This is a genomic window from Pseudomonas triticifolii (assembly GCF_014358015.1).
GTDB lineage: Bacteria > Pseudomonadota > Gammaproteobacteria > Pseudomonadales > Pseudomonadaceae > Aquipseudomonas > Aquipseudomonas triticifolii.
Genome location: NZ_JACONV010000005.1, coordinates 115,344 through 171,830, shown reverse-complemented (window position 1 = coordinate 171,830; position 56,487 = coordinate 115,344). Strand labels below are relative to the sequence as shown.

Below are 56,487 nucleotides of genomic sequence, written 5' to 3'. Positions count from 1 at the left end.
CCTGCTGCTGTCCTTAGCACCGAATATTGAAAAATCCTGGGTTGGATTCCGCTCAACCGCCTCTCGCCTCAAGGCCTTACGTTTTTCACTTAGCATTTGTTTTGTAGATTTTGCATAGCGGCGGTGGTGGGTAAGCAGTTCCTGTGTCGAGCCTTCCAGAACGTGTCGCTCACGCGGTGTAACCGCCAAACGTTCCTCAGGAAGCGCCTTGAGCGGCGGCGATTCGTCAACATGGGCAATGAGCCGCTCAGGATTTCTCCCGGCTTTAACAAGCGCAGGCGCTTTTCGCGTCAATCTTGGAGCCAGAGCAGCCGAGCGCGGCGAGCGACCAATCAAGCGCAAAAATCTGGACGCAGCATTTAAAACGATTGAAGAATAGATATGTCCGTCCGGGTCTATGCGATTAACCGGATCCGCCCCACAGTACACGTAGGCATTAAGACCGCCTTCATCAAACGGACTGAGACTGTCCGGATTATTGAATCGCATCAGAACGGGGTTGAATGCTCGGTAACCGTTCCCCAACAAATAGTGACCGGTCACACCATCAGGACGCTCCCCAGCAAATCGTAGCAGGCCGCCTTGATTGATCGATGAGTCATGGTGTCCATAAGGCGTGTAGCTTAAAGCAGCTGAGCGAAGCTCAAACTGAGTATGCAATACAGAGTTTTGCCCGTCAGTCGTCGTTAACAGATGAGCGATTTGAGTACCTCCCTGATCGCGGGAGCGCTCTGCCAGCAGAAAGTCTTCGTAACGAACCACAGTGCGAAGAAATTCTGAACCGACTTCGTTTACCAAGCGATTTTCAAGGTAAAACCTCTGACAAATGTTGCCCGATTCGATGCTACTGATCAGTCTGTCGAGTGCGTCATAACGGTAAGCACATAACACCGCTTCTGGATCATCAGTTTTGAATTTCATATCGCCTGCCCGCCTGAACGCCAACAAAAAATCATCATTGCCTGACCGACAGTCTTTGCACACTGGCACATCTTATAGGGGCATTAACGAGGCTATGAGCGATAGCATTAAGCGAATCGCTGGGCGCGATATCAGCACGCCGACTACAAGGACTGCGAAGTCCTTGCGGCTTATGACGATTCAACCCCCCAGGCACGGCAGGTATCCAAGTACTCAAAAACGCTTAACACTCTGCGTCACCACCCCCAAAATAATCAGGTCATCATTATCCGTCACATGCAGCGATGGGTAATCCTTGTGGCTGGACTCCAGAATCACCACGTTCCCGCGCATGTGCAAACGCCTGCACACCTGAGCCTTGTTGAGCGACGCGACGACGATGTCGCCGTGCTCGGCGTAGCGCCCCTTATCGACAATCAGCATGTCGTCCTTACTGACGTGTTCGCCCTGCATGCTGTCGTCCTGAATCGCTGCAATGAAGAAGTGCGGCTCGCGCACTCCGCAGAGTTCTGCCATCGAGACATGCTTTTCGATCACGGGCGATTGCGAGCCGATGGACGACATAGAGATCATGGGAAGCTTGATGCCCCCTGCGGACAAGGGGCCAAGGAATGTGACACTCATGATGCAAGCCTTTTTTGTGATTAACTGTATGCATATACAGTTAATCGCGCATCAGGTTCGAGGTCAACCGGGAACGTCAGAAATGTCGACAAATGGTGTCAGGGTCTGGACTCCGAAAGCTGCTGGATCAGCGCCACTGTCAGGTAAAGCCTGGGCGCAATGCTCGACAGTTCAATGTACTCATCATCGGCGTGCAAACCGGCTCCAACGACACCCATCGTCTCAAGCACCGCAGGCTTGGTGCTGCCCGGCACGTACGCATAGCCTGCGTCGGTGCCGAACCGCATGGCGATCGGTTCGATGTTGCGGCCAATCTTTCCATAAAGCGCCTGGGCGGTTTTTGCCAGTTGCTCGGAACCTGGATTCTTCGCCAACGGCGGGCGACCTTTTTCCAGGCGCACTGTCACTTCGGTGCCATCAATGAGCTTCTTCTGCACGATACGCTGAGCGTCGGCCAGCACGCGGTCGCTCTCGCTCAGATCGGAGTAGCGCATGTCGCCTTCGGCCGACGCGCTGGAGGGGATGATGTTGCGTTTCTCACCACCCTTGATCAACGTCCAGTTGACCGTTGTGCCCTTGGCTGGATCGCCGAGGTCCTTGAGTTGCAGCATCTGGTGAGCCAATTCGATTGCCGCGTTGCGCCCGGCTTCCGGCGCGGAACCTGCGTGTGAAGACTTGCCTTTCACATCCAGAAGTACACCGTTAATGCCGTTGGTTGCGACCGTGACGGCGTCCTTGTCCGGTGGCTCGTAGGAAAATACGTAGTCGTGCTGACGGGCGAGTTCGGCGATGACTTTTTTCGAACCGCTGGAGCCGGTTTCTTCATCCGGGTTGAAGAGCACGGTAAGTGTTCCGAAATCCTTGAAGCCCTGGTCCTGAAGCAGTTTCAGCGAATGCAGGATCATCGCCACGCCACCTTTGGCATCGGCAACGCCTGGGCCGTAGGCGCGCTCGCCATCTTGCTTGAATGGACGTTTTTCGGCAGTGCCCGGCCCGAAGACGGTGTCGTAATGGACCATCAGCAGAAAGGATCGCGTGCCACTGCCCTTCAGCGTACCGACAATGTTGTCACCGGCGGAGGGCGACGCAGGCGTCGTGGTGACTTCGGCTCCCAACGCTTTCAGGCGTTCGACCAACAGCGCGCTGACGGTTTTCAAGCCAGGCGCCTGACCCGTGCCGGTGTCGACGTCCACCAGTTCCTTGACGGTCGCGAGGTAGGCTTTTTGTTCGGCTTCGGCCTTTTTAAGTAGCTGCTCGGGCGACAGATCCGACGCGAAAGCGCCGAAAGACAGGACGGAAAAGGCGATCACACTCGCAATCGATGTACGTCGAAATTGCATGCTGGTTCCCTCAGATCATTGCGGCTTGAGGCTGCATCTTCACGCAACCGGCTCCACAACACCACTCCCAGACGCCTGCAAGGCGGCCGCAGGCATCGCATGCAAACATGTATGCAAATGTAACTGAGAGTGATTAGCATTTAGTTAATTGTGAAAAAATTGTTAGGATCCTGCGACCAGCCCTCTGGATGATCAAACCTCTGGCGCCCCGTTGCTGACGTATTTCGCCACTTCCCAAAGGCTCAGGCCCATCGTAGGAACCTCCCATCATGTTTCGTCCGCTCACCTCGCTGACTGTCCTTGCGGTTATCGGTGCATCATCTGCTGCCATGGCTGCAACTGTTCAAAGCAACCCACCTGCCGAGCCTCAATCCGGCGCATTGACGCTGGACAATGTCGACATCAACGCCAGAGCAGGCGTCGCCGGAACAGCCACCACAGAGGGCAGCGGTTCCTACACCACCGGTTCCATGAGCACTGCGACCAAGCTGCCTCTGTCGATCCGCGAAACACCTCAGTCGGTCAGTGTGATCACGCGTCAGCGCATTGAAGACCAAGGCATGAACGATCTGAACGACCTCGTGAAATATGCGCCGGGCATCATCCTGCGCAAGTTCGGCACGGATCGTCAGCAGTTTCTGGCGCGGGGCTTCAGCATCGATAACCTGATGTACGACGGCCTGCCAACCATTGTCAGCTCGTTCACCCTGGATACGATTTCTGGCGCCGACCTGGCCATGTACGACCGTGTCGAAGTGGTTCGTGGCGCGACCGGCCTGATGACAGGCGCGGGTAGCCCTTCAGCCACGCTAAACCTGATTCGCAAGCGTCCCACCGCCACTCCACAAGTCAGCGTGACCACCAGTGCTGGCAGTTGGGACCGTTACCGCACGGAAGTGGACGCCTCCAACAAGCTCAACGAATCAGGCACCTTGCGCGGTCGTGTGGTGACTGCGCATGAGAAGGGCAACAGTTTCCTCGACGAGCGCGACGAAGAACGACAGACCTTCTACGGCATACTGGAAGCGGACCTCGACGAATCGACCACCTGGACCCTCGGCGCGTCCAAGCAACGCGACGATGCGACATCAGACTGGGGCAGCCTGCCCTCGGGCCCGAATGGTCAGTACCTCGGCCTGCCCCGCTCCACGTTCCTGAGCAATGACTGGGCTTACTGGGATCGGGACAACGTCAGCGTGTTTACCGACGTGACTCACCGGTTCGACAATGGCTGGAGCGGCAAGATTGCAGCGGCGAAGATCTGGGCCGAGTCGGACATGTATTCCAACTACCTGACCGCTGCGGGTAACGGCTACGGCCAGGCCGCCGGCCAGTACGACACCACCGACGTACAGACCAACATCGACGGCTCACTGTCCGGCCCTTTCAAACTGTTCGGCCGCGAGCATGACCTGATGCTGGGGGTCAGTCGCCGTGAAGAGAAGTTCGACCAGAAAGGTGGCTTCTATGGCTCGACGCCAATAGACATCTACAACTTCAACCCGAACGTGATTCCCAAGCCGGACGTCAACACGCGCACCGCCTATGTCAGCCAGAACACCGCGACAGAAGACGGCCTCTACGCGGCAGCCCGTTTCAACCCGATTGATCCGCTGCACATCATCGTCGGCAGCCGGGTGAGCTGGTACGACTATCAGAACCGCTCAGCCAACACCGGCGACTACAAGGTTACCCGCGAAGTCACGCCGTATGCAGGCATCGTCTACGACCTCAACGACACCTATTCGGTTTACGCCAGCTACACCGAGATCTTCAAGCCGCAGAGCCAGCAGGACGTGAGCGGCGCTATTCTTGACCCGATGACCGGCGAAAGCTACGAAGTGGGTTTGAAGGGCGAATACTTCAGCGGCGATCTGAACGCCTCCCTTGCGCTTTTCGACATGACACAAGAAAACCGCGCTTACGCCATCGTCAATCCGCCCGCTACCTGCCAGCAACAGAACCGTACCTGTTACGAAGCAGCGGGCGAAGTGCGCAGCCGCGGTATCGATGCGGAAGTGACCGGCCAGCTCACGCCGGACTGGCAGGCTTCCGCGTCTTATACCTTGGTCCTGAGCCAGTACGTCAAAGACCGGAACTTCGAGAAAGGCGCTCGATTTGCAGCCGAGCAGCCCAAGCATCTGTTCAAGGCCGCGACCACTTATCACCTGTCCGGCGACTTCAGCAAGTTGCGCATCGGCGCTGATGTACTCGCTCAAAGCGACACCTACAACCGGGTCGGCACCGGACGCTCGGAACAGGACTCGTATGCGGTGGTGGGTCTGATGGCAGGCTATCGTTTCGACGAGCACTGGGACGCCCGGGTCAACCTGAACAACGTGCTCGACGAGAAATACTGGCAGGGCATTCCAACGGCAACCGGCAGTGGCGTATACGGCGATCCACGCAACGTGATGTTCTCGTTGAAGTGGTCGCTCTGAGTACCTGGCAATCCAACGCAAGGCGGCTCGGATACGTTAAGTGAAACGATGCCATGCGGCCATGGAAAACGCTTAAATCAAGGTTCAGGGAACAAGCAGCCCCTCCGTGGGCTCAAAACCATTCTCGACAAGGTTTGCGCGACAATGCCGACCCTCGACGCCGCTGATGCGCAAACGTTATGCGCCATGGCCTTGAGTGGGCGGCAGCGCTCGGGTAATGTCATCCATCCGCACAGGACAGAGCACGCTCATGACTTCCAAGCTGGATCAACTCAAGCAATTCACCACCGTTGTCGCTGACACCGGCGACTTCGGCGCGATCAAAAGCCTCAAGCCGCAAGACGCTACTACCAACCCCTCCCTGCTGCTCAAGGCGGCCTCGAGTGAAAGCAACTCGCAGTTGCTGGCCGACGCATTCAGCGGCAGCAAGGGCGACATCGGTCTGGCTTGCGACCGTTTTGCAGTGGCCATCGGTCAGGAAATTCTCAAGGTCGTTCCGGGCCGTGTTTCCACTGAAGTGGACGCCCGCCTCTCTTTCGACACCGACGCACTCATCGATCGCAGCCAGCGCATCATCGGTCTGTACGATGCAGCCGGTATTAGCCGTGATCGCGTACTGATCAAGCTTGCTTCCACCTGGGAAGGCATTCGCGCCGCCGAGAAGCTGGAAAAGGATGGTATTCAGACCAACCTGACCCTGCTGTTCTCGTTTGCTCAGGCGATTGCCTGCGCCGAAGCGGGCGCGTTCCTGATTTCGCCGTTCGTGGGCCGCATCTATGACTGGTACAAGAAGTCGTCCGGCACGGATTACGTCGGTGCCGAGGACCCGGGCGTACAGTCGGTCACTCGCATCTACAACTACTACAAGGCCAACGACTACAAGACCGTCGTCATGGGCGCAAGCTTCCGCAACCTGAACCAGATCGAACAACTGGCTGGCTGCGACCGCCTGACGATCAGCCCGGATCTGCTCAAGCAACTGGCTGAGGACACAGGCACGCTGGAACGCAAGCTTGCTCCAGGCAACGCTGGCGACGACCGCAAGGCTGGAACGAACCTGACTGAAAGCCAGTTCCGCTGGGCGTCCAACGAAGATGCCATGGCCACTGAGAAGCTGGCAGAAGGTATCCGCCAGTTCGCTCGCGATCAGGAAAAGCTCGAGGCACTGCTTTCCGCCAAGGCCTGAAAACACTAAAGGGCGACACCCTTGCGGGTGTCGCCCTTTTTGCTGCCTGCCGTTCAGCCAGGCAGATCAGGAATACAACGCCTAGCGTTGACCTTCGAGTGCGTTGACCAGGTCGTGGAACGCTTCACGATTCGAGTCATTCAGGCCCATGAGGATCTTGTGCGCTTCCAGCACTTTCGCCTTGACCACATCCTCACACTGATCTTGCGACGGCAGGTCTGTCAGGCACTCAGGGCGCGGGATGGGCCTGTCGACGATATTGAACACCTGATCGAAGCCCATCGACTGCAACAGCCGAGTAATGTCTTCGTGAGTGGTCACCAGCGTCGGCAACAGACCCACTTTCTGACGAGACAGGATCGAAAGCTTGGCCAACAGGCCAAGCGTCGTGCTGTCGATGCTGCGAGTCTCGGTCAAATCGATTACCACCGCCGAAAAATTCAAGGCCGTGAAGATTCGCTCGATTGTCGCATCCAAGGCCGAACACAGCGTCAACCGCACTTCACCCACGAACTTGAGAACGAAGGTGCCTTCCTGCTCGGCGAACTGGATTCTACCGGTACTCATTCAAGATTCCTGCTTAACACTAACAAGGCGATATCATCCGGCATCTCCCCTAGCGTTGCCAATTCAAAAACCCGGCGTAAGCCATCCAGGCTGCCGCCAGCTGTCTTCACCAACTCGGGTAAAACAGCTTCTTTCTCTTTGAGTGTATCACCGGGTAACAGATCAAGTATGCCATCAGACAACATCGTCAGACTGAAGGAGTCAGGCAGGTCCAGTTCATGATCCTGATAAGTGGCCTCGTTGAACAACCCGACCGGTAGCCCGCGTCCTTCCAGGTATCGCGTCTGACCCTCTGTGTAGAGCACCGGCAGCGGCAGATGGCCGCCAACGGCATACGTCAATTTGCCCGACTCTTCATCGATCACACCACCCACCATCGTGACGTGCTTGCCCAGCTTGCAACTGATGAGGCCGCGGTTGATGTGGCCTAATACATCGGAGGGCTTGAACTCCGGCAAGGTTCCACCACGCTTGGATTCAAACAGCAAACGTGTGGTCATGAACTTCAGCAGCACCGTGATGAATGCAGACGAAGCACCATGCCCGGACACGTCGGCCAGATAAAACGCCACACGTCGCTCATCGACCCTGAAGTAGTCGACAAAATCGCCGGACAGGTACAGAGACGGAATGATCTGGTGAGCGAACTTAAACTCGTCGATCGACCACGGCGTGATCGGCAACATGTTCATCTGCACCTGACGACCCGCATCCTGATCTTCCTGAAGCAGGTGAAGGCTGGCCTCCAGCTCGCGATTGGCTGTTTCCAGCTTTTCGCGGTAGACCTGATTTTCCTTGAGCAGACGCGCGCGATCCAGAGCACGGCGTATCGAATGCTCAAGAACGGCGAGGTCTTCAAGGGGCTTGATCAGGTAATCGGCAGCGCCCAGACGCAAGGCCTCCACGGCATCGCTCATGACGCCTGCGCCGGACACGACAATGACCGGCGTCTGCGGGGCGACGGACGTCACCTGACGAATCAGTTCGAGCCCGCCCATCTGGGGCATGCGCAAGTCGCATACCACCAGATCGGGGTTCTTTTGCTCGAATATCTGTATCCCCTGCAAGCCATTACTTGCCTGCAGGACGCTGAAGCCACTGTCTTCCAGATAGGCGGCAAGGCTTGCGCGCACGACTTCGTCGTCGTCGATTATCAGCAGCGTGGCACTGGTTTTTGGCATGTGGGCAAACGGCGCCAGATCAGGTTGGCGTAGGCGGCCCGGTTTACCGGAACCTGCTTACTGGATTCGCTTCTAGCCTCTCTGTAACGATCCGTGCGCAATGACTACGCATCGTGTTTTCAGAGGTGCCCTTCAAGGCGCAGACGGTACTCCCATCCGAGTGGCGTTTCAAGCGTACTCCGGCCCTGACTTTGCGCTCTTTACATCACAAATCGCCGGGAGTTATAAGAACTGTCACATCAGCAACCAAAACGAAGGACTGGGCATGAGTCGAACTGATCGCGACTACGAGGAGAAACGGGATTACATCCGCATGCGTGTCGACGCAGACGTCAACCTGATCCATGCCGGCCAGGTGATTCCCGCCGTGTGCATTGACCTTTCCAGCTCCGGCATGCAGGTCCAGACGCCACGATCATTTGCGGTGGGAGACAAGTTGAAGGTCAGCATCGACTCTGATCATCCGGCACTCAAGGGCCTTGAAGCCGATACAGAGGTCGTCTGGGTAACGGACGAGGAAAGCGGCGGGCAGAAGCTCGGGCTTTCGATCATCGCAATGAAGTGACGAGTGGTTCACACTTCAACCCAATAAAAAAGGCGACCCAAGGTCGCCTTTTTGCATCAACAGCGCGGAGAAGGACGATTAGAAATCGTCTACCACCTTGCCGTCCTTGACCTTGAACTCGCGGTTCTGCAGGTACGCATTGCGAATGAAGGTGTAGCGGTCGCCGCTGATCATGCGCTCAGCCGACAGCAGGCTGGCGCGGGTATCGACCAGATTGACGCCCAGCGCCGTGTTACGGGTTGGTACGTGATCAATGTAGCGATACGGGCTGGTGTAGGTATCCGGGTACTTGGCGATGGCGTCACGCACGGTGCTTGGACCCAGCAGTGGCAGCACAACAAACGGACCGCTGCCGACACCCCAATAACCGAGTGTCTGCCCGAAGTCTTCGTCATTGCGCTGCAGGCCCATGTGGGTGCCCACATCGATAAAGCCCAGCAGGCCGAAGGTGGTGTTGAAGATCAGGCGGGCGGTATCCACGCCTGCAGCCGCAGGCTTGGCCTGGAGCACGTCGTTGGCGAGGTTGCCCACGTCACCGATGTTGTTGAAGAAGTTATGAACGCCGTCTTCGACGAACTGCGGCGCGACGTACTGATAACCCTTCGCCAACGGCTTGAGCGTGTACGTATCGACCACATCGTTGAAACGGAAAATGGCACGGTTCACGCCTTCCCACGGATCGTCTTCAGCCGCTTGAACGGCAACGGGAACCAGCACCATGCCAGCACAGACAGACAACTGAGCCAGACGTTTGATAAAGCCTGCACCGGTCACGGGCATAGCTGACACTCCTGATCGAGATAATGACGCGGGTGCTACGCCCCACACGCAAAGACAGGGAGTATAAAGCGTTCTGTAGGGAATAAGGCAGTTCCGTCAGCGACGAAAAGCGGATAAACCCGGTCATCACACGTTCATCTCGCTGTCATGAAAGGACTGTAGCGTGCTTGGGTATTTGAGAGAGATCACCATGCTGGCGCCGGTTCTCAATCCTTTGCCCTCCTTCACCGCCCTGCTGTTCGGCCTCAGCGGCTGCCTGGTGGACTTCGGCGCACAAGCCTCGCGCACAGCCCCGAACAGCGATCACGCAGCGGCCACTCCCGGCGCGCTGGATGCCTTGCAGGCGCTGCGCAAACAGAACCTGCCCTGCGCCTGGCTGGACGAGCTTCCAGAAACACTCAGTAATACTCTTTCCGCACCGCTTAATGACTGGATAACGCCCGCTGCGCGCGCGTCCGCAAAATGGCCTGCGCCGGACGCATGCTGGATGGCGCTGATGAGTCTGGGTGTTCGCCAACTGGATGGCTGCGTGTTGATCAGCGGTGATCCCCGCCTGCTGCAATCGGGCCTCAACGCCGGGCTATGGACGATCGGGCTGGCGTCATGCGGCCCGTTGTGCGGCTTGTCGCCTGCCCAATGGCAAGGCCTGGGCGATGCTGAACGCGAACAACGTCGTGCTCACGCTACGCTCAAGTTATACGCGTTGGGCGTGCACTCGGTAATCGACCACCTGGGCGAACTGGACTCGTGCCTGGCGGATATCGCCTTGAGGCGCAGCAAGGGCGAAAAGCCCTGATACACATGCAGCCTGCTCTGGAGTGGATTAGTCTTAAGGTGTCACGAACCTTTAGCCCAGCGGCGTAGTCCATGGGACAGACTTATCTATGAAGGAGCACGTCATGCCTGCCCGCGAACTGCAAGAACAACTCAACACCCTGCGCGCGCAACTTGAGCAGAATCCACCGCTGTCAGAAGCTGAACGCGACAACCTGCACGAGCTGATGCAGCAGATTGAAACCAGAATTGAACTGGAAAACGCGACCCATGAAGACCCGAGTCTGGCAGATGGCGTGAACCTGGCCGTCGAGCGCTTTGAACTGGAGCATCCTGCCATTGCAGGTACGCTGCGTAATGTTCTGCAAACCCTGGGCAATATCGGGATTTGATGATCGTTATCGCCCTGTAGGTGATCACACGGTGTCTGCTATATGACGTATGTCTCGCAGCAGACACCAGACACGACTGTTCTGAAAAATCGCATCTCAGAAGAGCCGCCTCGTGCAATGTGCTTATTCAGCACCGGAAGGCTTACTGCCGCGCCAGCCTGCCGTTATTCACATTGAGCGCTTCCGTACTGCGGTACGGATTGATGTCCAGCCCCCCGCGCCGCACATAGCGTGCATACACGGTCAGTTTTTCCGGTTTGAGCAATCGCTGCAGGTCGAGGAAAATCCGCTCCACACATTGCTCATGGAAGTCAGAATGCTGACGGAAGCTGACGATGTAGGCCAACAGGCTGGCAGGGTCCAGCGCGGCACCACGGTACTCAACCACCACGCTGCCCCAGTCTGGCTGGCTGGTGACCGGGCAGTTCGATTTGAGCAGATGACTGTAAACGCGCTCCTCAACGACGCGCGACGTGTCGCATCGCAGCAGTTCCGGTTGTGGCCTGTCGTAACTGCTGACACTGATGTCCAGATCATCAATGCACACACCCGGCAACGCCGCGACGCCTTCACGCTCGACTTCGTCGAGGCTACGAATGCGCACGCCAACCGGCTTTCCGGCCGCAGCAGACAGGTCTTTTTCCAGCGTGACCTGCACTTGCTCACGTGTGTCGAACGCGGTCTGGTTCAGTGAGTTGAGGTACAGCTTGAACGACTTCGACTCGATGATGTTCGGCGAGTCAGCGGGAATGCTGAATTCGGCAATTGCCACGACCGGCTTGCCGGACGGCAGCAACCACGACAGCTCATAGCAATTCCAGAAATCGACACCCTGATACGGCAGCGTTTCGGCTGTCAGCCCCAGTTCGGCCCACTTCGCAGCCCGCGGAATCGGAAACAACAAGGAAGGCGTATAGGTGGCAATGTACTCACTGGACTTGCCCAGCGGCGAGTGTTCGGCTGCGGGATGCATGGCGATACCTGGATCATGAATTAACGCGGGCGAGTTTATAGGGTTTGCGCAACGCTTTCAGCGACAATCTCCTGCACAGCTCGCACCGGCGGCCGCATTACAGTCCTGTCAGCTTCACCCGACTGGTCGCCGCGTGCGTTATAAAGCTTGCCTTGCAAGGGATATCCGACACTGCCCATGAAATTACTGATCGTTGAAGACCAGCCCAGAACCGGCCAGTTTCTGCGCCAAGGGTTGAACGAGGCCGGTTTCGAAGCCGAATGGGTCGCCGACGGCGAGACCGGGCAGCGTCGCGCGCTGAGTGGCGATCATGCGCTGCTGATTCTCGACGTCATGCTGCCGGACTGCGACGGCTGGACCATTCTGGGCAGCGTACGCGCCGCCGGGCTGAGCATGCCCGTACTCTTCTTGACCGCCCGGGACGCTATCGAAGATCGTGTGCAGGGTCTGGAGCTGGGGGCCGATGATTACCTGATCAAACCCTTCGCGTTCTCGGAACTGCTGGCCAGAGTGCGCAGCCTGCTGCGCCGAAGCGCAAACGCCCCTGCCGAGACTCATCTGCAGATCGCGGACCTGCGTCTGGACCTGATGCGGCGTGAGGTGGAGCGCAGTGGTCGGCGCATTGTCCTGACTGCCAAGGAGTTCACGTTGCTGGAGTTGCTTTTGCGTCGTCAGGGCGAAGTGCTACCCAAATCGTTGCTGGCGTCGCAGGTCTGGGGGATGAACTTTGACAGCGACACCAACATCATCGAAGTCGCCATCCGCCGCCTACGGTTCAAGATTGATGACGACTTTTCCGACAAACTCATCCATACGGTACGCGGTATGGGCTACGTGCTTGAAGAGCGCGCGCTGTGAACCTTCGTCGCCCGTTCGGCATGCTCTCGTTACGCAATCGTCTGGCACTGCTGTTTGCCGCCTGTACAGCAGCGGTTTCGCTGACCGCCGGCATTCTGTTCAACCATGCCAGCGAAGTGCATTTTGTCGAGCTGGACCAGCAATTGCTCGAAGCAAGGCTCGCCAACCTGCGAAGCACCCTGCAAGGCGTCGAAACCCGACAGGCCTTCGATGAACGCAAGGCCAGTCTGCTGGCCGACCTGGGGCACCAGCCGGATCTGACCCTGCGTATCACTGGGCCCGACGGTCAGGCCTGGTTCTATAACCTGGCGGCGTCGCCTCCACCCGAAGACGGGCTGCACACCTTGAGCGATGAGCAGGTTGCCTACCGCAGCCTCACCGCTTCGCTGCGCGGGCAGACCGCGTCCTCGCCCAGTGTGACCCTGATGCTGGATATCACCCATCACCAGCACTTTCTCCAGCGCATGCAGCATCTGATCTGGCTGACCGTCGGCCTGTCGGCACTGGCCACCGCCCTGCTCGGCGCCTGGGCCACACGCAGCGGGCTCAAACCCTTGCACCGAATGAGCACGGTGGCCGCCAGCATCTCGACTCGTTCACTGACGGCACGCCTCCCGGAGCAGGACATGCCCAAGGAACTGGCAGAACTGACCCGTGCGTTCAACGCCATGCTCGGTCGGCTGGAGGACGGCTTCCAGCGCCTGTCAGCGTTTTCGGCCGATATCGCCCATGAACTGCGTACACCGCTGTCCAACCTGCTGACCCAGACTCAGGTCACCCTCACCCGCCCGCGCACGCTCGAGGAATATCGTGAGGCGCTGACAGGCAACCTGGAGGAGCTGCAAGGCATGGCGCAGATGGTCAATGACATGCTGTTTCTGGCCAAGGCCGAGCACGGCCTGCTGCGACCGGCCCGGCAGGCGCTGCAACTGGAAAACGAGGTCGATGCGGTGCTGGAATTCTTCGCCCCGCTGGCTGAAGAAGCAGAGGTCTGCCTGTCGCGAGAGGGTCAGGCCACCCTGCGCGGTGACGGCCCGCTGTTGCGTCGCGTGCTGTCCAATCTGCTGGACAACGCCCTGCGTTTCACAGGCTCAGGTGGCTACGTGAAGATAACCGTGAGCAGCTCGCCATCAGGTGTCGCGCTGAGCATCGAAAACACTGGCACCGACATCGCAGCGGATGCATTGCCGCGCCTGTTCGACCGTTTTTATCGCGCGGATCCTGCCAGACAGGAAAGCAGCGAGCATGCAGGACTGGGCCTGGCGATTACCCGCTCGATCGTCAACGCCCATGGCGGAACGATCCAGTGCGAGTCGGCCGCGGGCGTCACGCGGTTCCTGATCGAACTGCCCGCCTGATGACAAAAAAGCCGCTGCAAACCCTCTCAAGGTCGGCAACGGCTTGATGTGACAGGGCTCAGGTCACTCGTAACGCAAGGCATGCGCAGGCTGGATCTGCGCCGCACGCCAGGCCGGATAGACCGTGGCGAGAAAGCTCAGAATGAAACCGGCGCTGCAGATCAGAAGCACATCGCCACCCTGCAACTCGGACGGCAGGTTACTGATGAAGTACACGTCGGAACTGAAGATGTGCTGACCGGTAACCCGCTCGACCCAGCCCACCATACTGCTGACGTTCAGCGCCGCGATGATGCCCAGGACGCCGCCGATCAGCGTGCCGACAATACCGATGACGGTGCCCTGCACCATGAAAATCGCCATGATCTGCCTGGGCGTGGCACCAATGGTGCGCAAGATGGCGATGTCCGCGCCCTTGTCGTTAACCACCATGATCAGCGTGGCGATGATGTTGAACGCCGCCACTGCCACGATCATCAACAACAGCAGACCGATCATGGTCTTTTCCATTTTCATGGCACTGAACAGACTGCCCTGGGTGTGCGTCCAGTCATCGGCGCGGTAACCATCGCCCAGACTGCCAGCAATGGCGCTCGACACCTGAGGTGCCTTGTAAAGATCCTTCAGGGCCAGCCGCACGCCCTGAACCTGATCGGGCTGCCAACGTTGCATTTGCGCGGCGTCGGCGATGTTGATCAACGCCATGGAGCCGTCCAGCTCTGCACCGACCTTGAACACACCCACCACGGTCAGACGCTGCAGACGCGGCGTGATGCCGCCCGGTGCGCTGCTGACCTCAGGCACGATCAGGGTCAGCTTGTCACCGATGCTCAGGCGAAACCGGCGTGCGGTGAGATCGCCCAGCACCACGCCGAATTCGCCAGGCTTGAGGTCCTCAATACTGCCGCGTGTGATGTGCCGGGTGACAATCGACACCTCGTGCTCAAGCGCCGGATCGACACCGCTGATCTGGATCGGCTGCATCGAGCCCTTGTAGGACAGCATGCCTTCCATGTCGGTAAACGGCACGGCAGCAGTCACCTCGGGATTCTTCAGCGCAGCAGCGGCCAACGGCTTCCAGTCACTCACCGGCGTGGTACCGGCGATGACCGCATGGGGCACCATGCCGAGAATCCGCGAGCTCATTTCCCGCTGGAAACCGTTCATCACCGACAGCACCACGATCATCGCCAGCACACCCAGTGCCAGACCGATCATCGAAGTCATCGAGATGAACGAAATGAAGCTTTTGCGGCGTTTGGCGCGGGTGTAGCGCATGCCGATGAAGATGGGTAACGGTCTGAACATTCGCGGAGCACCGTAGAAAAAATAGAGAACCCGGCGCGATGACTTGCGCCGGGTCAGGTCAATCAAGCCTCGACGAGGCGACCGTCTTCCAGACGCAGCACGCGGTCCATCTGCCTGGCCAGGCTCATGTCGTGAGTCACCACCAGGAAGGCCGTACGCGACGAGGTGCTCAGTTCCCGCATCAGGTCCTGAATGCCCTGAGCGGTGTGATGGTCGAGGTTACCGGTTGGCTCATCGAGCATCACCAGACCCGGCTGGTTGACCAGCGCACGGGCGATCGCCACGCGCTGACGCTCACCACCGGACAGCTCGGACGGCTTGTGCGCCAGACGATGGCCCAGCCCCACACGCTCCAGTAATGCCGTGGCGCGTTTGCGAGCCTCGGGAATCGCCGTGCGGCCGATCAACAGCGGCATGCAGACGTTTTCCAGTGCAGTGAACTCAGGCAGCAGATGGTGAAACTGATAGACGAAACCCAGTGCCCGGTTGCGCAGCAGACCGCGGGCCTTCTCGCCAAGTGCCGACAACTCCTCGCCCGCCAGCCAGACGCTGCCTTGCGACGGCGTGTCCAGGCCACCCAACAGATTGAGCAGGGTACTTTTGCCCGAACCCGAACTGCCGACGATGGCGATGCGCTCACCGGGATACAACTCCAGTTGCAGACCGGACAATACGACCACTGACTCCGGGCCTTCCTCGTAGGATTTACCCAGGTTGCGGCAACTCAATACAGCTTTATCAGACATGCCCGACTCACTCATAACGTAACGCCTCCGCCGGCTGGGTGCGCGCAGCACGCCAGGCGGGATACAAGGTGGCGAGGAAACTCAGGACCAACGCCGCACCGCAGACCTGGAACACGTCCTGGGCCATCAGTTGCGAAGGCAGGTAATCAATGAAATAGACGTCGGCATTGAGAAACTTATGACCGATCAGCCCTTCGAGCGCCGCTATCGCTGCACTGACATTGAGTGCGGCCAGGATCCCCAGCGCTGCGCCGATCAGCGTGCCCACGACGCCAATCACCGTGCCCTGCACCATGAAGATCGCCATGATCTGGCGAGGTGTGGAGCCCAGCGTGCGCAGGATGGCGATATCGCCCTTCTTGTCGTTGACCACCATCACCAGCGTGGAAATGATGTTGAACGCCGCCACGGCCACGATCAGCAACAGCAGCAGGCCGATCATGGCTTTTTCCATGCGGATCGCCTGGTACAGGTTGCCGTGAGTGCGAGTCCAGTCACGTGCGTAGAAATTGTTTTCGCCCAGTTTCTGAGCGATTTCCCACGATGTGCGAGGGGCGGCGAACAGGTCGTCGAACTTGAGACGCAAGCCCTGAACCTGATTGGGCTTCCAGCGATGCAGGCGCGCCAGATCATCAAGATTGGTCAGGCCCAGGTAGCCGTCGATCTCGCCGGCGCCCACGTGAAAGATGCCTGTGACCTCGAAACGCTTCATGCGCGGGAACATACCCGCTGGCGTGACCGTCACCTCGGGAGCAACGAAGGTCAGCTTGTCTCCCACGCCAACGCCCAGCTTGGCGGCAGCCTTGTCGCCGATCATGATGCCGAAGCTGCCCGGCGACAGGCTGTCGAGCTGACCTTGCTGGATGAAATGGTCGATGATCGACACATTACGTTCCTGAGCCGGATCGATACCGTTGAGCAGCACCTTCTGCACCTTGCCATCATGCGTCAGCAGGCCCTGCATCTGGGTGAACGGCGCAACCGCCAGCACCTCCCGGTTCTCTTGAACCTTGGCGGCCAGCGCCTTCCAGTCGGTAATCGGATCACCGGACTCGATGGTGGCGTGCGGCACCATGCCAAGCACGCGGGTACGCATTTCGTGATCGAAACCATTCATGACCGATAACACGACTATCATCACCACAACGCCAAGCGCCAGGCCAATCATGGAAGTCAGGGAAATGAAGGAAACAAAATGGTTACGTCGTTTTGCACGTGTGTAGCGCGTGCCGATGAATACAAAAAGAGGTCTGAACATTAGGGGCTTTGTTCGCAGGAATGAGGACGTCCGTGTGGCGGGCCTTGACGTGCAGCTTTACACTCGAGACTCTCTGACCACCGCCGCTACCATGGGTTCGCCATGTCGACATTAGATGAAGCAGAACGCCGCGAATACTACCGTATCGATGCCAGCGTCGCACTGGAAATTAACCCGCTGTCCGCAGCCGAGAGTGCCAGCCACGAGGCGATGAAAGAGACCTCGGCGCTGTTCGACCTGCTCAGCGAGCTGCATGTGAGCGAGTTCGAATCCCAGCACTTGCTGCGTCAGCTCGACGAGCGCGACCGCGTACTCAACAGCTTTCTCAAGTCACTGAACAAGCGCATCGACCTGCTGGGCCAGGTGGTTGCGCACACGGCACTGGGCAAGCTGGGCCGCCCGCAACCGGTAAAACTGTCCGAAGGCGGGATGCAGTTCAATTCGTTGCAAAATTATACGGTGGGCGAAGAACTGTCGATCAAGATGGTCCTCATGCCACAAGCATCGGGCCTGATGCTGCACGCCAGGGTGACGCAGAGCGATCCGGCTGCCGAAGGCGGGTTCGAGACCTGGGTCGAGTTCGTGCAGTTGCCCGACGCCCAGCGACAGCTGATCGCCCGCCATGTTCTGCAGCGTCAGGCGCAGCAACGTCGCCAGGCACTGGAGCGAGGCCAGCCCTCTGGCTCATGATCAACCCCTCATCCGATCACACAAGTAGTTGGGGCCTTAGAGGCCAGGAGTAAACGTGACCCTTATCTACGGCCACCGCGGCGCCAAGGGCGAAGCACCGGAAAACACCCTGACCAGCTTTCAGGAGTGCCTTAAACACGGCGTGCGTCGTTGCGAGCTAGACCTGCACCTGTCACGCGACGGGGAGCTGATGGTCATCCACGACCCGACCCTCAAACGCACCACCGACCGGCGCGGCAAGGTCAACGAACACTATGCTGCCGATCTGGTGACCTACGATGCACGCCAGGGTGGACCTGGCTGGGCGAACCCCTGTCCGATTCCGCGTCTGGAAGAGCTGTTCGAAAAATGCGATTTCGAGCACTGGCAACTGGAAGTCAAGAGCGCCTCACGCACCCGAGCCTCGAACACCGTGCTGGCGATTCGCGAGATGGCTCAGCGCCACGGCTTGCTGGACAAGGTCACCATCACCTCCAGTTCCCGCGAAGTGCTGCGCGCCGCTGCCGAGCTGACACCGGATATCTCGCGCGGACTGGTTGCCGAATACGCCTGGCTCGACCCTTTGAAGGTCGCTCAGAACTACGGCTGCACGATTCTGGCGTTGAACTGGACGTTATGCACCCCCGAGCGCCTGCAAAAAGCACAGCGCCAGGGTTTGCATGTGTCGGTATGGACGGTCAACGAACCTGCACTGATGCGCAGGCTCGCTGACTTCGGCGTGGACAGCCTGATTACAGACTTTCCCGGTTTGGCCACTGCCACGCTCGGGAATCGCTGAAATCGGTCGCCCCGGCCGGCTCAGGCCACCGGCCGGAGTCGCTTAAAAAAGCCGGTTGAGGCCGTCGTAAGCAGCTACCCGATAGGCTTCGGCCATGGTCGGGTAGTTGAACGTGGTGTTCACGAAGTATTTCATCGTGTTGGCCTCGCCCGGCTGGTTCATGATCGCCTGACCGATATGCACGATCTCCGAGGCCTGGTCGCCGAAGCAGTGCACGCCCAGCACCTCAAGCGTTTCGCGGTGGAACAGGATTTTCAGCATCCCGACCCGCTCGCCGGAAATCTGCGCACGCGCCATGCCCTTGAAGAACGCCTTGCCCACTTCGTATGGCACCTTGGCCTGGGTCAGCTCGTGCTCGTTCTTGCCGATCGAGCTGATCTCCGGAATGGTGTAGATCCCGGTCGGTACGTCGTTGACGTAACGCCAGCTGCCGTTGTCGACCACACTGCCCGCCGCCGAGCGGCCCTGGTCGTAAGCCGCACTGGCCAGGCTCGGCCAGCCGATCACATCGCCTGCGCCATACACGCTGGCGACACTGGTGCGGTAGGTTTCGTCGACCTCGATCTGGCCGCGACCATTGGCCTTGAGGCCGATGTTTTCCAGACCCAGCTTGTCGGTATTGCCGGTCCGTCCGTTACACCACAGCAGGGCATCGGCCTTGATCTTCTTGCCGGATTTGAGGTGCAGAATCACGCCGTTATCCAGGCCTTCGACCTTCTCGTACTCTTCGTTATGGCGAACCATCACGTTGTTGTTACTGAAGTGATAACTCAGCGCCTGCGAGATCTCGCTATCGAGGAAGCTCAACAGTTGATCGCGGTTGTCCACCAGTTCGACCAGTACGCCCAGGCCGCTGAAAATCGACGCGTATTCGCAGCCGATCACGCCAGCGCCATAGATGATCAACTTGCGCGGGGTGTGCCCCAGGCTGAGGATGGTGTCGCTGTCATAAATACGCTTGTGGCTGAAATCGATGTCTGCCGGGCGATAGGGACGCGAGCCGGTGGCGATGATGATCTGGTTGGCGACCAGCTTTTCCACCACGCCATTGGCGCAGACCACGTTGACGCTGTTCTCGTCGGCAAAACTGCCCGTTCCAAAGAACACATCGACCCGGTTGCGGGCGTAGTAGGCAGTACGCGAAGCGACCTGCTTGGAGATGACCATTTCCGCATTTTTCAACACATCGGGAAACGAAAACCAGCGCGGCTCACCGATGGCCCGGAACATGGGGTTGGTGTTGAACTGGATGATCTGCTTGACCGAGTGACGCAATGCCTTGGACGGGATAGTGCCCAGGTGCGTGCAGTTGCCACCCACCTGCCGGCGGCTGTCGACCATGGCGACCTTGCGTCCTGCCTTGGCGGCGTTCATTGCCGCGCCTTCTCCGGCCGGGCCGGAACCCAGTACCACCACGTCGTAGTTGTAGACAGCCATGCGTACTCCTTTAGAACAGTCCGAGGCGCCACTCTGGCATCTCTGGCTAAATCACGCGGCGCAGTCTAGCGCTGCGCCGAGGCGGCGAACATTAACCCTTGGTCGTGTCGAAGGCCACTTTTGTCTGTACGGCATTTACTTGGGCTGCTCCGTCACGAGCCGGTAGAACGACGCGTTGGTGCGAATGATAAAGCGCTTATCGGCACGAATCACAAAAAAAGCAGCAATTTGATGCTCTTGGGCATAATTCCAGCCACGTTCTGCGCCCATGATCAACAACACCGACGATAGACCATCGGCCATCACCGCCGAGGGATGAACGACCGTCACCGAGGCCAGACCATGATCTACGGGCATTCCGGTGAGCGCATCCAGCGTGCGTGAGCCCTGGTGCCTGTCGCCGCCATAAAAGCGGGTGTGATCGCTTGAGGTCGACACACTGGAGGAGCCCAGAGCGAAGACCTTCTGCTCCGTCTGCCGATCTGTGCGCGGAATTTCCAGCGTCACTCGCCAGGCAGAGCCATCCGGCTTGCGCCCACGGGTTTTCAGCTCACCGGCGAGCTGCACTTGATAATCGTGCACCCCGAGCGCTTCCAGACGCTGACCGATACGATCCACCGCATAGCCCGCGGCGATGCTGTTGAGATCGACCTGCAACGCAAAGTCTTTGCATAACCGTTGCCCGTCGATACGCAGGCCGCGATAACCGACAGCCACCAACGTGCGATCCAGTTGCTGCCTTGAGGGCGTCTGCTCAGCCTGACCATCAGGAACATCGGGTCCGTGGCCCCAGAGCTCCATAAGCGGCAGGACCGTGATGTCGAAGGCGCCGTTGCTCTCGCGGGAGAGTTCCTGACCAACGCGAACCAGCGTCAGGATCGACTCCGGCATGGCTCGACAACTGCTGGCAGGCAGATCGTTGAAACGCGCAAGCTCCGAGTCGCTGCGCCAGAGGGACATCTGCTGATCGACCTCGGCCAGAATCACATCGACTTCGTGATGCAGCGCCTGACCGTCAGGCTGACCCGCTTCATGCGCGTACACCACCGAATAGTGATTGCCCATCGTAGGCCCGCCGAAACTTTGCAGACTTCGTTCCTGACCACAACCACTGCACAGCAACAGCCCCAGCGACCCTGCGATTTTTACAAACCAACGCAAACTCATTTCCCGCAAGGTCAAAATCGACAAGAGTGCCGTGCGCGTTCTTGTAGGACAAGACTTGAAAAAACGGAACGGGCTCCCCGCAACATCTCCAACAGCCTCTCGCCCCGCCAATACGGTGTTACACCCGATTCCAACCACGCCCCCTCTTTCAGATGAGCGGTATCCATCCATTTCGCCACCCGGCTGATCAAGAAACCGCTGAGTGGTCGTGCGACGCATTCGGGTTCCTGAGAATAGGCGCACGCGCTGAGCATCCGTTGCCGCCTGAACGCTGGATTCCTGAAAAAAATCCGTTGTCAAGTGACCGCAGACTGATAGCGAATTGCCGAAACGGTTGTTTTTGAGCGGTGTAACACATACTGTTACAAATACGCGTAGCGGTGCAGAAATACGCTGCTGCTGCGTATACGGGATAAAAACGACAACGGACTCCAAGCCGACGAGCCTGAGCGAGTAACTAAATGGCCTCCACAACCAGTAAGGGCAAAGCGATCTTTCGCGTTGTCAGCGGTAACTTCCTCGAGATGTTCGATTTCATGGTCTATGGCTTTTATGCCACAGCCATTGCCAAAGCCTTCTTCCCTTCCGACAGCGCCTTCGCGTCACTGATGCTGTCGCTGGCAACCTTCGGTGCAGGCTTCCTGATGCGCCCGTTGGGTGCAATCTTTCTAGGTGCCTATATTGACCGTCATGGTCGTCGTAAAGGCCTGATCGTCACACTGGCCATGATGGCCATGGGCACGCTGCTGATCGCGTGTGTGCCGGGTTACGCGACGCTGGGCGTTGCCGCGCCGTTGCTGGTGCTGCTGGGCCGTCTGCTGCAGGGTTTTTCTGCGGGCGTGGAACTGGGCGGCGTTTCGGTGTACCTGGCTGAAATCTCGACACCGGGTCGCAAGGGCTTCTTCGTCAGTTGGCAGTCCGCCAGCCAACAGGCCGCTGTGGTGTTTGCCGGCCTGCTGGGTGTTGGCCTGAACCACTGGCTCAGCGCCGAGCAGATGACCGACTGGGGCTGGCGCGTACCGTTCCTGGTCGGTTGCATGATCGTACCGGCCATCTTCATCATTCGCCGCTCGCTTGAAGAGTCGCCCGAGTTCGAAGCGCGCACGCATCGCCCGACCCTGGGTGAGGTGGTGCGCTCGATCAGCCAGAACTTTGGCCTGGTGCTGGGCGGCATGGCGCTGGTGGTGATGACCACAGTGTCGTTCTACCTGATCACGGCGTACACGCCGACGTTCGGCAAAAACGAGCTGAACCTGACAGACCTGGAAAGCCTGCTGGTCACCGTCTGCGTCGGGGTGTCCAACTTCATCTGGCTGCCGATCATGGGCTCGTTCTCGGACCGCATCGGGCGTAAACCGCTGTTGATCGCCGCCACCGTGCTGGCCATTGCGACCGCTTACCCTGCCCTGTCGTGGCTGGTTGCACACCCAAGCTTCAGCCACTTGCTGATGGTCGAGTTGTGGTTCTCGTTCCTGTATGGCTCCTACAACGGTGCCATGGTCGTTGCGCTGACCGAGATCATGCCGGTTGAAGTACGCACCACAGGTTTCTCGCTGGCTTACAGCCTGGCCACGGCCACCTTCGGGGGCTTCACGCCTGCCGCCTGCACCTACCTGATCCATGCGCTGGGCAACAAGGCCGCGCCAGGTATCTGGCTGACGGGTGCAGCGGTGCTGGGCCTCATAGCCACTCTGGTCCTGTTCCGCAAGGGCGGTCAGAAACTCGAGGCGCCGGGCGCTGCTGCCACTGCCTGATCCTGACTGGTCTTAAACAAAAACCCGGTCTGACTCGCGTCAGGCCGGGTTTTTTGTATATTTTTGCGGCAGAGTCTGACCGGGCATGGACAGGTCACATACCCGATAAGCGGAGAATCATTTACCTCGTACTAAACGATGGCGTACTCGTACCGGCTTGAACATTCCAGACCGCTGTCCTGCGGCATGCTTTATCCAGCTCGGCCCAAGGGTCAACATTCTCATGCCCGCACCAGCAGCCAGCCAAATGGGAAAATGCAACGCCACGGTCAGCCTCATCCTGTGTGGACAAGCACACTCGGCAAGACACCACGTGGCTGTTTAGCCGCCAGCGGCTGTTCCACTTGATGAGATCGTCGATCATCACCCATTCTCCCCAATCTTTCAGTCTTGTGACTGTGATTGAAAGCAGCCCCTCAAGTTTCTGATTAGAAGGAAGTAACTGACCGACGGCATTCTTTCTCAATCTTGCACCACCACGGCGTTGAGGAGATGGACAGGGTCAACGCCATGCGGCCCCTCAGCGTTGACCCTCAGACTTAAAAACCCAACAAAAAAGCCGAACCCTGCTCGCACAGGATTCGGCCTTCTTGTTACACACTCCCCGGACTGGCCGGGCAGCTCACGTCACCGCTTGCTGACTTTACTGCGGGAACGCTGGCGGATTGACGTCCGCCATGTCTTCCATCACGCGAACCACCTGATGGCTGTAACCGAACTCGTTGTCGTACCAGACGTACAGCACGACGCGGTTATCGTTGACGATGGTCGCTTCAGCATCCACAACACCGGCGTGACGTGAGCCCACGAAGTCAGTGGACACCACTTCCTGCGAGTTCACGAAGTCGATCTGCTTGTGCAGGTCCGAGTGCAGCGCCATGTAGCGCAGGTACTCGTTCATTTCTTCGCGAGTGGTCTGCTTCTCGAGGTTGAGGTTGAGAATGGCCATGGACACGTTCGGCGTCGGAACGCGGATCGCGTTGCCGGTCAGCTTGCCCGCCAGCTCAGGCAGCGCCTTGGCAGCAGCCGTGGCAGCACCGGTTTCGGTGATGACCATGTTCAGCGCGGCACTGCGACCACGACGGTCGCCCTTGTGGAAGTTGTCGATCAGGTTCTGGTCGTTGGTGTACGAGTGAACCGTTTCAACGTGACCGTTGACGATGCCGAACTTGTCGTTGACAGCCTTGAGCACCGGCACGATGGCGTTGGTGGTGCAGGACGCTGCAGACACAATCTTGTCATCCGCGGTGATTTCGCCGTGGTTGATGCCGTGCACGATGTTCTTCAGCTTGCCCTTGCCCGGCGCAGTCAGCACGACGCGGTCGATGCCAGGGCAGGACAGGTGCTGGCCAAGACCGTCGGCATCACGCCATACACCGGTGTTGTCAACCAGCAGGGCGTCCTTGATCCCGTACTGGGTGTAGTCCACCTCGGTCGGGTTCTTGGCGTAGATCACCTGGATCAGGTTGCCGTTGGCGGTGATGGTGCTGTTGGCTTCGTCGATGGTGATGGTGCCGTCGAACGGACCATGCACCGAATCACGACGCAGCAGGCTGGCACGCTTGACCAGATCGTTTTCCGCGCCTTTGCGGACCACGATGGCGCGCAGGCGCAGGCCGTCGCCACCACCGGTTTTCTCGATCAGGATGCGCGCCAGCAAACGGCCGATGCGACCAAAACCGTACAGCACAACATCCGTACCCTTGCGTGGGCTGGTGTTCTGCTGGCCTACAACGCTGGCCAGTTCGTCACGCACGAACTGCTCGGGCGTACGGCCGTTGCCTTCGGTCTTGAACTTGACTGCCAGCTTGCCCAGGTCCACCGAAGCGGCGCCCAGTTTAAGCTCGCTCATCGCCTTGATGAGCGGGAAAGTCTCGTGTACGGACAACTCACTCGCGTCGGACTGACGATGACGCGCAAAGCGGTGAGCTTTGAGAATCGCGATGACTGAACGGTTGATCAGGCTGCGGCCATAGATCGAACTCACCACATTATTATTGCGGTAGAGCTGACCGATAAGCGGGATCATCGCCTCGGCGAGGGCTTCACGATCGATCCATTCACCAAGACACTGGTCGGGCTTCTGAGTCACGGGAACCTTCCACATGTAGGGGCTGAAAAAAGGGGCTACATTATGACCACGCCAGTGTTTATGAGCAATGCACGACTGTCAGATCGTTACGCACTACATAATTTGAGCCCGTAAATACGCGGTAATAGTCCGGAAAACTGACAGCCACCACCTTCCCCCGCTACAATCGCCGCCCCTGTTGCAACGCCTGGAGCCTGACCTTCCGTGCCAGTTCTGCGTCTACCGCCTCTCTCTGCCGCTGCAGGCAAACACCACTGGGGCAATCTTCCCGGTGCCGCACTGAGCCTGGCGATCGCCGAGGCGGCCAGCGCCGCCAAGCGCTTTACCCTGCTTCTGACCGCCGACAGCCAAAGCGCCGAGCGGCTGGAACAGGAGCTGAAGTTCTTCGCGCCTACGCTGGCCGTACTGCACTTCCCCGACTGGGAAACCCTGCCTTACGATCTGTTCTCGCCGCATCAGGACATTATTTCCCAGCGCATCGCGAGTCTTTATCGCCTGCCGGAGCTGGAGCATGGCGTTCTGGTAGTACCGATCACCACCGCCCTACATAGACTCGCGCCGACCAAATTCCTGCTGGGCAGTAGCCTGGTGTTGGACGTCGGCCAGAAGCTCGATGTCGAAGCCATGCGTAGCCGCCTGGAAGCCAGCGGTTATCGCTACGTGGATACGGTGTACGAACACGGCGAGTTCACCGTGCGCGGCGCGCTGATCGATTTGTTCCCGATGGGCAGCAAGGTGCCTTACCGCATTGATCTGTTCGACGACGAAATCGAAACCCTGCGCACTTTCGACCCGGACACGCAGCGCTCCATCGAGAAGGTCGAGTCGGTACGTCTGCTGCCTGCACGCGAATTTCCACTGAAGAAAGAAGAAGTGACGCGCTTCAAGGCGCGCTTTCGTGAGCGCTTCGACGTGGACTTCCGGCGAAGCCCGATCCTTCAGGACCTGAGCAGCGGCATCACCCCTGCCGGTATCGAGTACTACATCCCGCTGTTCTTCGAGGAAACCTCGACCCTGTTCGACTACTTGCCGCAGGACACCCAGGTGTTTTCGCTGCCGGGTATCGAGCAGGCCGCAGAGAACTTCTGGAAAGACGTACGCAATCGTTACGAAGAGCGCCGCGTCGACCCTTCGCGTCCGTTGCTGCCACCGGCCGAACTGTTCCTGCCGGTCGAAGACTGCTTCGCTCGGCTGAAGAACTGGCCTCGCGTCGTCGCCAGCCAGCAGGACATCGACGCCGGTGGCGACCGCGCGCGCTTCCCTGCGCAAAGCCTGCCGGACATGGCTATCGAGGCCAAAGCGACCCAGCCGCTGGCTGCGTTGTCAAAATTTCTCGATGAATTCCCCGGCCGCGTGCTGTTTACCGCCGAGTCGGCGGGTCGACGGGAAGTCCTGCTGGAATTGCTGGAGCGCCTCAAGCTGCGGCCAAAAACGGTCGACAGCTGGCTCGACTTCGTGGACGGCAAGGACCGGCTGGCGATTACCATCGCGCCGCTGGACGAAGGCCTGCTGCTGGAAGACCCGGCCCTGGCACTGGTTGCCGAGAGTCCGCTGTTCGGTCAACGCGTCATGCAGCGTCGCCGCCGCGAGAAACGCACCGATGGCGGCAACAACGATGCGGTCATCAAGAACCTGACCGAACTGCGCGAAGGCGCGCCGGTAGTCCACATCGACCACGGTGTCGGGCGCTACCTGGGCCTGGCCACGCTTGAGGTCGAGAATCAGGTCGCTGAATTCCTGATGCTGGCTTACGCCGAGGACGCCAAGCTGTACGTCCCGGTCGCCAACCTGCACCTGATTGCCCGCTACACCGGCAGCGACGACGAAATGGCGCCGCTCCACCGCCTGGGTTCGGAAACCTGGCAGAAAGCCAAGCGCAAGGCCGCCGAGCAAGTGCGCGACGTGGCCGCCGAACTGCTGGACATTTACGCGCGTCGTGCCGCCCGGGAAGGCTATGCCTTCGCCGACCCGAAAGCCGATTACGCCACCTTCAGCGCGGGCTTCCCGTTCGAAGAGACGCCGGATCAGCAGACCACCATCGAAGCCGTGCGCGCCGACATGCTGGCACCCAAGCCGATGGATCGACTGGTCTGCGGCGACGTGGGTTTCGGCAAGACCGAAGTTGCCATGCGCGCTGCATTCATTGCCGTGCACGGCGGGCGTCAGGTCGCGATTCTGGTCCCGACCACCCTGCTCGCCCAGCAGCACTACAACAGTTTCCGCGACCGTTTTGCCGACTGGCCGGTGACGGTCGAGGTGATGAGCCGCTTCAAGTCGGCCAAGGAAGTCAGCGCCGCCGTCGCCGATCTGGCCGAAGGCAAGATCGACATCGTCATTGGCACGCACAAGCTGCTGCAGGACGACGTGAAGATCAAGAATCTGGGGCTGGTCATCATCGATGAAGAGCACCGTTTCGGCGTGCGTCAGAAAGAACAGCTCAAGGCCCTGCGCAGCGAAGTCGACATCCTGACCCTGACCGCAACGCCGATTCCGCGCACGCTGAACATGGCGGTGTCGGGCATGCGCGACCTGTCGATCATCGCCACGCCACCGGCACGCAGGCTGTCGGTGCGCACCTTCGTCATGGAGCAGAACAAGCCCACGATCAAGGAAGCGCTGTTGCGCGAATTGCTGCGCGGCGGGCAGGTCTATTATCTGCACAACGATGTCAAAACCATCGAAAAATGCGCCGCCGACCTCGCCGAACTGGTGCCCGAAGCCCGTATCGGCATTGGCCACGGCCAGATGCGCGAGCGCGAACTCGAACAGGTGATGAGCGATTTCTACCACAAGCGCTTCAACGTATTGATTGCCTCGACCATCATCGAGACCGGCATCGACGTGCCGAGTGCCAACACCATCATCATCGAGCGTGCCGACAAGTTCGGTCTGGCGCAACTGCACCAGTTGCGCGGCCGCGTCGGGCGCAGTCACCACCAGGCGTATGCCTATCTGCTGACGCCACCGCGCAAGCAAGTCACCCGCGATGCCGAGAAGCGTCTGGAAGCCATCGCCAACACCCAGGACCTGGGCGCAGGCTTCGTGCTTGCCACCAACGACCTGGAAATCCGTGGCGCAGGCGAACTGCTGGGCGATGGCCAGAGCGGCCAGATCCAGGCCGTTGGCTTCACGCTGTACATGGAAATGCTCGAACGCGCGGTGAAGTCGATTCGTAAGGGCGAACAGCCCAACCTCGACCAGCCACTGGGCGGCGGACCGGAAATCAACTTGCGCGTGCCGGCACTGATCCCCGAGGCCTATCTGCCGGATGTGCACACCCGCCTGATCCTCTACAAACGCATTGCCAATGCTGCCGACGAGGATGGCTTGAAGGACCTGCAAGTCGAGATGATCGACCGCTTCGGCCTGCTGCCGGAGCCGACCAAGTCGCTGGTGCGAATCACGCAACTCAAATTGCGCGCCGAGCAACTGGGCATACGCAAGATCGACGCCGGGCCGCAGGGTGGGCGCATCGAATTTGCCGCCGAAACACCGGTTGATCCGCTGACCCTGATCAAACTGATCCAGAGCCAGCCCAATCGCTACAAGTTCGAAGGTGCCACGCTGTTCAAATTCATGGTGCCCATGGAACGCGCAGATGAGCGTTTCAACACGATCGAAGCGCTGCTTGAGCGCCTGACCCCGACAACTGCTTGAAGGATTCATCCATGCGTCTGTTTCGTTCATTGACCCTGCTGCTGGCGCTGGTCGCGCCAAGCGCCTTTGCAGAAGGCACCTACCAGGTGGAGATGATTCTGTTCCGCCAAAGCGGCGAGCCGGCCGCCACGCGCCAGCTTGCCCCGGAAGACTGGGCTGCGGGCGCACAGAAGATCGGCGCCGACAATGAACGCAGCCCTGCCCTCAACGACCTGGTGAGCAAGTTGCAAGGCAGTGGCAGCTATGAAGTATTGATGCAGCGGGCCTGGCAGCAGAGCGTGGGCACCGAGCCCGGTAAAATTGCCGTTACCAGCGGCAAAGAGCAGCTTGGCCACTTCCCGATCGAGGGCACGGTGAGCCTGGCGATGGATCGCTTCACCGATATCGACGCACAGTTCTGGGTCAATCAACTGGACCCGCATGGCGTGGTCGTCAGCAGTGAACGCATGAAGCAGACCGCCAGGGTCAAGAACGGTGAGCTGACCTACCTGGACAACGGCAATCTGGCGCTGCTGATCAAAGTCTCTCCACTGTGATCGTTACGTATTCAAGGAGCACAGGCGTGCTCTCTTTCTTTTTGAGCATCGCTGCGGCGTAGGGCTTTTTTTAACTTGTCGTCCATTCTCGAAAAAGTCCTCGCCTCGGCCTGGGCAGACCTGTTCACTGATCGAACGCTTGAGCGCGGGCGCGACTATGCCCGTCAGAAACGCATCGTGCTGGAAGATTCCAGCCCGCAGATCATCCGTACCGCATGCCGGGGCTCGGGGCTGGATATCTACACCCAGACGCTGCTGTTCAAGGACCCTGATCGCTATCGCAATTACCTGACATGTAAATGCACCTGCCCGGTACGAAACGACTGCAAGCATTGTGTCGCGGCGATGTACTTTCTTCAGGACCCGACCAACAAGCCGCTATTGCAGGCCGCACTGAGCACGCACGAACGCGAGATCAAACCCCAGGTCGAGCCCAAACCCAGACTGCCCGAACGTCTGGTCGATGACCTGCAGCCCAAACCGCGCCTGATTCTGGCCAGTATCGAGTTCAGCGCCTACGAGCCGCGTAACGGACGCATGCAGCGGCACATTCAGCACCGCGCCGCACTGGCGTTCGCCTACGGCAAGCACTATGCCGTGGGCACCACCAATGTCAGCATTCTGGTGAGTTCGCTGGGCAGCGATCTGGTGAACCAGAAAAGCGACATCATCGAACACACCGAAACCGAAACCCTGCGCATACGCCGTCAGGGCGAGCAGGAGCGGCAGCTTCGCCAACAGTTGAGTGACCTTGGCTTCAAGGTGTCGACCCGGCAGAGCAAGGCCCTGCCGGACAGCGCGGGCGACATGTACGAGCTGCCGAACGACAAGGCCTGGCTGCATTTCGTGCTCGACGACCTGCCCAGGCTTCGCGAGCAAGGCTGGGAGATCGAGATTCAGGACGATTTCGGCTTCGACGTCACGCCCGTGGACGATTGGTACGCGGTCATCGACGAAGAAAACGAGCGCGACTGGTTCGATCTGGAACTGGGCATCATCGTCAACGGCGAACGCCTGAGCCTGCTGCCGATCCTGATCAACCTGATCCGCAGTCATCCGGAACTGATGAGCCCTTCTGCCGTGGCCAAGCGCGGTGATGAAGAGCAACTGCTGGTACAGCTCAATCACTTTACGCAAAACGGCGGCAGTCCCGTGCAGATCGCCCTGCCCTACGGCCGGCTCAAACCCGTGCTGGCGACGCTGGGTGATTTCTACTGGCGTCAGGAAGGCAACAACGCGCTGCGCATGAGCAAAGCCGATGCAGCCCGCCTGACGCAACTCGAAGATCTGCCACTGACCTGGCAGGGTGGCGACCGGCTTCGGCATTTTGCCGAGCGCCTGGTCAACATCAAGGATGCGCCGGTCGCCGTGCCGGACGGGCTGAACGCGACGCTGCGCCCTTATCAGCTCGAAGGCCTGAGCTGGATGCAGTCGTTGCGCGAGCTGGAAGTCGGCGGCGTGCTGGCCGATGACATGGGTCTGGGCAAGACCCTGCAAACCCTGGCGCACCTGCTGATGGAAAAACAGGCCGGGCGCCTGGATCTTCCGGCACTGGCGGTCATGCCCACCAGCCTGATTCCCAACTGGCTGGACGAGTCCGAACATTTCACCCCAGACCTCAAGGTGCTGGCGCTGTATGGCGCCAATCGTCATCAGGACGCCAGCAATCTGCAGGACTACGACCTGATTCTGACCACCTACGCCTTGCTGCCACGCGACCTCGAACTGTTGAAATCACAGCCGTTTCATCTGCTGATTCTCGACGAAGCGCAGTACATCAAGAACCCCAACAGCAAGGCCGCTCAGGCGGCACGCGACCTCAACGCACGCCAGCGTCTGTGCCTGAGCGGTACGCCCCTGGAAAACCACCTGGGCGAGCTGTGGTCGCTGTTCCACTTCCTGATGCCCGGCTGGCTGGGTAACAGCAAGGAGTTCAACAGCAACTACCGCACCGCCATCGAGAAGCACGGCAATCAGGACCGCCTGCAACACCTGAATGCGCGTATAAAGCCGTTCCTGCTGCGCCGTACCAAGGAACAGGTGGCGACCGAACTGCCTCCCAAAACCGAGATCATTCACTGGGTCGACCTCAACGACGCCCAACGCGACGTATACGAAACCGTGCGCCTGGCGATGGACAAAAAGGTCCGGGACGAGATCACCCGCAAGGGCGTGGCCCGCAGCCAGATCATCATCCTCGAAGCGCTGCTCAAACTGCGTCAGGTGTGCTGCGACCTGCGTCTGGTCAACCAGGACATGCCGGTCAACAGCAAGCAGGGTACCTCGGGCAAGCTCAACAGCCTGATGGAAATGTTCGAAGAGTTGCTGGCCGAAGGGCGCAAGATCCTGCTGTTCTCCCAGTTCACATCGATGCTGACCCTGATCGAAGCCGAGCTGAAACAGCGCGGCATCGCCTACGCCCTGCTTACCGGCTCGACGCGCGACCGGCGCACGCCGATCCACGACTTCCAGAGCGGCAAGCTGCCGATCTTCCTGATCAGCCTCAAGGCGGGCGGCACCGGGCTGAACCTGACTGCCGCCGACACCGTGATTCACTACGATCCCTGGTGGAACCCGGCAGCCGAAAACCAGGCCACTGACCGCGCCTACCGTATCGGTCAGGACAAGCCGGTGTTCGTCTACAAAATGATCGCGCGCGGCACGGTCGAGGAAAAAATCCAGCGCCTGCAGCGCGAGAAATCAGCCCTGGCGGCAGGTGTACTCGATGGCCGGACCAGTGGCGACTGGAAGCTGCGCGACGAAGACCTGCAGGCCCTGTTCGCCCCTCTCCCCGCAGCCCCGAAGAAGTCCAGAAAATAGCAGCCGAGGATGCAGGCGCTGAGCTACTATCGGCAGCGCTCGCACCCTTGCCGTTTGCTCGTTAAAAGGATTTCTCATGCGTACCCGATTGCTCAGCGCTGTGGCGGTCATGGCAGGCTCTGCCCTTCTCAATCAGGCTCAGGCCAGCGGCGATGACTCCTGTTATCCGTCCTGGACCGTGCTCAAGGAAAATCTGGACGCGTGCAGCAACTTGCCGTTCCTGAGCCCGGGCAACGACAGCGAGGTCAATCTGCGCCTGTTGCTGGCAAACAAGGGGCTGAACACGTTTCAATTGCCAGCCGTTAAAAACCTGGAGTTGAGTGAAGGTTACGGCGCGGTGCCATTCTCGCTGTTTCGCTTCGGCGCGACGGATCTGGTAGAGCCCGCGCAGCCTGGCGAGACGAACGCCACGCCGCTGCAATCATCGCTGACCCCCTTGCTTGAAAAGCTTGGGCTGACACGTGGCGAGACCCCGGCGGCAGGCGATGAGTTTCTGTACGGCGAAGGCAGCCGCTGTCGCAGCAACTCCGACGACAGCGCCCAAGCGTTCATTGAGCAGGTGTCGATCAGCACTGACCTGACCGACACCGAGCGCAAGGCACTGGCAGGTAGCCGCTTGCAGATGCTGAGCGCATGCAGTTGGGATGCCGACACCCGAGAGGCGCTGCAACCCAAGGCCATCGAATCTGTAACCGGCAAAGCGTTCGGCACTTACCTGCGTGCGTCCAGCGCCTTCTACAACGGTGAGTTCGATGAAGCGCTGAGCGGGTTCAACGCGCTGTCAGACAGCACGCAGCCCTGGCTCAAGCAAACCGCGCTGTACATGATTGCCCGTACAAAACTGAACGCCGCCCAGCAGGACGTGTTCGACGAATACAGTCAGTTGCAGCGCGACAAAGTCGACAAGGCCGCGCTTGCAGACGTCGACGCTGCATTCAAACAGTATCTGGACAGCTATCCCGAAGGCGACTACTCGGAATCCGCTCAGGGGCTTTTGCGGCGCGTACACTGGCTCGCAGGCGATGACGTAAAACTGGCCGAAGACTACGCCCGGCAGCTCAAGCAGCAAGGCCAGAAGCCGGAGTTCCTTGACCCGCTCGTCACCGAGATGGACCGTTCGATACTGAGCAGCACCGGACAAAACCTGCACACGCCCTGGATGCTGGCGATCACCGACCTGATCCGCATGCGCGAAACATCCGCGCCCCGATTGAGCGAAGCGGATCTGAAAGCCCAGGAATCGGTGTATGCCGATCAGCCCGAGCTCTATCGCTATCTGCAAGGTGCGCTCGCGCTGTACGTGCTGGACGATCCGGAACACGCCCTGAAACAGCTGCCGACCGAGCTGCCGGAACACCTCGATTACGTCACCTTCAGCCAGCACCTGCTGCGTGGCCTGGCGTTGCAGGCCCGACAAGACTTCAAGGGTGCGCAGGCCCTGTGGCTGGACATGCTGCCGCGCGCCACCCAGCCGTTGCAACGTGAACAGCTGGAACTGGCGCTGGCCATGAGTTTTGAACGCGATGAGCAACTTTCCCGGGTGTTCGCAGCCGACTCGCCCATCCACTCGGCCAAAGTCCGTTACATCCTGCTCAGCCATGTCTCCGATGCCGACCTGCTGCGTCAACAGACGACCCAAGGCCCGACTGAAACCGAACGCAACACGGCACTCTTTGTGCTGCTGTACAAGGATCTGATGCGAAAACGGTACGCCGATTTTGCCGAGGACCTTAAGCGTCTGCCGGAAAAACTGCCGGAGGAAAAACTGGGTTACGCCTTGGGCTACACCTATGAAAAAGGCCCGTCCCTGAGCCTGTTCCAATGGCAGGGCGACAAAGCCGAAGCCGCTTACACCTGCCCCGCTATCGTGCAGACAGCCGCCGCCTTGAAGCTTGACGAGAAGGACGCCAAAGCGCTGAACTGCATGGGTGAGTTCATCCGTGGCAACAGCCTCGACGGCATGCCGCTGGACACCAAACGCAACGCCGATACCTTGGGCGGCAGCGCGCCGGGCTTCAGCGGCGAAGTGTTTTCCAGACTGGAAGGCTACAAGATCGTCATCGCCAGCCCCAAGGCCCCGCGTGACGAAAAAGCCTACGCCCTGTTTCGGGCGATCAACTGTTACGGCCCGTCCGGCTACAACACCTGCGGCGGCAAGGAAGTCGAACCGTCTGTGCGCAAAGGCTGGTTCCGCCAGTTGAAAAAGGACTTCGCCAGCACCCAGTGGGGCAAGGCACAGCAGTACTACTGGTAATGCGCAGCCGGATTCGCTATAGCCTGACCCTGCTCTGCCTCTTGGCATTCGGTCAGGCAGGCGCAGCGGTCAAGGCCGAAGACTACGACGCGTTCTGGCTGTGGGCGGGGGTCAAACCGCAGCCGGTGATGGAACAGGCAAAAACCCTTTATATACTGCAAGGCCAGGTCAGCACATCGCGTCGCGCCCCGCAGCAAGGCGTCAACTTCATCGCGCAAGGCGTTTCGGTCACGCATCTGCCCCAGGAGCAGGTGTGGCTGGTCTACCGCGCGCACACGCTGCGCTGGCCGGACGCTGTCTACCGGCAGTTGCTCGGCCAGGTTCAGCGCTGGAAGGCCACTGGCACGCACGTCATCGGCATTCAGATTGATTTCGATGCCCGTACCCGTTATCTGAACGAGTACGTCGGTTTTCTGCGCGACCTGCGCCAGCGCATGCCCGACGACGCTCGCCTGAGCATCACCGGCCTGATGGACTGGAGCAGCAACGCCGACATCACCGCCATCGGCGAACTCAAGGGTGTAGTGGATGAAGTGGTGGTGCAAACCTATCAGGGCCGCCAGAGCATTGCGGACTACGCCGCCTACCTGCCTCGCCTCAGCCGCCTTGGCCTGCCTTTCAAGGTCGGACTGATTCAGGGTGGCGACTGGCAGGCACCGGGCTATCTGAGCGACAGCCCATGGTTCAAGGGCTACGTGGTGTTCCTGCAGAATCCCGGACTTCAGCGCTGATCGAGAATCTGCGCCGTGGAAAGCACTGTGGCGTACTCGCCGTGAAGATTGGCCAGTGACATCGCATGAACCTCTTCTGCGCTGCGATGCGTTCCAAAGAAGTCCGCCTGATCGAAGGTGAAGCAGGCATCATGAGCGACGATGACCTCAAAACCCAGGTTGCCGCCGCTGCGTGCCGTGGACTCCACAGAGTTGTTGGTGACCACACCTGCAATGACCAGTTGCCGAATCCCGTCGGAACGTAGCCACATTTCCAGAAACGAGCCGCAAAAGGCATCGGGCACTTGCTTGCTCAGCTCACGCTCGTCCGATTGCGGCACAAAGGCTGGCTGATACTCCACGCCAGACTGCTCGGGCCAGAACACGGAATCAGGCGAGGTAGAAAAGTGCCGGACATGAATCACCGGTCGCCCCGTCTGACGCCAGGCGGACAGCAGTTCGGACAGGCGGTCTTCGGCCTGAGGATTGTTACGCCGCCCCAGCTTTGGGTGATTGATGCCTTGCTGCAAGTCGATCAGGACCAGCGCAGTGTTGGGATGAATGTCCATCAGGGTTCATTTCCTTGAAACTTCCGAGCCCGACAGTAGCCAGAATCCGCGCACAGTTCCAGCGCGACATCAGGCTTCAGACAGCTTATTGCGACTACGCTGTCTACGCACATGCATTCCCTATCGCATCCACACACTGGAGAACATCATGAATCAGCACCTGCCCCTCACCGGCAAAGTCGCCTTCGTTCAAGGCGGCTCCCGTGGGATCGGCGCGGCCATCGTCAATCGTCTGGCCAAAGAAGGCGCTGCTGTCGCCTTTACTTACGTCAGCTCTGAAGAGACAGCGCAGGAGTTGCAAGGCAGCATCACCGCCAACGGTGGCCGCGCACTGGCCATTCGAGCCGACAGCGCCGATGAAAAAGCCATCCGCCAAGCCATCCAGACCGCTGCCGAAAACCTGGGCGGGCTGGATATTCTGGTCAACAATGCAGGCGTGCTGGCCATCGCTCCGCTCAACGAATTCACCATGCAGGATTTCGACAGAACCCTGGCCATCAACGTGCGCAGCGTCTTCATCGCCAGCCAGGAAGCCGCGCGCCATATGGGTGAAGGCGCACGCATCATCAACATCGGCAGCACCAACGCCGACCGCATGCCCTTTGCAGGCGGCGCGACGTACGCTATGAGCAAATCGGCACTGGTCGGCTTGACCAAAGGCCTGGCCCGCGACCTCGGCCCGCAAGGCATCACCGTCAACAACGTCCAGCCCGGCCCGGTCGACACCGACATGAACCCTGCGCACGGCGAATTTGCCGAAACCCTCAAAGCGATGATGGCCATCCCGCGCTACGGCAAGAGTGAGGAAATCGCCAGCTTCGTCGCCTACCTCGCGGGCCCGGAAGCGGGCTACATCACCGGCGCCAGCCTGACCATCGACGGCGGCTTTGGCGCCTGAGCACCACGGTTGCGCAAAGACCCAGGCTGGCCCGGCCTTCCCGTGAAAGCCAAGGCCGGCCTGTCTGCACCGAGCTTCAGGCAGGCAGACTGCGTTTTTTTGCTTAACCGCATGAAAATTCTGAAAAAAAGTTTTGCGTTCCGAAAAGCTTTCGACTACATTAGCGCGCCTCGACAGACACAACGTTGTCAGCGAGATACGGTGAGGTGTCCGAGTGGCTTAAGGAGCACGCCTGGAAAGTGTGTATACAAGAAATTGTATCGAGGGTTCGAATCCCTCCTTCACCGCCATATTAGATACGCATTAAAGCCCTGACTTCGCTAGCGAAAGTCGGGGCTTTTTTGTTTACGCCACATAATTCAGGGCAACGTTAGGGCAAAAGCTGACGCCCTCAAGTCGTTCAAGACCGCAATATCCTCTTCCACGGCATCCCGCCGACGAACACCACTCCCGAAAATCGCAACCTCAACGAAAGATAATGACCGCGGCCACAGCGATCATCGCCACCACCCCGAATACCATCCGCGTCAGCCAAGGGGCGGTCAGCCATACGCCGGTCACGCCAGCGATCTGGCCGATGTTTTTTCGCTGAAATAACGGTTGGGTTGTTTATCCTGCCGTTCATGGTCGGCGGTTTTCTGGGCATGGTGGCTGGCTGGCCAGTTTTGTGGTGCGTCGAGCGCTATCTGCACACACCGCTGCGCTACATTGCCGGGGGCATGATCACCGGGTTGCTGATCTGGACGGCCATTGTGCTGCCCAATCTTGTCGAGGCTACGCGTGCATTGATGTCAGGTGATGGCTATGCTTGGCCGAGGGAGTTTCTCGGCGGCGCAGCGTTTTTTGCAGGGATCGGAATGGTCGCAGGTGTCGTTTGTACGCTGATCAATCTGTGTGTTGAACGCATCAAAAGAATGAGGGGCTCAGCTCCCCTGCCCTGATCTGCGCAGCATCCGTCGACAACGCCACTCGCCGCGATGACAGGAGCGGCGCGACAGATGCGCACACCACCCTCTTGTGGGTTCACGGCGGGTTTCTGCCTGCCTGCGACTGCGGTAGCATTCTCGGCTTTGGGGCTCAGCCCGCAAACGGCTGTCATGGGATATCAATGAAGAAGACCGCGCTATTGGTGCTTGCGCTGGCGGTTCACCTGAGCGCGCAGGGCGCAGGCGATGCAGAGGCTGGCAAGGCGGTATTCACGCGGCTTTGCTCAGGCTGTCACAAGATCGGGCCATCAGCACGCAGCGCGTTCGGTCCGCCGCTGAACGGCATCATCGATCGTCAGGCGGGTCAGCAACCGGATTATGTTTACACCGATGCGATGAAAAATTCCGGGATCGTCTGGACGCGAGAACAGTTGACGACCTACATCAAGGACCCGAGCGCTGTGGTGCCCGGTACGCGCATGAAACTGTGGTGGATGGGCAATGATCAGCGCATGGAAGACCTGCTCGAGTACCTGCACGCCAATCCTTAGGCCTAAAAGGCACCTGAAACGAAAATGCCCCCGGACGTCTCCGGGGGCACCTGTTATCTGTTACTTGTCTGATTCGTATGGCGGGTAGTCGTCCTTCGTGCCGTGTTCCTTGGCAGGTGTTTTCGCAGGCTTGACCGGATCGACTTGCGGATCGCCGGCATCCGGTGATTCGGTATCGAAATCCGGTGTGTCGGTAGTGTTGTTGTTTGGCTTGTTGCCAGTCATATGCGCCTCCGTTGATTAAAACGTACAACCTGCTACTTCAGAGGCGCGATCCACTCAGGCGTGCCATGGGACTGACGAACGGCCCTTCTGGCAGGTGCCGACGACAGCTGGTAGCCTTGCGCCACTCAGGGAGGATGGTAATGAAAAGGCTTTCACTGACGCTGGCAATCGCCGCGTCGTCGATTTCAGGTCTGGCGCACAGCGAGATATTCAAATGCACCTCCCCGCAAGGCCGGGTGAGTTATGCATCCATGCCCTGCGAAAACGGCCTGCAGAGTAGCGTGCAGCGCGCTGGCCCGCCCAACATGCTGAGTAAGGGCGAGCCTGTCGATCACGCGCATAAGCTCAACCTCAAAGCCACCGAATACCTGAAGGTAAGCGGCCGCGCGTCTGTCACGGTATACGAGACGGAATCCTACAAGGCCTTTCAGAGAAATCGTCCGCCGCCGCCCAACGTGCCGTCGCAATGCCACGGCGCGCATTATGACAGCCAATGTTTTGATCCTTCGGGCGGCATGTCCTCCAGCAAGGCAGCCTCCGGCAACTGAGACTCACTCGGCGCGGACTTCACTGATCTGCACCACCGGAATCAGGTCGGTGTAGTTGATGATGTCGGCATTGATGCGCTCCTGATGCGGCCCCATACCGGCCTGAAACGCTTCGATGGACTCGCAGTAAATGTGACACATGCCAATGTAGACAGGGTTGGAGCCGGGCGTTGCGCCACCCAATCCCTTGTCGACGCTGTAGCGTTTGCAGTACTCGCCCATCAATGACTGCACCAGCGGCATGTGCTGGTCACGGTAGTAGTCGTGGTCGAACCGGGCGCCTTCTTTATACGGGTACAGCACGCTGACTTTGATCATCTCGATATCTCCGATAGCAGCCAAAAATCACCTTGGCACTCTACCGTGATTATTCACGGCAAAGGGGTGTGACAACACTGGCACCCATTTCTCCCTTCCCGCACAATCACGCGGTTTGGCCAGACCGCTTTGAAACGATGTCCGGCTGCCCAGTCAGATCGAGGAACACTGCATGAATGCTCTTGAGTGGAACGAGGCCGCCCTGGCGAAATACCTCTCGACCCATCCCACGCTGAAAGATGAAATCAGCAACCTCAGCGCCACTGAACAAAAGCAGCAAGTCCAGTGGGCATTCGAGGACGAAGCCGAAAGCCAAGGCATCGAACCCTGGGAACTGGCGCTGGAGTTGATTGCACAATCCCCGGAAGAGCTCCAGCAGATGCGCCTTGAAGCCCATGCGCAGGTCGCCGAAGCGCTGGGCATGGAATGGGACGAGTACTGCGAGCTGAATGAAATCAAGTTGTAAGTGCCCTGCCCCACATGCAATGAGTGACCCATCAGTCAGCGCTTTACCTCTGCTTGACGGGTGAGTAACGTCTGCTCACTTCAATAAAAAGGAATCGTGTCATGAGTGATCTGGTCTCGTACCACCTGGACGATGGCATCGCCACGCTGACCCTGAACAACGGCAAGGTGAATGCTATTTCCCCGGACGTCATCGCCGCGTTCAATGCCGCGCTGGATCAGTCCGAGAAAGATCGGGCGGTAGTGATTGTGACCGGGCAGCCCGGCATTCTGTCCGGCGGCTATGACTTGAAAGTCATGACATCGAGTGCCGAAGCGGCCATCAACCTCGTGGCGCAAGGCTCGACACTGGCGCGGCGTCTGTTGTCTCACCCCTTTCCGGTCATCGTTGCCTGCCCAGGGCATGCGATTGCCAAAGGGGCGTTTCTGCTGCTGTCGGCCGATTATCGAATCGGTGTCGAAGGTGCGTTCAATATCGGCCTGAACGAAGTGCAGATCGGCATGACCATGCATCACGCCGGCATCGAGCTGGCACGTGATCGCCTGCGCAAGTCGGCCTTCAACCGGTCGGTCATCAATGCCGAGATCTTTACCCCCGAGGGTGCGCTGCAGGCCGGTTTCCTGGATCAGGTGGTCAGCGTTGAAGCGTTGTTGCCAACGGCACATGCCGTCGCCACGCAACTGAAGAAGATCAACATGAATGCACACAAAAAGACCAAGCTCAAAGCCCGCAAAGCACTGCTCGACATCCTTGATGCCGCCATCGAAGAAGACAAGCAACACACGCTGTAAGTCTCGCCACAAAGCCCGCCACGGCGGGCTTTTGCTTATCGGCGAACTCCGGCGTGTTTGGTTAATCTCATCAGCCACAGCGCATCCGTTTTGCGCCACTGCCATATAGAAGAAGCGATAGCACCATGGGTCGAGTTGTTGCAGCCGCGGTTTACAGCAAGGGCAAGAAAGTTACGGATATCAGCCTTGATGAAGGCGCGGCGTGGGCCGCCAAGCCGGATCACTTTGTGTGGATCGGCCTGGAGCAACCCAATGCTCAGGAGCTCACCAGCCTGAAGAAACAGTTCAATCTGCATGAACTGGCACTCGAAGACGCGATGGAGGTTCACAGTCGCCCCAAGCTTGAAACCTTTGGCGATGCGCTGTTCATCGTGACGTACACCCCGGTTCGCGACAACGGCAAGTTGCTGTTTATCGAGACCCACATCTTTGCTGGCAAGGGCTACGTCATCACCTCGCGCAACGGCCACTCCAAGTCCTATGGACTGGTGCGCCAACGCTGTGAGGCCAGGCCTCTGCTGCTGGAACACGGCGAAGACTTTGTGTTGTATGCGCTGCTGGATTTTGTGACCGAAAACTATCAGCCCGTCACCGAGGCGATCCACGCCGATCTGGAAGTGCTGGAACAGAACGTGCTGGGCGGCGCACTTCGCGAGGCCGACATTCAGCACATTCATGCCTTGCGTCGTGATCTGCTGAGAATGCGGCGTTATGTAGCGCCTATGGTGGAGGTCGGTGAAGAACTGCAGAAGCTCAGCTTTCCGTTCATCGACAAGAACATGCGGCCTTACTTCCGTGACGTCGAAATCCATGTCAAACGGCAGATGGAAGACTTGGGCAATCTGTGCGACATCGCCAGCCAGACGATAGAAATCGGCCTGCTGCTGGAGTCGTCGCGACAAAGCATCGTGCAGCGCAAGTTTGCCGGCTGGGCCGCCATTCTGGCGTTCCCGACAGCCATCGCAGGCATCTACGGGATGAACTTCGAAAACATGCCGGAACTGAAATGGCACTACGGCTATTTCATCGTGCTGGGCGTGATCGTTGGCGGGTGTTCAGCGCTGTTTGCCAGCTTCAGGCGCTCAGGCTGGTTGTAGCCTCAAACACAGCTGTCCATGAATAACGGCGCGTTTTTTGTGGGGGAGGCAAGTCGCCTACCCCCTCCTGACTTGCTGACAGGCATCACATCACACCGCCGCTGTATCCGGCTTGTGCGCCACGAAACGCATCATCCACTCGGCAACGGTCACGCCATGATGGTCATGATCAAGGCTGGCCATGCCTCTCTGATAAACCTGCTCACCCAGCGACTGTTGGCGAATCTCCAGCAGGGTTCGCGAATAATCGTGAATGAACTCAGGGTGCCCCTGGAAGCACAGCACCTGATGGTTGATGTGGTAAGCGGCAAACGGACAGAAGTCGCTCGAGGCGATGACTGTCGCATTTTCCGGCAGCGTGGTGACCTGGTCCTGATGACTGATCAGCAGCGTGAGGTTTTCCACGGCAGGTGACATCCACGGCGTGGCGGACGCCAACTGGTAGTGATGAATACCGACGCCCCAGCCTTGCGCGGCACGCTCGGTCTTGCCGCCTAACAACAGCGCGAGCAACTGATGACCAAAGCAGATGCCCAGTAACTTGTCACCCCGCTCGTAACGCGTCAGCAGATAGTCTTTGAGGACCTGAATCCACGAATCGGTGCCAAAAGAATCAGCCTTGCTGCCGGTGACCAGATAGGCGTCGAATTGCTCGTCATCGGGCGGATAGACGCCTTGCATAACGTTGTAGGTCTGGAACTGGGCGGCAATCGGCTGGCGGGCGAACAACATCTCGAACATGTGCCCATAGCCTTGGTATTGCTCAACCAATTCAGGGCGCAGGATATCGGTTTCCAGGATACAGATGCGTAACGGCATATAAAGATGACCTTGCACAGTGACAAAGCAATATCGTAAGCGCGAAGCCTGCCCTGAAGCCCTTTCCAAATCAAGTTGAGACTTGCCCGGCACACGTTCGACGCGTTGGATCGAAGCCTGGGCAAGAACCGGGTGATCTGGCAGACGACGTGCATCAAACCAAAACGCAGATAGGCGCTTCAAGGCGTTGTAGGACTTTTCCTGCCCGGACGAACGGTAGAGGGCTAACGATTTCCCTCAACACGTCTAGCAAAGGCCTGAACGCGTTTTTCGACCAAAATATATAACCAACAAGCTTACTTTATAGCTTTTCCATTCCCAACCGTTCTAAACGGCACTGCACGGCGACTCTAAGGTTAAGTCTGTAACAGAACGGCGCTATAAAAAATATCGCGAGCGCCCGGCTGCCGATCGATTGATCGGAGCTCACTGTTCGAGTGCTTCACCTTTGCCAGCTGCCCGTTGTGCCGTCCATCAATCCGGTCAGCTTTTGTCGCTCAGGAATAACAACAAAAGGCATTCAGCCATGTTTAAACATTCTAAAGTACGCCAGGCAGGTCTTATTGTCTTTGCCACGACTCTTTTGTTGATCTTGCCGAACCTGACTCGACTGTTCGGTTAGGCCACCATGCGCTGTCGAACTGCGCGCAACTGTGCCACTCTTCCCGCTTCAATGAAGGGAGAATGTTTTATGCGCCCATGGATAGCGTTGTGTATGGCCTTGACGGGCAGCGTCGTTGCACAGGCCGGGGAAGTGGATCAGGCCGCTGCTGTGGCCGCACTCAAGGAAGGCAAGCTGGCGATAGATGTTCGCAGCCAGACCGATTACGACGCAGGGACTGTGCTCAATGCGGTGCGCGTTGATCAGGTGCGACTGGTCAATCAGATGAAACTGGTACTCAACGACCGCAATGCGGTGTTCGTCATTTTCAGCAGCTCGAATGAAAAAGCCAGTAAAGCCCAGAACAATCTTATGAGAGCGGGCTATTACAGCGTGATAAACGGCGGCAACTATGAAGAGCTGCACAATGCGTTGTATGACATTACGGACGATCCCGCAGAATAAACAAACCGCCTGATAAACCCGGATAAACAAAAGGCCGTGCACGCTCATGCGTGTACGGCCTTTTATCGGGATGGGTTATCCGGACTTACTGGTGTTGCGCCTGCCCCTGAACGCGGGCTTTGGTCTTGGGTACACTGACCATCGGCGAAACCACCACCTTGGCGTGCATCTGCTCTGCCCCGCCGCCGCGCCGCATGCCACGCACCGGGCACGCATCCAGATAATCCAGACCGACCGCCAGCTTCAGATGGCGCTCAGGAATAGCCAACTGGTTGGTGACGTCGAAGCTGTACCACGCATCATCGATCCAGGCCTCGGCCCACGCATGGCTGGACAGGTGATCGCTGTCTTCGCTGCACAGGTAACCCGAGACGTACCGCGCCGGCACACCCAAGGTTCGAGCACAGGCCAGGAATGCGTGAGTGTGGTCCTGACAGACCCCTGAACGCCCCGCAAATGCCTTGGCCGCACTGGTGTCGACTTCCGTTGCGCCCTGCGTGTAGGTCATGTGCTGGTTCAGCGCCTGCATCAGGTCGATCAAGGCGCTGCGATCGATACGCTTGCCACACTGCGTGGCTGCAAAGCTGCGAATGGCCTCGTCGGGTTCGGTCAGACGCGTTACGCGCAAGAACGGCAAGGGTGACTGGCTTTCATGCTCGGCTTCGCAGGTTGCGTCGATCTCTACTTGTCCACGAGCACCGATGATGATGGCCTTGTGCGGCTCTTCAAGGCTCAAGACATGCAGGATGTTGCCGAACGGATCGACCTGCGCCCGCACCGCGCGCGGCAAGGTCAACTGCCAGCTGAGGACCTTCTGGCGCTCGCTGTCGTGAGGTGTCAGACGCAGATACTGGATACTGGAACGCACCTGATCATCGTAGTGATAGGTGGTTTCGTGGCTAATTGAGAGTCTCATGCAGCCTCCAGGTACGAAATGTGGATAGCATCACCGAGTTGGGCCAGCATGGGGATGAATTCGTTCAACCACTCATGCAGACCCTCATCCAGGATCTCGTCGATACTGGTGTAGCGCAGTCGTGCGTCCATCTCGGCGGCCATGCGCTGTGCAGGTCTGCCGTTGACACCCGGCAGACTGGCCAGAATCAGGTCCATCTCTTCCAGGCAGGCACGCAGCGAACGCGGAATGTCGGCGCGCAACAGCAGCAGCTCGGCAACCTGTCGGGCGCCCGGTGCGTCACGGTAGACCTCGGTGTACGCCTCGAACGACGACAGCGCACGTAACAACGCACTCCACTGGTAGTAACCGGCGGCGGAACTGTCTGCCGCCGCATTGGCCTGAGGGCCGCGCAATTCGAGCATTTCATAGCGTGCGTCGAGCATGCGCATGGTGTTGTCGGCGCGCTCGATGAACGTTCCCAGACGAATGAAACGGAACGCATCGTTACGCATGATGGTGCCGTACGTTGCGCCGCGAAACAGGTGCGAGCGCTCCTTGACCCATTCACAGAAACGGCTCATGCCATAGCGCGTCAGGCCTTGCTGCGCGATACCACGAATTTCCAGCCAGGTGGAGTTGATGTTCTCCCACATGTCAGCCGTGATCCGGCCGCGCACAGCGTGAGCACTGGCACGTGCCGCACCCAGACAGCTGTAGATGCTGGCCGGGTTACTCGCGTCCAGCGCAAAGAAATGCAGCATGCGTTCGGCGTGCAATTCGCCATGACGCTCGATATAGGTTTCCAGCGTACCGGTGATCAACAGCGGCATGGCTATTTCATCCAGCCCGTCGCCGCGCCCATCCTGGGGCATCAACGACAGCGAATAGCTCACGTCCAGCATTCGGGCGAGGTTCTCCGCTCGCTCCAGGTAACGCGACATCCAGAAAAGATCCGAGGCAGTTCTACTTAACATTGGCAGGCATCCTTAATCCTCGACCACCCAGGTGTCTTTGGTTCCGCCACCTTGCGACGAATTCACCACCAGCGAACCTTCACGCAAGGCCACTCGGGTAAGGCCGCCGGGGACAACGCGGGTTTCGCGACCGGACAAAACAAAGGGGCGCAGATCGATGTGGCGCGGGGCGATGCCGTTCTCGACAAACGTCGGACAGGTCGACAGGCACAAGGTGGGTTGAGCGATGTACGCGTGAGGCTTGGCTTTGAGACGTGCCCGGAAGGCTTCGATCTCGGCGGCCGTGGCAGCAGGCCCGACCAGCATCCCGTAGCCGCCCGACCCCTGGGTTTCCTTGACGACAAGGTCCTTCAGATTGGCCAGCACGTGGGACAGCTCTTCAGGCTTGCGGCATTGCCAAGTGGGTACGTTCTTGAGAATCGGCTCTTCGTCCAGGTAGAAACGAATCATGTCGGTGACGTACGGGTACACCGACTTGTCGTCCGCGACGCCAGTGCCGATGGCGTTGGCCAGCACCACATTGCCGGAGCGATACGCCGCCAGCAGACCGGGCACACCCAACATCGAATCCGGGTTGAAGGCCAACGGATCAAGGAACGCATCGTCCAGGCGACGGTAGATGACATCGACGGCTTTCGGGCCATCGGTGGTGCGCATGAAGACGCGATCATCACGCACGAACAGGTCGGCACCTTCCACCAGCTCGACACCCATCTCACGTGCCAGGAAGGCATGCTCGAAGAATGCACTGTTGAAGCGGCCAGGCGTGAGCACCACCACGCTCGGGTTGTCCAGCGGGCTGGAGCTTTTGAGCGTATCGAGCAGCAGGTTCGGGTAGTGATCGATCGGCGCGATGCGTTGTGCCGCGAACAGTTCGGGGAACAGGCGCATCATCATCTTGCGATCTTCGAGCATGTAGCTCACGCCACTGGGCGTTCGAAGATTGTCTTCCAGCACGTAATACGTGCCGTCGCCATCGCGGACCAGATCGACGCCGGAGATGTGCGAGTACAGGTCACGGTGCAGGTTCAGGCCTTGCATCGCCAGCTGATATTGCTCATTGGCCAGCACTTGCTCGGCCGGAATGATTCCGGCCTTGATAATGCGCTGATCGTGATAGAGGTCAGCCAGAAACATGTTCAGCGCTTTGACGCGCTGAATGCAGCCCCGCTCCACAACCCGCCATTCGCTGGCCGGGATACTGCGCGGGATGGTATCGAACGGAATCAGCCGCTCGGTGCCCTGCTCGTCACCATAGAGGGTGAACGTGATCCCGGCACGATGAAACAGTAAATCGGCTTCACGCCTGCGTTGAGCCAGAAGCTCAGGGGGCGTATCGCCTAACCACCGGGCAAATTCCCGGTAGTGCGGGCGGACCAGACCGCCAGCGTCGTACATCTCGTCATAAAAGGTGCGGATCATGCCGTACTCCTTGTCACCATGGACACCTTAGGCTTCGCAAGGCCCGTGCCACCGGCATAAACGCTTGAATATCAATAAGTTAGATATACATCTGACGATCCGCGCACCATTCCTGTGCACTAAACGCCCCAGCTACTTCTCCTACGCCTCATTCGGAAGCGTCATTCAACCGTGAAATCTATGATCAGCATAGTCAGAGTTGATTTCCGGTGGCGATATTAGTTCGCCATAATCGCCAGCAACCGAGCAAACAGGGCATCAAACGTCACTTTTGCCCCATCCCTTATTTTTCAGCGAGCGCGATCCAACTGACACGTTCCTGACCTGACTTCCCTTTGAGCCACTCTCTTGAGTGGCTTTTTTTTGCGCATGGAAATGTTTTCGAGAAAAGGCCTGCGCTCGGCCAACGGAACGTGTTCTATGAAATACACGCCTTCCAGGGTTCTGTGTTGACGTTGAGACAGCACGCTCTCATGGACCAGGGAAACTATCGAACCACGCCCGAAACAAGACCGGCCGACCCGGCGTTTTTTTCCAGGTCGACCGGTCAGTACTCATTTTTCAGTCACAACGGATCAGGCGTGCAGCCTTCTGATCTCCTGGGTCACGCCCCAGCCTTCAACCTCCCCGTCCATTGGCGAAATAACGCTTTGAAAGTCCTGTTCGAAATCACCGATGCCGTCGTAAGTGGCGTACATCACCTTGCTCAGTTGCAAGTGCCAGGCACCGTCGTCGCGCACGTTGATCTGGGTGTTGAGGGATTCTCCGCGAAATTGCTCAGCAGCCTGCCGTGCCCGGTCCTCGTCGGGGAAAATGGCATAGAACTCGATGGGATGGATGCGTGCGAAGTCAAAACCGCCTTCTTTCATGCGGCGCAGTACGTTACTGCTGATGTCCTCTTGATAGGCTGTGCTCATGAAACGTCCTCCTATTCAACGATAGATAGAGTTTCAACTCTTCCAGAGCGACCCCATATTCCGGGATCGCCGCACGACAGATACTCCGGCGTGGGGAATCAAGCATGTAGCTGACCGAACCTTGAACAGGTCGGAGATGGACGTGTGTCAGAGGCCGCTTTCACGGCCTCGTTTGCAGAGTAGACCCAATGCGAGGTCATTGCCAAGTGGTTGGTGCATCAAGATTTTTTGAACAGCAGCTCAGCTCATTTCTGTAATGGAAATGATTTGCACACTGTTATGGTCCTTGAGCGTCTTGACGGTCGGCTGATCGGTCCGGCCTTCAAGATCATTGAGATCCAACTCATCCGTGACCGGATACAAATCCTTGCGCAGCAGGCGCGCGGCATCTTCGTCGCTAGGACGCTCCTGCCATTGCACCTCACGGCGTTGCTGCACGCCATCCTTGTCCAGATACAAAATGGCCCACTGTTTCATCAATGCCTCCAGAGTAGGCAAGCCAGGCACTCTGGCTTACTTACTCTGGACACTTTGCCAACTGCATTCGTTCCAATGAATTGCGTCTCGAAACAGCCGCAAACGGGCAAGAAAAAAGGCCCTCGCATTCACTGCCGAGGGCCTTTCTTCTGACTGAAACGCTCAACCCGATGCCTTGCCCGACAGTGACCGGGCAAAGCAGCAGGTATCAGTTTCTGTTCTTGCTGGCCTCAACGCCTGCCGTGTTGTCCAGCAGGCTCTTGGTCGCAGTCTGCAGGAAGCTTTCCAGCTTGCGCTTGAGCTCCGCAGTATCCGGCGCGTCAGGTACTTCTTCAGCGTGCGGCTTGGCGCCCAGCGTGTAGGTCAGCAGCTTGGCCGGCATTTCGGTCGGCTCGATCAGGATGCGATTGCCACTGATGATGGCCACCACCTGCTCGCTGCCCGACGGTTTGATGACACCGAAGCCCTTGTCGCCTTCCGGCAGGTTCAGCAGGTCGCGTCCCCAGCACTGGTTACGCGTCACGCCGCCCAAACGACCCATGATGGTCGGCACAACGTCGACCTGGGTTCCCACGATGCTGCTGCGCTGGCCGAACTTTTCCTGCATACCCGGGGCGATCAGGAGCAGAGGCACGTTGAAGCGGCCCAGGTCCATCTCCGTCAGCTGTTTGTTGTTGCCGAAGCCATGGTCACCCAGCACCACAAACAGGGTGTTCTTGTAGTAAGGCTCTTTCTTGGCCTTCTCGAAGAACTGGCCCAGGGCCCAGTCGGAATAACGCATGGCGGTCAAATGCTCGTCCAGCGAGCCATGTCCGGTCACACGCTCGACCGGCAGGTTTTCCGGCAGTGCGTAAGGTGTGTGGTTGGACAGGGTCTGCAGCAGCGCATAGAACGGTTTGCCGTTCTGACGTGCCTTGAGCTCTTCAGCGCCGCGGTCGAACATGTCCTGATCGGACACGCCCCACGTCGGGTCGGAGAACACCGGATTGACGAAGTCTTCGCGACCCACAAAGTTGGTCATGCCCTGATTGCTGAAGAAGCCCGACTGGTTGTCCCACGCGAAGTTGCCGTTGTAGACATAGACGTCGTCGTAATTACGACCTGTGCTCAGCAGCTGTGGCAGACCTGACAGCTTGTGGCTGCCTTCCGGGGTCTGCATCAGGTATTCGAAGCCTGGCAGGTTAGGGAAGCAGGCCATGGTGGCGAACATGCCCTGGTGGGTGTGCGTGCCGTTGGAGAAGAAATGATCGAACAGCAAGCCTTCCTTGGACAGCCTGTCGAAGTTCGGCGTGATGTTGGCATCGCTGCCCAGCGCACCGACCGAGTGACCGGCGAAGCTCTCCATCAGGATCACGACGACGTTACGGATCGGCAGGGTGTTTTCCGCAGGCGGCGTGAAATCACGACGTACTGCAGCAATGTCCGGCTCGACCAGCTTGTCATGGGACGTCAGCAGCATCTCGCGCACGGTCTGTTGCGCATCGGCCTGGGGCAGCGTGGCTTTCCAGACGTTATCGCGATCCTCGGACATGCGGCTCTTGGCCGCCGTGATCAAGGTCAGCGTACCGTTGAGGCCCAGTTGGTTGGCGAAATTCGATTCAGTGGTGTACGCATCACCCCAACGCAGTGGCGGGCCCTGGCGCAAGGTGCCACGGGCGCAGATCACGGCAACGATCAAGACCAGGAAGAAGACACCTATGCGCATGTACCACGGCGCAATGGAGCGAGTGCCTACGCTTGCGCCCGACACTGCATGACGCGGGCGTGTGGCGCGGTCGATACCTTTGAACACCAGGCTCAACAGCCAGGTAACCACGGCCCAGGCCAGCAGATAACGCACGACCGGGAAGCCGTACCACAACATGCTCAGAACGGTTTTCGGGTCTTCTTTCACGTACTGGAACACCAGGCCGTTCAGGCGCTGGTGAAACTCACGGTAAAAGTCCATTTCCATCAGGCCGAAAAACAGCGTGATGCTGCCGACCAGGGTCAGCCAGAACCGGAAGAAGCCGCGCGCCGCCATAGCCCGTGCGCTGAACAGGGCCAGCATCAACGGGATCAGCAGGTAAACCGTCAGGCGCAGGTCGAAACGCATGCCGTTGAACAGCGCCTCGATAAAGGTCGAGGCTGGCGTGTCACCAATCATCTCGCGGTTATAAACCAGCAGTCCGATACGCAGCAGCGTGTACATCACCATCAGGGCCAGGCCACTGAGCAAGGTGTACGCCAGGTGCGATTTGACGGTGGGGTTTTGCAGGCGGGACAAGGCTTGCCGATGAATCTGGGCGTCCGTTTTGGCCATGGTTGTCAGGATCCGGTGGATTCAGGGTTGGGTTCAGGCGTGCGACACCGACGCGCCATTGTGTGGGCAGTCAGGTGCAAGGGGGGCAGATAGTACTTGATCGCCAGATGTTTGGCGCTCGTTCAGCGTATCTCGTTCAGCGTCAGAAACCATCTGCAGGTCAAACGTCGCGCGCAATTCTGGGCCAGGGGGTGTGAAAACTTTGTCGCATCAAGCGCGCAGACAAAAGTGGACGGGACGTTTCAGGCGATCACGCCTGAAACGTCTTGCCGGACCTATCTTCTGACTTCAGTCGTTGCTGGGCTTGCTGATCGCCTGAAGTACAAACTGCGGCAACGCGAACGCGCCGATGTGCACCTCAGGGTTGTAGTAACGGGTCACGACGCCGCTGCCGGCGAAACGCTGGCGCAGGGTTTCCAGCGGCAATTTGCGATAAGCCTTGTTGGTGGCACCCCACGCAAAGGTCATGGCACCACCAATGTAGGTCGGCACCGCCGCCTGGTAGAAATGCCAGTCAGCGAACAAGCCCTTCATGCGGCCCGCGGTGGTCTGCACGCCGTCCAGTTGCATGAACGGAGTACCATTCTGAGTGACCAGTATCCCGCCCTCGTTCAGGCAGCGGTGGCAGGCTTGATAGAAGTTCTCCGAGAACAGCACCTCTCCAGGACCGATAGGGTCGGTGGAATCGGAAATGATCACGTCAAACTTTTCTTCGGTGGTTGCCACGAAGCGCATGCCGTCGTCGATCACCAGATTCAGACGTGAATCATCGAAAGCGCCATTGGAGTGAGTGGGCAGAAACTCCTTGCACATCTCGACCACGGTGCCATCGATCTCGACCATGGTGATGTGCTCGACCGTCGAGTGCTTGGCCACTTCACGCAGCATGCCGCCGTCGCCGCCGCCGATGATCAGTACGCGCTTGGCAGCACCGTGGGCCAGGATCGGCACGTGGGTGAGCATCTCGTGGTAGATGAACTCATCGGCCTCGGTGGTCTGGATAACGCCATCGAGCGCCATGACACGGCCCATGCGCGGATTCTGGAAGATCACCAGATGCTGATGATCGGTGCGCACTTCATGAAGCATTTTTTCCATACGAAAGCGCTGGCCGTAGCCTTCGTATAACGTTTCCTGATAATCACTCATGGATAAGCTCCCGTAAAAGACAGATGACAGGACGGCCGGCCGCCCGCAACAAAGGCGCGCATTCTACGTTGCGGAACATGACAGGTCGAACCTCTCTACACTCCGTCTGACGTGCGAGCCCTTCAAACAGCCTGTCTGGAACGCAAAAAGCGCCTGATTACCGGGTAATCAAGCGCTTCGCGTCCAGCAACTCCAGGGGTCAGATGCGCACGTTGCCACGCGGACCTGCAATCGCCCAGATGATCAGGCCCAATACCGGCAGCAGGACAATCAACAACACCCAGAGGATCTTCATGCCGGTTTCCGCACCGCTTTTAAGCACATTAATAATGGCCCAGATATCGAGCGCCAGGATGATCAAGCCGACCAGACCGTTAAACGTGGAACCCATGGTGTTGCCCCTGATTGAATGCAGTTACTTCTAGGATAGTTGCGCGGTTCGGGGGTTCCGTTGAACCAACGGCATATTTTCGGGCTCCGAAACAGGGTGATACTGTTCAGGTCATGGTATTTGGCCACCGGCCCCTCAGAAAAGGTACGGCTTTACATGCAACCCTCTGCACACTCCCGAACACTGCGAGCGACCTGGCTCGCCCAGCTACAAAGCAGCCCGCTGGTCAGCCTGGGCTTTATAGTCGCTGCCCTGATCGTTGTGATTCTTGGTGCTATCAGCCTCTACAACGCGTTTTTCGGCACCAGCCAGGTCAACTTCAACTACGCGCTACTGGGCGGTATGGCAGGTTTCGCAGCCACTGCGCTGGGCGCCGTCATGGCAGTGGCGTTCCGCAATATCGCGCAGCGCACCCAGGACATCATGCTGGGCTTTGCCGCCGGGATGATGCTGGCGGCCAGCTCTTTCTCGCTGATTCTGCCGGGGCTCGAGGCGGCCCGGGAAATCACCGGCACCGGCCCGTTCGCAGCGGCGACCGTGGTGGCTGGCCTGGCACTGGGCGTGCTGCTGATGCTAGGGCTGGACCGGTTCACCCCGCACGAACACGAAAGCTCAGGACGTCACGGGCCGCATTCGGACCGCATCAACCGCGTCTGGCTGTTCGTGCTGGCCATCACGCTGCATAACCTGCCCGAAGGCATGGCGATCGGTGTGAGCTTTGCGGGCGGCGATATGAATGTCGGCCTGCCGCTGACCACAGCCATTGCCATTCAGGACATCCCGGAAGGCCTTGCCATCGCCCTCGCATTGCGCGCAACGGGCCTGTCGGCCTACAAGGCCATGCTGGTCGCCATCGGCTCCGGCCTCATGGAGCCACTGGGTTCATTGATCGGTCTGGGCATATCCAGCGGCTTTGCCGTTGCCTATCCGCTGAGCATGGGTCTGGCAGCAGGCGCGATGATTTTCGTGGTCTCTCACGAGGTCATCCCGGAAACCCATCGCAACGGTCACCAGACCTCGGCAACCCTTGGGCTGATGGGCGGATTCGCGGTGATGATGTTTCTGGACACTGCCCTGGGTTAACCGCGCAGCGCCTGCAGCGATGGCACGGCATGAATGCCGGCTGCCGCTGCCAGCTCCAGCACACGCGCTTCATCGCTGCCGAACACCAGAACGGCCTGGAGCTCATCGTCCAGCGGCTGACTGAAGTCCATCAGTACATAGCCGCCCATTTCCTTGTTCATGCTGCTCAACTGAATCTGAATACGATTGAGCGCCACAAGCGGCTCTATTTTGCTCAGTTGTTTAGGCTTGATGTTGAACGTCACGTCCTTGCCGAAAGACTGGACGATCTGTTCGAACAAATCGGCATACGTGTCGGCTTGAAACAATACGGTCTCCGGCAAGCTGCCCACCACCACCCACTCACCCAGCGGAATCGGGAAAGTGTCGTCGTAGTTGATGTCGGGATTGGCTGTCAGAAACGCCTGCGGATCGGCGTATGCCTGGGCGGCCTCGTCGGCGACCCGCACGATGTCTTCATCACCCATGCACCCGGAACTGATTTTGCTGATTAATTCGACGAGTGAGTCTTTCATGGGGACGATCCTGATAGCGGGTAAAAAAAGAGGCGCGAAGGATAACGGGAAATCCTTCGCGCCTCTACGCCATTGGCATCGACGGGGTGCGGCTCAGACCGGCTGCACACCCAGCTTGCTCAACTGCTCTGCCGTTCCGGTCGCACCCATGGTCTGGGCCGCGCCCAGCGCATTCACGCCTTTGGCATCACGGACATGCGGGTCGGCACCCTGGGCGATCAGGTAGTCGACAATCTCCGTACGGTTGAACATGGCCGCCATCATCAATGCAGTGCGCCCATCAGCCGACGCGCCTTCGACTTCTGCGCCGCCTTCGACGAGCATTTTCACCACCGCCAGGTCGCCCTTGAAGGCTGCACCGGCGATAGGGCTCTGACCATTATCGTTACGAATTTCGGGGTTGGCCTTGTGGTCCAGCAGCACGCGCACAGCGTCCTGATGGCCGTGATAGCTGGCCAGCATCAGCAAGGTGTCGCCCTTGTGGTTGCGCAGGTCCGCTGGCAGTCCCTTTTTCAGAAGGCGTTCGAGCATCACTGCATCGCCCTGGCGAGCGACGTTGAACACCTGTTCGGCGAACTCTGCAGTTTCTTCGTCCGTCATCGTCTTGGGTTGGTGGCTCGTTGAATCAGTCATCAGTTGCTCCTTGGCGCGCGGTCATCCGGGAATCCGATGTACCCGGTAGCGGTAAACACACTGACCGCAAGTCTTGCCAGCTGTTCGATCAGGATCAACCTATGCCGTGGATAGCGAAAAATGTTGATCCGATCATCACGCCAGGCATTTGGTTCCCTATAAACGGCAAAATGCAGGATGCACGACAGGCTTTCATGCAAAATGCACGAAGAGATGAAATTCGAAATATTCTAAGTGTATGATTTTAAAGGTAAATATTTTATAGCGAATACTGGCACAGACACTGCACTAGTACTACCAAGCTTGTTATCCCGTGAGCAATGGAGCCGCTAGACATGACTTTTATTCAAGAAAAATTCGCTTCCGTATTCTCCGACTACACCGTTACCACCCAGCCACGTCCAGACGGCGGTGTGCTGTTGTCGCTGCGTAACGATGAAGGCAAACAGATCCGTCGCTCCGTGTCTTATGCGCAACTGCACACTCCGGTTCAACTGGAATGGGTCATCAGCGCCATTCGTCGCGACCTGGCTGCACAAGCCAGTGAACTGCCGGCGATTTCGATGCTGCAAAGCCAGCACCGCTTCGACCTGCCGACTTATCACACGCGTTGATGCTTCACGTTTTATGTCGCTCCCGCCGGGGCGACACCGCTGTACGCTCTCTCATCCCTTGTTCACCGCGATAACAATGCTGATTTGTTGTCGCGGTTTTTTTGGCCTGTTTATCCGATCAGCCCGCGACACAGGGCTTCCCCGACAGCCTGTGCCTTGTTGGCAACGCCCAGCTTTGAGTAGATCGTCTTGAAGTGATACTTGACCGTAGCCTCTGAGACACCTCGAATCACCGAAATCTCCCAAGCCGTCTTGCCATTTCTGGCCCACTGCAATATTTCCAGTTCCTTTCGGGTCAGCCCGCGAGAGTTGGACCCTATCCCACGGCATACCCGATGCAGCACCGGTACCAGGCTGGTGATCAGGTACTTGTCGTCAGGACCAAGCGGACTCCGCATGCCGCCCAGGGTAATGACCGAGGTCACACTGTTCATGTCTCGACAATGGCCGGTGTAGCCGTAAGACATCGCAGGCAACAGATGACACGCGACCAACGCTTCTTCATACCAGACAGGGGCAGGAAACAGCCGCAGCGCATCTCGCCAATCCAGAAATCCAAGGTTATTGCGGTAGAAGCGGATCACCGGGTCCTGAGCGATCATCTGCCCCCGCCCATACTCACGACGCCAGGCTTCGTCGACGTTAGAGGTGACGAGCGCCAGCAGACGAGCGCTCTTGAGCTGGTAAAACATTGCTTTTTCGCAGCCGCACTCGCGCCGCAGCCACTCAAGCGCATTCTCGATGGCGGTCTGGCTGTCGAATTCGGTGATCGTGTTGACCATCTGCTCTATCAATAAGCCCATTGTTACGCTGTCTGTCATGGCACTGCACATCGCGGCCGCTCCCTACGCACCCTCGACACATGCACTGTTGGCAATTTGATTGACGAGGGGTCTGAAGGCGCGAAACTTACACGATTAACAACGTTTAAAAACAACGACCCAAACAAACAGGATTAACGCACTCACTGCCCGGCAGAGCCCTACACAATGGAAGGACACTGCCTACAGCAAGTGACTGATTGATAGAAAATACGTTCGCAGAAAGGCGCGCCGTCAGGGTGCCTGGAAGCCCTTCGGGTCAATGGCCGCGAAGCTGGCGACATTCTGATGGCCCACCAGAAGTCCGTCGGCGCGCACGAGGCCACAGGTGGCCATGCCAGCCGCCTGAGCGGCATCCAGCTCTTCGACGATGTCGGAAAGAAACAGAATGTCCCCAGGTTCACAGCCGATGGCTTGAGTAATCGTTCGGTACGATTGCGCCTCACGCTTGGGGCCGGACGTAGTGTCGTAATAACCACTGAACAATCCGGAAAGATCACCGGCCTCGGAGCAGCCAAAAATCAGCTTCTGGGCCTGGATCGAGCCCGAGGAATAGACGTAGAGCCTGTAACCCTCTTCATGCCAGCGTTTCAAAGCCTCGACTGCGTCGGGGTACACGTGCCCCTTGAGCTGGCCGGCGTCGTAACCCTGCTCCCAGACCATGCCTTGCAGCGCCTTGAGCGGCGTGGCCTTGCGATCCGCGGCAATCCACTGCAAGAGAATCTCGATGACCCGCTCGACGTCGGCGTCAGGTTCGCCACTGTCGCTGCGCACGGCCTGCAATTGCGCCGCAACGGCGGGTTTGTCGGCATTCTGGCGAACAAAGTCCGGCAAGTGCTTTTCCGCGAAC

54 protein-coding genes and 1 tRNA gene (2 of these 55 running past the window's edge) are annotated in these 56,487 nt (G+C 58.7%); 26 read left to right on the top strand and 29 right to left on the bottom strand.

Going from position 1 to position 56,487, the window contains the following annotated elements; genetic code table 11:
• The 3 genes from H8S56_RS10995 to H8S56_RS10985 form a co-directional block, all read right to left on the bottom strand.
• Window positions 1-921: the 5' portion of an RHS repeat-associated core domain-containing protein gene (locus H8S56_RS10995; protein WP_187518641.1), read on the bottom strand. The gene continues 150 nt to the left of window position 1, outside the view; the window shows 921 of its 1,071 coding nt (coding positions 1-921); the start codon lies at window positions 919-921; its stop codon lies off the left edge, out of view.
• A 213-nt stretch (window positions 922-1,134) separates the two neighbouring features.
• Window positions 1,135-1,545, bottom strand: coding sequence for a LexA family protein (locus tag H8S56_RS10990; RefSeq protein ID WP_024687341.1), 411 nt, complete (start codon window positions 1,543-1,545; stop codon window positions 1,135-1,137).
• A gap of 98 nt (window positions 1,546-1,643) precedes the next feature.
• A complete protein-coding gene (locus tag H8S56_RS10985; protein WP_187518640.1) occupies window positions 1,644-2,885 on the bottom strand; it encodes a M20/M25/M40 family metallo-hydrolase in 1,242 nt (413 codons plus the stop codon).
• A gap of 329 nt (window positions 2,886-3,214) precedes the next feature.
• Between H8S56_RS10985 and H8S56_RS10980 the strand changes: the two genes are divergently transcribed.
• Together H8S56_RS10980 and tal are read left to right on the top strand one after the other, a co-directional pair.
• Window positions 3,215-5,326 carry a TonB-dependent siderophore receptor gene (locus H8S56_RS10980; RefSeq protein ID WP_235986773.1) on the top strand — a complete coding sequence of 704 codons (2,112 nt, stop codon included), beginning with the start codon at window positions 3,215-3,217 and terminating at the stop codon, window positions 5,324-5,326.
• 250 nt (window positions 5,327-5,576) lie between these two features.
• Window positions 5,577-6,512, top strand: coding sequence for a transaldolase (gene tal / locus H8S56_RS10975; protein WP_187518638.1), 936 nt, complete (start codon window positions 5,577-5,579; stop codon window positions 6,510-6,512).
• Between the two features lie 81 nt (window positions 6,513-6,593).
• Here the strand turns inward: tal and rssC are convergent, their stop codons facing one another.
• Both rssC and rssB read right to left on the bottom strand, forming a co-directional pair.
• Entirely contained in the window at window positions 6,594-7,079 is a 486-nt protein-coding gene (rssC, locus tag H8S56_RS10970) for an anti-sigma factor antagonist RssC (protein WP_024687337.1), read from the bottom strand.
• A complete protein-coding gene (gene rssB / locus H8S56_RS10965) occupies window positions 7,076-8,260 on the bottom strand; it encodes a two-component system response regulator RssB (protein ID WP_024687336.1) in 1,185 nt (394 codons plus the stop codon). The genes rssC and rssB overlap by 4 nt, the downstream gene beginning before the upstream one ends.
• A 265-nt stretch (window positions 8,261-8,525) precedes the next feature.
• On the opposite strand from rssB, the gene H8S56_RS10960 reads away from it, so the two are divergent.
• Entirely contained in the window at window positions 8,526-8,825 is a 300-nt protein-coding gene (locus H8S56_RS10960) for a PilZ domain-containing protein (RefSeq protein ID WP_024687335.1), read from the top strand.
• 78 nt (window positions 8,826-8,903) lie between these two features.
• Here the strand turns inward: H8S56_RS10960 and H8S56_RS10955 are convergent, their stop codons facing one another.
• The gene (locus H8S56_RS10955) at window positions 8,904-9,605 is read right to left on the bottom strand and encodes an MlaA family lipoprotein (protein WP_024687334.1); all 702 of its coding nucleotides are present in this window, start codon (window positions 9,603-9,605) and stop codon (window positions 8,904-8,906) included.
• Between the two features lie 190 nt (window positions 9,606-9,795).
• Here H8S56_RS10955 and H8S56_RS10950 point away from each other — a divergent pair, with 190 nt between their 5' ends.
• Both H8S56_RS10950 and H8S56_RS10945 read left to right on the top strand, forming a co-directional pair.
• Window positions 9,796-10,401 (top strand): HAD family phosphatase, encoded by a 606-nt coding sequence (locus tag H8S56_RS10950; RefSeq protein ID WP_187518637.1) that lies wholly within the window; start codon window positions 9,796-9,798, stop codon window positions 10,399-10,401.
• A 103-nt stretch (window positions 10,402-10,504) separates the two neighbouring features.
• Entirely contained in the window at window positions 10,505-10,771 is a 267-nt protein-coding gene (locus H8S56_RS10945; RefSeq protein ID WP_024687332.1) for a DUF4404 family protein, read from the top strand.
• A gap of 142 nt (window positions 10,772-10,913) precedes the next feature.
• Here the strand turns inward: H8S56_RS10945 and queF are convergent, their stop codons facing one another.
• Entirely contained in the window at window positions 10,914-11,744 is an 831-nt protein-coding gene (gene queF / locus H8S56_RS10940) for an NADPH-dependent 7-cyano-7-deazaguanine reductase QueF (protein WP_024687331.1), read from the bottom strand.
• Between the two features lie 177 nt (window positions 11,745-11,921).
• Here queF and H8S56_RS10935 point away from each other — a divergent pair, with 177 nt between their 5' ends.
• The gene (locus H8S56_RS10935; RefSeq protein WP_187518636.1) at window positions 11,922-12,602 is read left to right on the top strand and encodes a heavy metal response regulator transcription factor; all 681 of its coding nucleotides are present in this window, start codon (window positions 11,922-11,924) and stop codon (window positions 12,600-12,602) included.
• A gap of 20 nt (window positions 12,603-12,622) precedes the next feature.
• Window positions 12,623-13,960 carry a heavy metal sensor histidine kinase gene (locus H8S56_RS10930; protein ID WP_187518678.1) on the top strand — a complete coding sequence of 446 codons (1,338 nt, stop codon included), beginning with the start codon at window positions 12,623-12,625 and terminating at the stop codon, window positions 13,958-13,960.
• Between the two features lie 63 nt (window positions 13,961-14,023).
• Here the strand turns inward: H8S56_RS10930 and H8S56_RS10925 are convergent, their stop codons facing one another.
• The 3 genes from H8S56_RS10925 to H8S56_RS10915 form a co-directional block, all read right to left on the bottom strand.
• On the bottom strand, window positions 14,024-15,268 hold the full coding sequence (locus tag H8S56_RS10925) for a lipoprotein-releasing ABC transporter permease subunit (protein ID WP_187518635.1): 1,245 nt from the start codon (window positions 15,266-15,268) through the stop codon (window positions 14,024-14,026).
• 62 nt (window positions 15,269-15,330) lie between these two features.
• Window positions 15,331-16,014, bottom strand: coding sequence for a lipoprotein-releasing ABC transporter ATP-binding protein LolD (lolD, locus tag H8S56_RS10920; RefSeq protein ID WP_187518634.1), 684 nt, complete (start codon window positions 16,012-16,014; stop codon window positions 15,331-15,333).
• A 7-nt stretch (window positions 16,015-16,021) separates the two neighbouring features.
• Window positions 16,022-17,272 carry a lipoprotein-releasing ABC transporter permease subunit gene (locus tag H8S56_RS10915; RefSeq protein WP_024687326.1) on the bottom strand — a complete coding sequence of 417 codons (1,251 nt, stop codon included), beginning with the start codon at window positions 17,270-17,272 and terminating at the stop codon, window positions 16,022-16,024.
• A gap of 102 nt (window positions 17,273-17,374) precedes the next feature.
• Here H8S56_RS10915 and H8S56_RS10910 point away from each other — a divergent pair, with 102 nt between their 5' ends.
• Both H8S56_RS10910 and H8S56_RS10905 read left to right on the top strand, forming a co-directional pair.
• The gene (locus H8S56_RS10910; protein ID WP_024694395.1) at window positions 17,375-17,962 is read left to right on the top strand and encodes a PilZ domain-containing protein; all 588 of its coding nucleotides are present in this window, start codon (window positions 17,375-17,377) and stop codon (window positions 17,960-17,962) included.
• Between the two features lie 55 nt (window positions 17,963-18,017).
• Window positions 18,018-18,740, top strand: coding sequence for a glycerophosphodiester phosphodiesterase (locus tag H8S56_RS10905; RefSeq protein WP_187518633.1), 723 nt, complete (start codon window positions 18,018-18,020; stop codon window positions 18,738-18,740).
• A gap of 42 nt (window positions 18,741-18,782) precedes the next feature.
• Here H8S56_RS10905 and sthA read toward each other — a convergent pair whose 3' ends face one another.
• Entirely contained in the window at window positions 18,783-20,177 is a 1,395-nt protein-coding gene (gene sthA / locus H8S56_RS10900; protein ID WP_024687323.1) for a Si-specific NAD(P)(+) transhydrogenase, read from the bottom strand.
• Between the two features lie 135 nt (window positions 20,178-20,312).
• Window positions 20,313-21,344 carry an FAD:protein FMN transferase gene (locus tag H8S56_RS10895; protein ID WP_187518677.1) on the bottom strand — a complete coding sequence of 344 codons (1,032 nt, stop codon included), beginning with the start codon at window positions 21,342-21,344 and terminating at the stop codon, window positions 20,313-20,315.
• Between the two features lie 461 nt (window positions 21,345-21,805).
• Here H8S56_RS10895 and tcuC point away from each other — a divergent pair, with 461 nt between their 5' ends.
• A complete protein-coding gene (gene tcuC, locus H8S56_RS10890) occupies window positions 21,806-23,098 on the top strand; it encodes an MFS transporter (RefSeq protein ID WP_024687321.1) in 1,293 nt (430 codons plus the stop codon).
• Between the two features lie 643 nt (window positions 23,099-23,741).
• Here tcuC and H8S56_RS10885 read toward each other — a convergent pair.
• Entirely contained in the window at window positions 23,742-25,205 is a 1,464-nt protein-coding gene (locus H8S56_RS10885; protein ID WP_083185824.1) for a glyceraldehyde-3-phosphate dehydrogenase, read from the bottom strand.
• Window positions 25,206-25,394: 189 nt separating this feature from the next.
• Between H8S56_RS10885 and mfd the strand changes: the two genes are divergently transcribed.
• The 5 genes from mfd (at window position 25,395) to H8S56_RS10860 (ending at window position 35,188) form a co-directional block, all read left to right on the top strand.
• On the top strand, window positions 25,395-28,847 hold the full coding sequence (gene mfd / locus H8S56_RS10880; protein WP_187518632.1) for a transcription-repair coupling factor: 3,453 nt from the start codon (window positions 25,395-25,397) through the stop codon (window positions 28,845-28,847).
• A gap of 11 nt (window positions 28,848-28,858) precedes the next feature.
• Window positions 28,859-29,383 carry a CsiV family protein gene (locus H8S56_RS10875; RefSeq protein ID WP_024687318.1) on the top strand — a complete coding sequence of 175 codons (525 nt, stop codon included), beginning with the start codon at window positions 28,859-28,861 and terminating at the stop codon, window positions 29,381-29,383.
• A gap of 75 nt (window positions 29,384-29,458) precedes the next feature.
• The gene (locus H8S56_RS10870; protein ID WP_024694400.1) at window positions 29,459-32,203 is read left to right on the top strand and encodes a DEAD/DEAH box helicase; all 2,745 of its coding nucleotides are present in this window, start codon (window positions 29,459-29,461) and stop codon (window positions 32,201-32,203) included.
• Window positions 32,204-32,279: 76 nt separating this feature from the next.
• Window positions 32,280-34,457 (top strand): outer membrane assembly lipoprotein YfiO, encoded by a 2,178-nt coding sequence (locus H8S56_RS10865; RefSeq protein WP_187518631.1) that lies wholly within the window; start codon window positions 32,280-32,282, stop codon window positions 34,455-34,457.
• Window positions 34,457-35,188, top strand: a complete 732-nt coding sequence (locus H8S56_RS10860) for a DUF3142 domain-containing protein (protein ID WP_187518630.1) — start codon at window positions 34,457-34,459, stop codon at window positions 35,186-35,188. The genes H8S56_RS10865 and H8S56_RS10860 overlap by 1 nt, the downstream gene beginning before the upstream one ends.
• Here the strand turns inward: H8S56_RS10860 and H8S56_RS10855 are convergent.
• Window positions 35,179-35,736: a cysteine hydrolase family protein gene (locus H8S56_RS10855; protein ID WP_187518629.1), complete on the bottom strand. Its 558-nt coding sequence runs from the start codon at window positions 35,734-35,736 to the stop codon at window positions 35,179-35,181. The genes H8S56_RS10860 and H8S56_RS10855 overlap by 10 nt on opposite strands.
• 148 nt (window positions 35,737-35,884) lie before the next feature.
• Between H8S56_RS10855 and H8S56_RS10850 the strand changes: the two genes are divergently transcribed.
• The 4 genes from H8S56_RS10850 (at window position 35,885) to H8S56_RS10835 (ending at window position 38,111) form a co-directional block, all read left to right on the top strand.
• Window positions 35,885-36,634 (top strand): 3-oxoacyl-ACP reductase family protein, encoded by a 750-nt coding sequence (locus H8S56_RS10850; protein WP_024687313.1) that lies wholly within the window; start codon window positions 35,885-35,887, stop codon window positions 36,632-36,634.
• Between the two features lie 200 nt (window positions 36,635-36,834).
• A tRNA-Ser gene (locus tag H8S56_RS10845) sits at window positions 36,835-36,924 on the top strand.
• A gap of 315 nt (window positions 36,925-37,239) precedes the next feature.
• Window positions 37,240-37,575, top strand: a complete 336-nt coding sequence (locus H8S56_RS10840) for a hypothetical protein (RefSeq protein WP_187518628.1) — start codon at window positions 37,240-37,242, stop codon at window positions 37,573-37,575.
• 167 nt (window positions 37,576-37,742) lie between these two features.
• Complete coding sequence (locus H8S56_RS10835; protein WP_187518627.1) at window positions 37,743-38,111, top strand: c-type cytochrome; 369 nt, start codon at window positions 37,743-37,745, stop codon at window positions 38,109-38,111.
• Between the two features lie 60 nt (window positions 38,112-38,171).
• Here H8S56_RS10835 and H8S56_RS10830 read toward each other — a convergent pair whose 3' ends face one another.
• Window positions 38,172-38,336: a DUF6021 family protein gene (locus tag H8S56_RS10830; protein ID WP_032610308.1), complete on the bottom strand. Its 165-nt coding sequence runs from the start codon at window positions 38,334-38,336 to the stop codon at window positions 38,172-38,174.
• A gap of 140 nt (window positions 38,337-38,476) precedes the next feature.
• Here H8S56_RS10830 and H8S56_RS10825 point away from each other — a divergent pair, with 140 nt between their 5' ends.
• On the top strand, window positions 38,477-38,884 hold the full coding sequence (locus H8S56_RS10825; protein ID WP_187518626.1) for a DUF4124 domain-containing protein: 408 nt from the start codon (window positions 38,477-38,479) through the stop codon (window positions 38,882-38,884).
• 3 nt (window positions 38,885-38,887) lie between these two features.
• On the opposite strand, the gene H8S56_RS10820 is transcribed toward H8S56_RS10825, so the two are convergent.
• Window positions 38,888-39,202 carry an EthD family reductase gene (locus H8S56_RS10820; protein WP_187518625.1) on the bottom strand — a complete coding sequence of 105 codons (315 nt, stop codon included), beginning with the start codon at window positions 39,200-39,202 and terminating at the stop codon, window positions 38,888-38,890.
• A gap of 172 nt (window positions 39,203-39,374) precedes the next feature.
• Here H8S56_RS10820 and H8S56_RS10815 point away from each other — a divergent pair, with 172 nt between their 5' ends.
• The 3 genes from H8S56_RS10815 to H8S56_RS10805 all read left to right on the top strand — a co-directional run bounded on the left by H8S56_RS10815 (window position 39,375) and on the right by H8S56_RS10805 (window position 41,556).
• The gene (locus H8S56_RS10815; protein WP_024688155.1) at window positions 39,375-39,668 is read left to right on the top strand and encodes a DUF6388 family protein; all 294 of its coding nucleotides are present in this window, start codon (window positions 39,375-39,377) and stop codon (window positions 39,666-39,668) included.
• A gap of 101 nt (window positions 39,669-39,769) precedes the next feature.
• Entirely contained in the window at window positions 39,770-40,459 is a 690-nt protein-coding gene (locus tag H8S56_RS10810) for a crotonase/enoyl-CoA hydratase family protein (RefSeq protein ID WP_187518624.1), read from the top strand.
• 125 nt (window positions 40,460-40,584) lie between these two features.
• Entirely contained in the window at window positions 40,585-41,556 is a 972-nt protein-coding gene (locus H8S56_RS10805; RefSeq protein ID WP_187518623.1) for a magnesium and cobalt transport protein CorA, read from the top strand.
• Between the two features lie 90 nt (window positions 41,557-41,646).
• On the opposite strand, the gene H8S56_RS10800 is transcribed toward H8S56_RS10805, so the two are convergent.
• Window positions 41,647-42,375, bottom strand: coding sequence for an amidotransferase (locus H8S56_RS10800; protein ID WP_187518622.1), 729 nt, complete (start codon window positions 42,373-42,375; stop codon window positions 41,647-41,649).
• A gap of 691 nt (window positions 42,376-43,066) precedes the next feature.
• On the opposite strand from H8S56_RS10800, the gene H8S56_RS10795 reads away from it, so the two are divergent.
• Window positions 43,067-43,441, top strand: coding sequence for a rhodanese-like domain-containing protein (locus tag H8S56_RS10795; RefSeq protein ID WP_187518621.1), 375 nt, complete (start codon window positions 43,067-43,069; stop codon window positions 43,439-43,441).
• Between the two features lie 85 nt (window positions 43,442-43,526).
• Here H8S56_RS10795 and H8S56_RS10790 read toward each other — a convergent pair whose 3' ends face one another.
• The 8 genes from H8S56_RS10790 to H8S56_RS10755 all read right to left on the bottom strand — a co-directional run bounded on the left by H8S56_RS10790 (window position 43,527) and on the right by H8S56_RS10755 (window position 51,971).
• The gene (locus tag H8S56_RS10790) at window positions 43,527-44,357 is read right to left on the bottom strand and encodes a transglutaminase family protein (protein WP_024688150.1); all 831 of its coding nucleotides are present in this window, start codon (window positions 44,355-44,357) and stop codon (window positions 43,527-43,529) included.
• Window positions 44,354-45,313, bottom strand: coding sequence for an alpha-E domain-containing protein (locus H8S56_RS10785; RefSeq protein WP_024688149.1), 960 nt, complete (start codon window positions 45,311-45,313; stop codon window positions 44,354-44,356). The genes H8S56_RS10790 and H8S56_RS10785 overlap by 4 nt, the downstream gene beginning before the upstream one ends.
• 12 nt (window positions 45,314-45,325) lie before the next feature.
• A complete protein-coding gene (locus H8S56_RS10780; protein ID WP_004880943.1) occupies window positions 45,326-46,735 on the bottom strand; it encodes a circularly permuted type 2 ATP-grasp protein in 1,410 nt (469 codons plus the stop codon).
• Between the two features lie 575 nt (window positions 46,736-47,310).
• Entirely contained in the window at window positions 47,311-47,652 is a 342-nt protein-coding gene (locus H8S56_RS10775; RefSeq protein WP_024688148.1) for a ribonuclease E inhibitor RraB, read from the bottom strand.
• Between the two features lie 240 nt (window positions 47,653-47,892).
• Window positions 47,893-48,129, bottom strand: coding sequence for a hypothetical protein (locus H8S56_RS10770; protein ID WP_024694167.1), 237 nt, complete (start codon window positions 48,127-48,129; stop codon window positions 47,893-47,895).
• Between the two features lie 208 nt (window positions 48,130-48,337).
• Window positions 48,338-50,431 (bottom strand): LTA synthase family protein, encoded by a 2,094-nt coding sequence (locus H8S56_RS10765; RefSeq protein WP_187518620.1) that lies wholly within the window; start codon window positions 50,429-50,431, stop codon window positions 48,338-48,340.
• A gap of 288 nt (window positions 50,432-50,719) precedes the next feature.
• Window positions 50,720-51,580: a polyamine aminopropyltransferase gene (gene speE, locus H8S56_RS10760; protein WP_024688145.1), complete on the bottom strand. Its 861-nt coding sequence runs from the start codon at window positions 51,578-51,580 to the stop codon at window positions 50,720-50,722.
• A 199-nt stretch (window positions 51,581-51,779) separates the two neighbouring features.
• Window positions 51,780-51,971: a PLDc N-terminal domain-containing protein gene (locus tag H8S56_RS10755; protein WP_024688144.1), complete on the bottom strand. Its 192-nt coding sequence runs from the start codon at window positions 51,969-51,971 to the stop codon at window positions 51,780-51,782.
• Window positions 51,972-52,127: 156 nt separating this feature from the next.
• Here H8S56_RS10755 and H8S56_RS10750 point away from each other — a divergent pair, with 156 nt between their 5' ends.
• Window positions 52,128-53,054 carry a ZIP family metal transporter gene (locus H8S56_RS10750; protein WP_024688143.1) on the top strand — a complete coding sequence of 309 codons (927 nt, stop codon included), beginning with the start codon at window positions 52,128-52,130 and terminating at the stop codon, window positions 53,052-53,054.
• Here the strand turns inward: H8S56_RS10750 and H8S56_RS10745 are convergent.
• Window positions 53,051-53,569, bottom strand: a complete 519-nt coding sequence (locus tag H8S56_RS10745; protein ID WP_024688142.1) for a hypothetical protein — start codon at window positions 53,567-53,569, stop codon at window positions 53,051-53,053. The genes H8S56_RS10750 and H8S56_RS10745 overlap by 4 nt on opposite strands.
• 93 nt (window positions 53,570-53,662) lie before the next feature.
• Entirely contained in the window at window positions 53,663-54,202 is a 540-nt protein-coding gene (locus H8S56_RS10740) for an ankyrin repeat domain-containing protein (protein ID WP_024688141.1), read from the bottom strand.
• A 335-nt stretch (window positions 54,203-54,537) separates the two neighbouring features.
• Between H8S56_RS10740 and H8S56_RS10735 the strand changes: the two genes are divergently transcribed.
• Window positions 54,538-54,816 (top strand): DUF3509 domain-containing protein, encoded by a 279-nt coding sequence (locus H8S56_RS10735; protein ID WP_024688140.1) that lies wholly within the window; start codon window positions 54,538-54,540, stop codon window positions 54,814-54,816.
• Between the two features lie 110 nt (window positions 54,817-54,926).
• On the opposite strand, the gene H8S56_RS10730 is transcribed toward H8S56_RS10735, so the two are convergent.
• Window positions 54,927-55,649, bottom strand: a complete 723-nt coding sequence (locus tag H8S56_RS10730; protein ID WP_187518619.1) for a helix-turn-helix transcriptional regulator — start codon at window positions 55,647-55,649, stop codon at window positions 54,927-54,929.
• 222 nt (window positions 55,650-55,871) lie between these two features.
• On the bottom strand, window positions 55,872-56,487 hold the 3' portion of the coding sequence (gene mtnC / locus H8S56_RS10725; protein WP_187518618.1) for an acireductone synthase. 77 nt of this gene lie beyond the right edge of the window; the window shows 616 of its 693 coding nt (coding positions 78-693); its start codon lies beyond the right edge, outside the window — the gene reads right to left on this strand; its stop codon occupies window positions 55,872-55,874.

Bases quoted from the DNA above. Each gene is read 5' to 3' on its own strand.
- H8S56_RS10830 (WP_032610308.1), bottom strand. From the start codon at position 38,336: ATGACTGGCAACAAGCCAAACAACAACACTACCGACACACCGGATTTC.
- H8S56_RS10930 (WP_187518678.1), top strand. From the start codon at position 12,623: ATGCTCTCGTTACGCAATCGTCTGGCACTGCTGTTTGCCGCCTGTACA.
- H8S56_RS10815 (WP_024688155.1), top strand. From the start codon at position 39,375: ATGAATGCTCTTGAGTGGAACGAGGCCGCCCTGGCGAAATACCTCTCG.
- H8S56_RS10745 (WP_024688142.1), bottom strand. From the start codon at position 53,569: ATGAAAGACTCACTCGTCGAATTAATCAGCAAAATCAGTTCCGGGTGC.
- H8S56_RS10875 (WP_024687318.1), top strand. From the start codon at position 28,859: ATGCGTCTGTTTCGTTCATTGACCCTGCTGCTGGCGCTGGTCGCGCCA.
- H8S56_RS10780 (WP_004880943.1), bottom strand. From the start codon at position 46,735: ATGATCCGCACCTTTTATGACGAGATGTACGACGCTGGCGGTCTGGTC.
- H8S56_RS10915 (WP_024687326.1), bottom strand. From the start codon at position 17,272: ATGTTCAGACCTCTTTTTGTATTCATCGGCACGCGCTACACACGTGCA.
- H8S56_RS10885 (WP_083185824.1), bottom strand. From the start codon at position 25,205: ATGTGGAAGGTTCCCGTGACTCAGAAGCCCGACCAGTGTCTTGGTGAA.
- tal (WP_187518638.1), top strand. From the start codon at position 5,577: ATGACTTCCAAGCTGGATCAACTCAAGCAATTCACCACCGTTGTCGCT.
- H8S56_RS10800 (WP_187518622.1), bottom strand. From the start codon at position 42,375: ATGCCGTTACGCATCTGTATCCTGGAAACCGATATCCTGCGCCCTGAA.
- H8S56_RS10910 (WP_024694395.1), top strand. From the start codon at position 17,375: ATGTCGACATTAGATGAAGCAGAACGCCGCGAATACTACCGTATCGAT.
- rssC (WP_024687337.1), bottom strand. From the start codon at position 7,079: ATGAGTACCGGTAGAATCCAGTTCGCCGAGCAGGAAGGCACCTTCGTT.
- H8S56_RS10855 (WP_187518629.1), bottom strand. From the start codon at position 35,736: ATGGACATTCATCCCAACACTGCGCTGGTCCTGATCGACTTGCAGCAA.
- H8S56_RS10950 (WP_187518637.1), top strand. From the start codon at position 9,796: ATGCTGGCGCCGGTTCTCAATCCTTTGCCCTCCTTCACCGCCCTGCTG.
- H8S56_RS10980 (WP_235986773.1), top strand. From the start codon at position 3,215: ATGGCTGCAACTGTTCAAAGCAACCCACCTGCCGAGCCTCAATCCGGC.
- H8S56_RS10825 (WP_187518626.1), top strand. From the start codon at position 38,477: ATGAAAAGGCTTTCACTGACGCTGGCAATCGCCGCGTCGTCGATTTCA.
- H8S56_RS10895 (WP_187518677.1), bottom strand. From the start codon at position 21,344: ATGAGTTTGCGTTGGTTTGTAAAAATCGCAGGGTCGCTGGGGCTGTTG.
- H8S56_RS10990 (WP_024687341.1), bottom strand. From the start codon at position 1,545: ATGAGTGTCACATTCCTTGGCCCCTTGTCCGCAGGGGGCATCAAGCTT.
- H8S56_RS10735 (WP_024688140.1), top strand. From the start codon at position 54,538: ATGACTTTTATTCAAGAAAAATTCGCTTCCGTATTCTCCGACTACACC.
- rssB (WP_024687336.1), bottom strand. From the start codon at position 8,260: ATGCCAAAAACCAGTGCCACGCTGCTGATAATCGACGACGACGAAGTC.
- H8S56_RS10740 (WP_024688141.1), bottom strand. From the start codon at position 54,202: ATGACTGATTCAACGAGCCACCAACCCAAGACGATGACGGACGAAGAA.
- lolD (WP_187518634.1), bottom strand. From the start codon at position 16,014: ATGTCTGATAAAGCTGTATTGAGTTGCCGCAACCTGGGTAAATCCTAC.
- H8S56_RS10785 (WP_024688149.1), bottom strand. From the start codon at position 45,313: ATGTTAAGTAGAACTGCCTCGGATCTTTTCTGGATGTCGCGTTACCTG.
- H8S56_RS10790 (WP_024688150.1), bottom strand. From the start codon at position 44,357: ATGAGACTCTCAATTAGCCACGAAACCACCTATCACTACGATGATCAG.
- H8S56_RS10985 (WP_187518640.1), bottom strand. From the start codon at position 2,885: ATGCAATTTCGACGTACATCGATTGCGAGTGTGATCGCCTTTTCCGTC.
- speE (WP_024688145.1), bottom strand. From the start codon at position 51,580: ATGAGTGATTATCAGGAAACGTTATACGAAGGCTACGGCCAGCGCTTT.
- queF (WP_024687331.1), bottom strand. From the start codon at position 11,744: ATGCATCCCGCAGCCGAACACTCGCCGCTGGGCAAGTCCAGTGAGTAC.
- H8S56_RS10850 (WP_024687313.1), top strand. From the start codon at position 35,885: ATGAATCAGCACCTGCCCCTCACCGGCAAAGTCGCCTTCGTTCAAGGC.
- H8S56_RS10955 (WP_024687334.1), bottom strand. From the start codon at position 9,605: ATGCCCGTGACCGGTGCAGGCTTTATCAAACGTCTGGCTCAGTTGTCT.
- sthA (WP_024687323.1), bottom strand. From the start codon at position 20,177: ATGGCTGTCTACAACTACGACGTGGTGGTACTGGGTTCCGGCCCGGCC.
- H8S56_RS10960 (WP_024687335.1), top strand. From the start codon at position 8,526: ATGAGTCGAACTGATCGCGACTACGAGGAGAAACGGGATTACATCCGC.
- H8S56_RS10860 (WP_187518630.1), top strand. From the start codon at position 34,457: ATGCGCAGCCGGATTCGCTATAGCCTGACCCTGCTCTGCCTCTTGGCA.
- H8S56_RS10755 (WP_024688144.1), bottom strand. From the start codon at position 51,971: ATGGGTTCCACGTTTAACGGTCTGGTCGGCTTGATCATCCTGGCGCTC.
- H8S56_RS10750 (WP_024688143.1), top strand. From the start codon at position 52,128: ATGCAACCCTCTGCACACTCCCGAACACTGCGAGCGACCTGGCTCGCC.
- H8S56_RS10775 (WP_024688148.1), bottom strand. From the start codon at position 47,652: ATGAGCACAGCCTATCAAGAGGACATCAGCAGTAACGTACTGCGCCGC.
- H8S56_RS10835 (WP_187518627.1), top strand. From the start codon at position 37,743: ATGAAGAAGACCGCGCTATTGGTGCTTGCGCTGGCGGTTCACCTGAGC.
- H8S56_RS10865 (WP_187518631.1), top strand. From the start codon at position 32,280: ATGCGTACCCGATTGCTCAGCGCTGTGGCGGTCATGGCAGGCTCTGCC.
- H8S56_RS10765 (WP_187518620.1), bottom strand. From the start codon at position 50,431: ATGGCCAAAACGGACGCCCAGATTCATCGGCAAGCCTTGTCCCGCCTG.
- H8S56_RS10945 (WP_024687332.1), top strand. From the start codon at position 10,505: ATGCCTGCCCGCGAACTGCAAGAACAACTCAACACCCTGCGCGCGCAA.
- H8S56_RS10925 (WP_187518635.1), bottom strand. From the start codon at position 15,268: ATGTTCAGACCGTTACCCATCTTCATCGGCATGCGCTACACCCGCGCC.
- H8S56_RS10730 (WP_187518619.1), bottom strand. From the start codon at position 55,649: ATGTGCAGTGCCATGACAGACAGCGTAACAATGGGCTTATTGATAGAG.
- H8S56_RS10820 (WP_187518625.1), bottom strand. From the start codon at position 39,202: ATGATCAAAGTCAGCGTGCTGTACCCGTATAAAGAAGGCGCCCGGTTC.
- H8S56_RS10795 (WP_187518621.1), top strand. From the start codon at position 43,067: ATGCGCCCATGGATAGCGTTGTGTATGGCCTTGACGGGCAGCGTCGTT.
- tcuC (WP_024687321.1), top strand. From the start codon at position 21,806: ATGGCCTCCACAACCAGTAAGGGCAAAGCGATCTTTCGCGTTGTCAGC.
- H8S56_RS10805 (WP_187518623.1), top strand. From the start codon at position 40,585: ATGGGTCGAGTTGTTGCAGCCGCGGTTTACAGCAAGGGCAAGAAAGTT.
- H8S56_RS10935 (WP_187518636.1), top strand. From the start codon at position 11,922: ATGAAATTACTGATCGTTGAAGACCAGCCCAGAACCGGCCAGTTTCTG.
- H8S56_RS10810 (WP_187518624.1), top strand. From the start codon at position 39,770: ATGAGTGATCTGGTCTCGTACCACCTGGACGATGGCATCGCCACGCTG.
- H8S56_RS10770 (WP_024694167.1), bottom strand. From the start codon at position 48,129: ATGAAACAGTGGGCCATTTTGTATCTGGACAAGGATGGCGTGCAGCAA.